Source organism: Novosphingobium subterraneum, from assembly GCF_000807925.1.
In the GTDB taxonomy this organism is placed as follows: Bacteria; Pseudomonadota; Alphaproteobacteria; order Sphingomonadales; family Sphingomonadaceae; genus Novosphingobium; species Novosphingobium subterraneum.
Genome location: NZ_JRVC01000021.1, coordinates 54,153 through 105,296 on the forward strand (window position 1 = coordinate 54,153; position 51,144 = coordinate 105,296).

Annotated in this window: 51 protein-coding genes and 1 pseudogene (1 of these 52 cut by a window edge); 28 read left to right on the forward strand and 24 right to left on the reverse strand. The window is 61.6% G+C overall.

Going from position 1 to position 51,144, the window contains the following annotated elements:
* The 3 genes in view from NJ75_RS17800 to NJ75_RS17810 are tightly spaced (at most 43 nt apart) and all read left to right on the forward strand, a layout consistent with a single transcriptional unit that may run on beyond the window.
* Positions 1 to 28, forward strand: the end of a protein-coding gene (locus tag NJ75_RS17800; protein WP_039337003.1) for a tartrate dehydrogenase. The gene continues 1,040 nt to the left of window position 1, outside the view; 28 of the gene's 1,068 nt are visible here — the last part of the coding sequence; its start codon lies off the left edge, out of view; the stop codon is at positions 26 to 28.
* Between the two features lie 43 nt (positions 29 to 71).
* Complete coding sequence (locus NJ75_RS17805; RefSeq protein ID WP_039336924.1) at positions 72 to 356, forward strand: DUF1330 domain-containing protein; 285 nt, start codon at positions 72 to 74, stop codon at positions 354 to 356.
* A 9-nt stretch (positions 357 to 365) separates the two neighbouring features.
* A complete protein-coding gene (locus tag NJ75_RS17810) occupies positions 366 to 785 on the forward strand; it encodes a BphX family protein (RefSeq protein ID WP_039336926.1) in 420 nt (139 codons plus the stop codon).
* Here NJ75_RS17810 and NJ75_RS17815 read toward each other — a convergent pair whose 3' ends face one another.
* From NJ75_RS17815 to NJ75_RS17825, 3 genes are read right to left on the reverse strand one after another with little or no spacing between them, the layout of a single operon-like run.
* A complete protein-coding gene (locus tag NJ75_RS17815; protein WP_039336928.1) occupies positions 786 to 1,718 on the reverse strand; it encodes a 2-dehydropantoate 2-reductase in 933 nt (310 codons plus the stop codon).
* 4 nt (positions 1,719 to 1,722) lie between these two features.
* Complete coding sequence (locus NJ75_RS17820; protein ID WP_039336930.1) at positions 1,723 to 3,042, reverse strand: LLM class flavin-dependent oxidoreductase; 1,320 nt, start codon at positions 3,040 to 3,042, stop codon at positions 1,723 to 1,725.
* A 57-nt stretch (positions 3,043 to 3,099) separates the two neighbouring features.
* The gene (locus NJ75_RS17825; protein WP_039336932.1) at positions 3,100 to 4,029 is read right to left on the reverse strand and encodes a fatty acid desaturase; all 930 of its coding nucleotides are present in this window, start codon (positions 4,027 to 4,029) and stop codon (positions 3,100 to 3,102) included.
* A 189-nt stretch (positions 4,030 to 4,218) separates the two neighbouring features.
* Here NJ75_RS17825 and NJ75_RS17830 point away from each other — a divergent pair, with 189 nt between their 5' ends.
* Positions 4,219 to 5,070, forward strand: coding sequence for an IclR family transcriptional regulator (locus NJ75_RS17830; protein WP_039336934.1), 852 nt, complete (start codon positions 4,219 to 4,221; stop codon positions 5,068 to 5,070).
* Positions 5,071 to 5,170: 100 nt separating this feature from the next.
* Positions 5,171 to 6,403 (forward strand): multidrug effflux MFS transporter, encoded by a 1,233-nt coding sequence (locus tag NJ75_RS17835; RefSeq protein WP_236727186.1) that lies wholly within the window; start codon positions 5,171 to 5,173, stop codon positions 6,401 to 6,403.
* Positions 6,404 to 6,412: 9 nt separating this feature from the next.
* Here the strand turns inward: NJ75_RS17835 and NJ75_RS17840 are convergent, their stop codons facing one another.
* The 3 genes from NJ75_RS17840 to hpaH are packed head-to-tail and all read right to left on the reverse strand — an operon-like array spanning position 6,413 to position 9,195.
* Positions 6,413 to 7,579 carry a CaiB/BaiF CoA transferase family protein gene (locus NJ75_RS17840; protein WP_011906637.1) on the reverse strand — a complete coding sequence of 389 codons (1,167 nt, stop codon included), beginning with the start codon at positions 7,577 to 7,579 and terminating at the stop codon, positions 6,413 to 6,415.
* A gap of 2 nt (positions 7,580 to 7,581) precedes the next feature.
* Complete coding sequence (locus tag NJ75_RS17845; protein WP_010891051.1) at positions 7,582 to 8,370, reverse strand: HpcH/HpaI aldolase family protein; 789 nt, start codon at positions 8,368 to 8,370, stop codon at positions 7,582 to 7,584.
* A gap of 9 nt (positions 8,371 to 8,379) precedes the next feature.
* Positions 8,380 to 9,195, reverse strand: a complete 816-nt coding sequence (gene hpaH / locus NJ75_RS17850; RefSeq protein WP_010891050.1) for a 2-oxo-hept-4-ene-1,7-dioate hydratase — start codon at positions 9,193 to 9,195, stop codon at positions 8,380 to 8,382.
* A 139-nt stretch (positions 9,196 to 9,334) separates the two neighbouring features.
* On the opposite strand from hpaH, the gene NJ75_RS17855 reads away from it, so the two are divergent.
* From NJ75_RS17855 to NJ75_RS25440, 4 genes and pseudogenes are all read left to right on the forward strand, one after another.
* Positions 9,335 to 10,195 carry an alpha/beta fold hydrolase gene (locus NJ75_RS17855; RefSeq protein ID WP_010891049.1) on the forward strand — a complete coding sequence of 287 codons (861 nt, stop codon included), beginning with the start codon at positions 9,335 to 9,337 and terminating at the stop codon, positions 10,193 to 10,195.
* 119 nt (positions 10,196 to 10,314) lie between these two features.
* Positions 10,315 to 10,818, forward strand: coding sequence for a TIGR02444 family protein (locus NJ75_RS17860; protein WP_011906638.1), 504 nt, complete (start codon positions 10,315 to 10,317; stop codon positions 10,816 to 10,818).
* A 43-nt stretch (positions 10,819 to 10,861) separates the two neighbouring features.
* A pseudogene (locus NJ75_RS17865) lies at positions 10,862 to 11,778 on the forward strand (SDR family NAD(P)-dependent oxidoreductase).
* A 135-nt stretch (positions 11,779 to 11,913) separates the two neighbouring features.
* A complete protein-coding gene (locus NJ75_RS25440; RefSeq protein ID WP_010891044.1) occupies positions 11,914 to 12,144 on the forward strand; it encodes an acyl-CoA dehydrogenase family protein in 231 nt (76 codons plus the stop codon).
* A gap of 192 nt (positions 12,145 to 12,336) precedes the next feature.
* Here the strand turns inward: NJ75_RS25440 and NJ75_RS17875 are convergent, their stop codons facing one another.
* The 16 genes from NJ75_RS17875 to bphC all read right to left on the reverse strand — a co-directional run bounded on the left by NJ75_RS17875 (position 12,337) and on the right by bphC (position 30,336).
* On the reverse strand, positions 12,337 to 12,729 hold the full coding sequence (locus tag NJ75_RS17875) for a c-type cytochrome (RefSeq protein ID WP_011906639.1): 393 nt from the start codon (positions 12,727 to 12,729) through the stop codon (positions 12,337 to 12,339).
* 4 nt (positions 12,730 to 12,733) lie between these two features.
* Positions 12,734 to 14,200, reverse strand: coding sequence for an FAD-binding oxidoreductase (locus NJ75_RS17880; protein WP_010891042.1), 1,467 nt, complete (start codon positions 14,198 to 14,200; stop codon positions 12,734 to 12,736).
* Positions 14,201 to 14,213: 13 nt separating this feature from the next.
* Positions 14,214 to 14,438 (reverse strand): non-oxidative hydroxyarylic acid decarboxylases subunit D, encoded by a 225-nt coding sequence (locus tag NJ75_RS17885; protein WP_010891041.1) that lies wholly within the window; start codon positions 14,436 to 14,438, stop codon positions 14,214 to 14,216.
* A complete protein-coding gene (locus tag NJ75_RS17890; RefSeq protein WP_234007477.1) occupies positions 14,435 to 15,889 on the reverse strand; it encodes a non-oxidative hydroxyarylic acid decarboxylases subunit C in 1,455 nt (484 codons plus the stop codon). The genes NJ75_RS17885 and NJ75_RS17890 overlap by 4 nt, the downstream gene beginning before the upstream one ends.
* 19 nt (positions 15,890 to 15,908) lie before the next feature.
* A complete protein-coding gene (locus NJ75_RS17895; RefSeq protein ID WP_236727187.1) occupies positions 15,909 to 17,354 on the reverse strand; it encodes an aldehyde dehydrogenase family protein in 1,446 nt (481 codons plus the stop codon).
* Positions 17,355 to 17,390: 36 nt separating this feature from the next.
* The gene (locus NJ75_RS17900) at positions 17,391 to 18,950 is read right to left on the reverse strand and encodes an FAD-binding oxidoreductase (RefSeq protein WP_039336941.1); all 1,560 of its coding nucleotides are present in this window, start codon (positions 18,948 to 18,950) and stop codon (positions 17,391 to 17,393) included.
* Positions 18,947 to 19,516, reverse strand: a complete 570-nt coding sequence (locus NJ75_RS17905) for a hypothetical protein (RefSeq protein WP_039336943.1) — start codon at positions 19,514 to 19,516, stop codon at positions 18,947 to 18,949. The genes NJ75_RS17900 and NJ75_RS17905 overlap by 4 nt, the downstream gene beginning before the upstream one ends.
* A gap of 3 nt (positions 19,517 to 19,519) precedes the next feature.
* Positions 19,520 to 20,125: a UbiX family flavin prenyltransferase gene (locus NJ75_RS17910; RefSeq protein ID WP_280513110.1), complete on the reverse strand. Its 606-nt coding sequence runs from the start codon at positions 20,123 to 20,125 to the stop codon at positions 19,520 to 19,522.
* A 164-nt stretch (positions 20,126 to 20,289) separates the two neighbouring features.
* Positions 20,290 to 21,750 (reverse strand): NAD-dependent succinate-semialdehyde dehydrogenase, encoded by a 1,461-nt coding sequence (locus NJ75_RS17915; protein WP_039336946.1) that lies wholly within the window; start codon positions 21,748 to 21,750, stop codon positions 20,290 to 20,292.
* A gap of 131 nt (positions 21,751 to 21,881) precedes the next feature.
* Entirely contained in the window at positions 21,882 to 24,380 is a 2,499-nt protein-coding gene (locus NJ75_RS17920; protein ID WP_039336948.1) for a TonB-dependent receptor, read from the reverse strand.
* Positions 24,381 to 24,490: 110 nt separating this feature from the next.
* Entirely contained in the window at positions 24,491 to 26,671 is a 2,181-nt protein-coding gene (locus tag NJ75_RS17925) for a TonB-dependent receptor (RefSeq protein ID WP_039336949.1), read from the reverse strand.
* A gap of 28 nt (positions 26,672 to 26,699) precedes the next feature.
* Entirely contained in the window at positions 26,700 to 27,293 is a 594-nt protein-coding gene (locus NJ75_RS17930) for a 2-hydroxychromene-2-carboxylate isomerase (RefSeq protein WP_039336951.1), read from the reverse strand.
* Positions 27,290 to 28,552: an aromatic ring-hydroxylating dioxygenase subunit alpha gene (locus tag NJ75_RS17935; protein ID WP_010891031.1), complete on the reverse strand. Its 1,263-nt coding sequence runs from the start codon at positions 28,550 to 28,552 to the stop codon at positions 27,290 to 27,292. The genes NJ75_RS17930 and NJ75_RS17935 overlap by 4 nt, the downstream gene beginning before the upstream one ends.
* A gap of 24 nt (positions 28,553 to 28,576) precedes the next feature.
* Positions 28,577 to 29,065, reverse strand: coding sequence for an aromatic-ring-hydroxylating dioxygenase subunit beta (locus NJ75_RS17940; protein ID WP_010891030.1), 489 nt, complete (start codon positions 29,063 to 29,065; stop codon positions 28,577 to 28,579).
* Positions 29,065 to 29,391 (reverse strand): non-heme iron oxygenase ferredoxin subunit, encoded by a 327-nt coding sequence (locus NJ75_RS17945; protein ID WP_010891029.1) that lies wholly within the window; start codon positions 29,389 to 29,391, stop codon positions 29,065 to 29,067. The genes NJ75_RS17940 and NJ75_RS17945 overlap by 1 nt, the downstream gene beginning before the upstream one ends.
* A 45-nt stretch (positions 29,392 to 29,436) precedes the next feature.
* Positions 29,437 to 30,336, reverse strand: coding sequence for a biphenyl-2,3-diol 1,2-dioxygenase (gene bphC / locus NJ75_RS17950; RefSeq protein ID WP_010891028.1), 900 nt, complete (start codon positions 30,334 to 30,336; stop codon positions 29,437 to 29,439).
* A gap of 230 nt (positions 30,337 to 30,566) precedes the next feature.
* Between bphC and NJ75_RS17955 the strand changes: the two genes are divergently transcribed.
* From NJ75_RS17955 to hcaB, 18 genes are all read left to right on the forward strand, one after another.
* The gene (locus tag NJ75_RS17955) at positions 30,567 to 31,982 is read left to right on the forward strand and encodes a Rieske 2Fe-2S domain-containing protein (protein ID WP_052242625.1); all 1,416 of its coding nucleotides are present in this window, start codon (positions 30,567 to 30,569) and stop codon (positions 31,980 to 31,982) included.
* Positions 31,979 to 32,476: an aromatic-ring-hydroxylating dioxygenase subunit beta gene (locus NJ75_RS17960; RefSeq protein WP_236727188.1), complete on the forward strand. Its 498-nt coding sequence runs from the start codon at positions 31,979 to 31,981 to the stop codon at positions 32,474 to 32,476. Before NJ75_RS17955 ends, NJ75_RS17960 begins: the two co-directional genes overlap by 4 nt.
* Complete coding sequence (locus NJ75_RS17965; protein ID WP_039336965.1) at positions 32,460 to 33,452, forward strand: PdxA family dehydrogenase; 993 nt, start codon at positions 32,460 to 32,462, stop codon at positions 33,450 to 33,452. The genes NJ75_RS17960 and NJ75_RS17965 overlap by 17 nt, the downstream gene beginning before the upstream one ends.
* A 10-nt stretch (positions 33,453 to 33,462) precedes the next feature.
* Positions 33,463 to 34,743, forward strand: coding sequence for an aromatic ring-hydroxylating dioxygenase subunit alpha (locus NJ75_RS17970; RefSeq protein ID WP_039336966.1), 1,281 nt, complete (start codon positions 33,463 to 33,465; stop codon positions 34,741 to 34,743).
* Positions 34,740 to 35,219 carry an aromatic-ring-hydroxylating dioxygenase subunit beta gene (locus NJ75_RS17975; RefSeq protein ID WP_039336967.1) on the forward strand — a complete coding sequence of 160 codons (480 nt, stop codon included), beginning with the start codon at positions 34,740 to 34,742 and terminating at the stop codon, positions 35,217 to 35,219. Before NJ75_RS17970 ends, NJ75_RS17975 begins: the two co-directional genes overlap by 4 nt.
* A 39-nt stretch (positions 35,220 to 35,258) precedes the next feature.
* Complete coding sequence (gstA, locus tag NJ75_RS17980; RefSeq protein ID WP_039336969.1) at positions 35,259 to 35,864, forward strand: glutathione transferase GstA; 606 nt, start codon at positions 35,259 to 35,261, stop codon at positions 35,862 to 35,864.
* 169 nt (positions 35,865 to 36,033) lie between these two features.
* Positions 36,034 to 36,885, forward strand: a complete 852-nt coding sequence (locus NJ75_RS17985) for an alpha/beta fold hydrolase (protein WP_039337016.1) — start codon at positions 36,034 to 36,036, stop codon at positions 36,883 to 36,885.
* An 18-nt stretch (positions 36,886 to 36,903) separates the two neighbouring features.
* Positions 36,904 to 37,827 carry a catechol 2,3-dioxygenase gene (locus NJ75_RS17990; protein ID WP_039336971.1) on the forward strand — a complete coding sequence of 308 codons (924 nt, stop codon included), beginning with the start codon at positions 36,904 to 36,906 and terminating at the stop codon, positions 37,825 to 37,827.
* A gap of 2 nt (positions 37,828 to 37,829) precedes the next feature.
* Positions 37,830 to 38,261 carry a GlcG/HbpS family heme-binding protein gene (locus tag NJ75_RS17995; RefSeq protein ID WP_010891019.1) on the forward strand — a complete coding sequence of 144 codons (432 nt, stop codon included), beginning with the start codon at positions 37,830 to 37,832 and terminating at the stop codon, positions 38,259 to 38,261.
* A 39-nt stretch (positions 38,262 to 38,300) separates the two neighbouring features.
* A complete protein-coding gene (locus NJ75_RS18000) occupies positions 38,301 to 39,785 on the forward strand; it encodes a 2-hydroxymuconic semialdehyde dehydrogenase (RefSeq protein ID WP_011906647.1) in 1,485 nt (494 codons plus the stop codon).
* A gap of 4 nt (positions 39,786 to 39,789) precedes the next feature.
* Entirely contained in the window at positions 39,790 to 40,584 is a 795-nt protein-coding gene (locus NJ75_RS18005) for a 2-keto-4-pentenoate hydratase (protein WP_039336973.1), read from the forward strand.
* Between the two features lie 22 nt (positions 40,585 to 40,606).
* Positions 40,607 to 41,545: an acetaldehyde dehydrogenase (acetylating) gene (locus NJ75_RS18010; protein WP_039336974.1), complete on the forward strand. Its 939-nt coding sequence runs from the start codon at positions 40,607 to 40,609 to the stop codon at positions 41,543 to 41,545.
* The gene (gene dmpG / locus NJ75_RS18015; RefSeq protein WP_039336977.1) at positions 41,542 to 42,573 is read left to right on the forward strand and encodes a 4-hydroxy-2-oxovalerate aldolase; all 1,032 of its coding nucleotides are present in this window, start codon (positions 41,542 to 41,544) and stop codon (positions 42,571 to 42,573) included. Before NJ75_RS18010 ends, dmpG begins: the two co-directional genes overlap by 4 nt.
* Before the next feature lies 1 nt (position 42,574).
* Positions 42,575 to 43,345: a 2-keto-4-pentenoate hydratase gene (locus tag NJ75_RS18020; protein ID WP_039336978.1), complete on the forward strand. Its 771-nt coding sequence runs from the start codon at positions 42,575 to 42,577 to the stop codon at positions 43,343 to 43,345.
* 1 nt (position 43,346) lies between these two features.
* Positions 43,347 to 43,583, forward strand: a complete 237-nt coding sequence (locus NJ75_RS18025; protein ID WP_039336980.1) for a 2-hydroxymuconate tautomerase — start codon at positions 43,347 to 43,349, stop codon at positions 43,581 to 43,583.
* On the forward strand, positions 43,573 to 43,854 hold the full coding sequence (locus NJ75_RS18030; RefSeq protein ID WP_039336982.1) for a 2Fe-2S iron-sulfur cluster-binding protein: 282 nt from the start codon (positions 43,573 to 43,575) through the stop codon (positions 43,852 to 43,854). Before NJ75_RS18025 ends, NJ75_RS18030 begins: the two co-directional genes overlap by 11 nt.
* A 19-nt stretch (positions 43,855 to 43,873) precedes the next feature.
* The gene (locus NJ75_RS18035) at positions 43,874 to 45,379 is read left to right on the forward strand and encodes an aldehyde dehydrogenase family protein (protein ID WP_039336984.1); all 1,506 of its coding nucleotides are present in this window, start codon (positions 43,874 to 43,876) and stop codon (positions 45,377 to 45,379) included.
* A 31-nt stretch (positions 45,380 to 45,410) separates the two neighbouring features.
* Entirely contained in the window at positions 45,411 to 46,211 is an 801-nt protein-coding gene (gene hcaB, locus NJ75_RS18040; protein WP_039336986.1) for a 3-(cis-5,6-dihydroxycyclohexa-1,3-dien-1-yl)propanoate dehydrogenase, read from the forward strand.
* Positions 46,212 to 46,304: 93 nt separating this feature from the next.
* Here hcaB and NJ75_RS23875 read toward each other — a convergent pair whose 3' ends face one another.
* Positions 46,305 to 46,388, reverse strand: coding sequence for a hypothetical protein (locus NJ75_RS23875; protein ID WP_230488003.1), 84 nt, complete (start codon positions 46,386 to 46,388; stop codon positions 46,305 to 46,307).
* 279 nt (positions 46,389 to 46,667) lie between these two features.
* On the opposite strand from NJ75_RS23875, the gene NJ75_RS18045 reads away from it, so the two are divergent.
* Positions 46,668 to 50,111, forward strand: a complete 3,444-nt coding sequence (locus NJ75_RS18045) for a pyruvate carboxylase (RefSeq protein ID WP_039336988.1) — start codon at positions 46,668 to 46,670, stop codon at positions 50,109 to 50,111.
* A gap of 190 nt (positions 50,112 to 50,301) precedes the next feature.
* Here the strand turns inward: NJ75_RS18045 and NJ75_RS18050 are convergent, their stop codons facing one another.
* The gene (locus NJ75_RS18050; RefSeq protein ID WP_082013455.1) at positions 50,302 to 51,063 is read right to left on the reverse strand and encodes a TonB-dependent receptor domain-containing protein; all 762 of its coding nucleotides are present in this window, start codon (positions 51,061 to 51,063) and stop codon (positions 50,302 to 50,304) included.
* Between the last annotated feature and the right edge of the window lie 81 nt (positions 51,064 to 51,144).

Here is a 51,144-nt window from a genome sequence, read left to right on the forward strand (position 1 = left end):
TGTCCGCAGCACTTTGCTGGGGCTCTAACCGGAACGTTGGCGATTCCGGCCTGACAAAAGGAAACATTGTGATGGCTGCCTATTTCATCGGATTGATCAAGTCGCACGACGAAGCCTGGGTGGCCGGCTACATGGCCGCGGTTCCGGCGCTGGTCGGACGGCACGGCGGGACAATGATCTGCCGCTCGAACCAGTTTGTCCGTTACGAGGGCGAAGGGACCGAGCCGGACTATGTCGTCGTGATCGAGTTCCCTTCGATGGAGGCGATCGACGCCTTCATGAACGATCCCGATTACGCGCCGCACAAGGATGCGCGCATCGCCAGCACCACCTCGGACATCTTCGCGATTGCCTGAGCGACTACCATGAAGACGCTGCGCACATTCCTGATAGCCGTGGGGCTCTGGTATCTCTGCAATCTCGTGCTGCTCTGGCCGCCGGTCTATGCCGGGGCCCTGCCGCTGATCTACCCCGGCATCGGGCTGGGGCAGGGGAGGCCGGTGTTCGGCCTGCTGCTCGATGCCTGGCTGATCGTCGGCATCCAGCTTGCGGCGATCGGCGCAGTCGCGCTGTGGGGCGCGCGCGATCCGCTGCGCTACCGGGCGCTGATACCGGTGATCGTCCTGACCGAAGCGGTCGGAGCGGTATGGGATATCTACAGCGTTGGCTGGCACGGCGAGGCCTTGTGGGTCGGCCTGACAACTCTGGCTGGGCATTTCGCGATCTTTGGCGGTGCCTGGCTGGCTTCGCGCGCGGTGAACAGGGAAGCTGCCGCCGCCGTCTGATCAGGACAGCATCAATCCCCGTGCGTGCAGCATCGCGATTATGGCATCCGTTGCCGGGGTGGGCAGGCCTGCCCGCTGACCGAACCGGGGGATTGCGCCGGTAAGCTGGGCATATTCAGACGGGCGCGCAGCTTCGAGATCGCGTTGCAGCGAACTGGTGACATCGGGCGGAAAGCGATCGATGAAGTCCAGCTTTTCGGCGATGCAGCCGGGCGGCAGCGCGATGCCCAGCGCCGCTGCGATCCCGGCTACCTCTTCCATCGCCACGCGCAGCATTGCGCTGGCCTGGGGGTGGCCCAGCACCTGACCGACCTTCAGGCCGAACGCCGGGGCCACCCCGCCGATCGTTGCGGCCATCAGGAACTTGTCCCACAGCGCCGGGCGCATGTCGTCCACCAGCGTGGTCGGGACCCCAGCGCCATCAAGGTGGGCCGCAAGGCTTGCCGCAGCCTGTTCGGCAGCCGGGTCGGTCGTGCGATCGGCGACCGGGCCGGCCAGCAGCGTGGCGGGAACGCCGGTGTGGCGCACGATCCCCCCGTCAAGTTCGAAGAAGCCGTGCATCCGTGCGCCCAGGACAACGGCGCGGGGCAGGGCGGCCTGGGCGATCCCGGGCGCTTCGACCCCGTTCTGCACCGTCAGCAGCGTGAAACGGTTTTCGCGGAGCGGTTCGAGCAGGGCGAGCGCCGATTCTAGCTGGAACGTCTTGGTCGCCAGGATGACGTGATCCGGCGGAACGGCAGGATCGCAAGCGGCGGAAACCGGCACACGCACTTGCCGCTCGGTGCCGCCTTCGGAGAGCAGCACGCCCGCGCCTCCCAAAGCCTCGAGCCGCGTGCCCCTTGCGATCAGCAAGACTTCATGCCCGGCCTCGTGCAGTCGCGCGCCCAGAAAGCTGCCGATCGCCCCGGCACCGACGATGGCGAGCCGGCTCATCCCGTCAGGCGAAGAAGCGGTTGTCCGGGCGCGGCAGGCCCAGATGATCGCGCAGCGTTTCGCCTTCGTATTCGGAGCGGAACAGACCGCGGGCCTGCAATTCGGGTACGACCTTGCTGGTGAAGTCTTCCAGGCCTTCGGGCACATAGGGGAACATCGTGGTGAAGCCGTCGCAGGCGCCCTGTTCGAGCCAGTGCTGCATCTCGTCGGCGATGGTCCTGGCGGTGCCGACAAAGGCCAGCCCGCCATAGCTGCCGGCCTTGGCGGCAAGCTGGCGGATTGTCAGGTTCTCCGCCCGGGCCAGTTCGATCATGAACCGGCGCGAGCTCTTGCTGGCGTTGGATTCGGGAATTTCCGGCAAGGGCCCATCGGGATCGAAGCCCGATACGTCGTGGCCGAGCATGCCCGACAGCGAATGGATGCCGCTGTCGTAGTGGACCAGGCTGTCGAGCTTCGCCCGCTTTGCGCGGGCTTCCTCGACGGTATCCCCAACCACCAGGAAGACGGCCGGCATGATCTTGATGTGGTCGGGATTGCGCCCGACCGCTGTCGCGCGCGCCTTGACGTCGGCATAATAGGCTTTGCTGCCCTCCAGGGTCGATTCCGCCGCAAAGACCGCCTCGGCGGTTTCGGCGGCCAACTGGCGGCCCGGGTCCGAGGCGCCGGCCTGGAAAATCACCGGCCAGCCCTGCACGGGACGGGCAATGTTGAGCGGGCCGCTGACCGAGAAATGCTCACCCTTGTGGTTCAGCGTGTGCATCCGGTCGGGATCGAAATAGATGCCCGAGTCCGGGTCCATCCCGAAGGCGTCGTCGGCAAAGCTGTCCCACAACCCGCTCACCACATCGTAAAACTCCCGCGCGCGGTGATAGCGCGCGGCGTGGTCGGGCTGTGTGTCGAGTCCGAAATTGCGGCTGCTGTCCGGGTTGGATGTCGTCACCACGTTCCACCCCGCGCGCCCACCGCTGATGTGATCGAGCGAGGCGAACCGACGCGCGACGTGGAACGGCTCGTCGTAAGTGGTCGAGGCGGTCGCGACGAGGCCGATCCGCGAAGTCACCCCGGCCAGCGCGGATAGCAGCGTGAACGGTTCGAACGAGGTCACTGTATGGCTGCGCATCAAGGCATGGCGCGGCAGGTTCAACACACCAAGGTGATCGGCCATGAAGAAGTAATCGAACTTGGCGGCTTCAAGGCTGCGGATGAAACGCTGGATCGCGGCCAGGCTGAAATTCGCGTCGCGGATCGCGCCTGGATAGCGCCAGGCCCCGGTGTGGATGCTGACCGGGCGCATGAACGCGCCAAGGTGGAGTTGTTTGGCCATCGGCACCCCGATCTTGCGACTCAGCCGGGCCGTTTGGATGGCCCGGCTGGAGCTTCTTCAAGCAGGCAAAGCCTTGCCCTGGGCCTGGTCGAGTTCCCGCCGAACCGCGAAGTGTTCGTCATAGTTCTCGGGCTTCAAGCCAAACGCCTTCTGGCGCGGGATGCGCTGCTGGTTGATTTCGTCGTACTTGAGGTAATAGGCCTTGTGCATCCGGTAGAACGGGATTTCCGGCCAGAGATGATGGATCAGGTGGTAATTCTGATAGACCAGCAGCGGGTTCAGCAGCCATTCCCAGCCGAACCGCATGGTAGTCGCCATGTAGGGATCTTCTTCCTGCGCGATGATCGCGGGATGGTGCGGCAGGATCACGAAGACGATCGCGATGATGAACAGCGTGATCCGCGACGGCACGAACCACAGCATGAACAGTTCCCACCCGAACCCGAAGTAGAGCGCGGCGACGAACAGAAGCATCAGGAACGAATAGAACACAACCAGTTCGGTGCCATGCTTCTTGCGCACGTTCTGGCCGTACTTGACGAAATACCAGATGTAGGCGCCGTCAAAGAACGTCCAGCGGAACGGCACTTGCCAAAGCGGCGATTCGTGTTCGAACCGGTCGGGATCCTTGGGGCCGTTGGTATGGGTGTGGTGCTTGTTGTGGACCCAGCGCAGCAGCACCATCGGGGCATAGGGGAAGAGGAAGAACAGGCCGATCGCGCCGATCGATTCGTTGATCCAGCCCACGCTCGACAACGACTTGTGCGAAGCATCGTGGATGACGCTGAACAGCAGATAGGTGATGACGCCGTTGGCGATCGCACCCACCCACAGCGGGATCATCGCGTTCAGCGCAAGATACCAGGTCGTGGCGATTCCCGCCATGGAAACAACGAACAACAGCGCCGTCGGCAGCGCCAGGACGGGCGCCTGCCGCAACCGTTCGAAATGCTCGTCGGTCGATGTGGGAAACGTCGTTGCCGCCATTGTCAAACGTCCTTCCTCTCCGGCATCTCTGTGTCACGACAGGGTGACGTCCGGCCTAACGGGCACAGTATGCTGAGCCACGCGGTCAATTGGAACGCGCATACACGATACATTGGACAATGTGCAACATTTTTCCCATAGTGCAAGTCGAACATGAATGTTGCATGATTGCGCGAGAGGGGTTAATCCGTGAACACAGTTGTTGACAATCAAGGCATCTCCCGGGGCGAAGACGATGACCAAGAGGATCCGGCATCGGGAACTCCCAACAACGGTTCGTCGAATGAGCAGCCGCGCAAGGCCATCCAGTCCGTCGAAATCGGTGTTCGCGTCCTCAATGCGTTGATGGATTGCGGCAAGGACGGCGCACATCTGCGTGAAGTTGCCGAGAAATCGGGTCTGTCACGCAGCCAGGCACACCGTTACCTGCTGGCTTTTGTCAATACAGGCGTGGTCGAGCAGAATATCCAGAATGGCCGCTATGCACTAGGTGAGTTTTCAGTTCGTATTGGCATGGCCGCGCTGGCGCGGGTGGAGCCGGTACGGATCGCTGGCGATAATCTGGCGAGCGTGCTGGAAGAACTGCAAACGACAGGGTTGCTGTCGGTCTGGGGCAATTATGGGCCAACGGTGATTCGCTGGATCGATGGCGGTCTGCCCCTGTTTACCAGTTTGCACGTCGGCTCTGTTTTGCCCTTGCAGGCTTCGTCCACCGGCATCCTGTATTTGACCCATTGTTCACGAGCTTTGACTCGGCCCGTCATCGCTCAGGAGCGCGCCAGCGGGCTGGTGGTTTCCGACGACGAACTGGAAAGGCAGATAGTCCAAGCGCGCGAGATGGGATACGCGACCACACAGGGTACGGTTGTGCCTGGTCTCTCTGCCTTGAGTGTACCTGTGCTTGATTCCGGGAACAGGCTTGTTGCAACGATGAGCGTTCTCTCGCGAGTTCAGGACAAGCATTTTTATTCAAAGCCGAAGATCGAAAAGATCCGTTCGGCGGCCATGGCAGCGAGTCGTGCGATCGGCTGGCAAGGATAGCTCCTGCGGTTTTCCATCAGAAGTGGACTGGCCTCCATATTGGTGGACCGGCTTCATGGCGGAGTCGCTGCCAGGCCCGACCATCCGGAAGGTATGAACGTTGTCGCTGACCCATAAAGAGCCAATCGGCAAACGGGAGTTCATCGCCATGATGGCGATGATCCAGGCATTGCAGTCACTTGGGTTTACAACTTTGCTTCCGGCCTTGGGTGTCATGGCAAACGATCTGGGGGCAAGCGGTTCAAATCAGCGGCAATGGGTCATCGGCACCTTCCTGATCTGCTCTGGCCTGTTTTCGCTCGTCCCGGGGACGATCTCCGACCGGCTTGGGAGGAGGCCGGTCCTGCTGGTTTGCATGGGTCTGTTCGCCCTGATCAATCTGCTTTGTGCTTTCGTGGCTGACTTTTCGGTCCTGCTGGCGGCCCGCGCGCTGCTTGGCTGTGCCTCTTCCGCCCTGACCGTCCTTCCTCTGGCGATCATTCGCGACCGCTATCAGGGCGAAGACATGGCCAAGCTGCAGGCCTTTGTCGCGATGCTGTTTATGGCAGTCCCGACCCTTGCCCCAAGTTTGGGTTATGTGATCTTTACAGCGCTCGGCTGGCGTGCCGTCTTCATCGTCATCGGGGTGCTGTCGATGGGAGTGTCAGCATGGTATTTCTACCGCATGGAAGAAACGCTGCCGCTTTCCCGGCGGCAGTCCCATGGTGCCAGTGAATTGTTCGGCAACATCCGCCTCGTTCTGACAAACCGCCGGTCGATCGGTTACGTCATTGGCATGGCCCTGATTTTCGGCGCTCACTTCGGCTTCATCAACAGCTCGCAGCAATTGATCGGCGAACATTTCGGGGCCGGCGGGGCCTATTCGGTAATCTTTGGCTTGATGGCGGGCTCGATGATGCTGGCCAGCATTGCCAATTCTGCGATCGTACACCGCTTCGGCATCCGGGGGATCGGCCATGCCGCCATCCTGTGCCATTTCCTTGTGTCGATCGGCCAGATCTATTTGGCATCCCGACCGGGCGAAACCCTGCTTCAGTTTGTGCTTCTGACATCCGCGAACATGTGCTTGCTGATCACGGTCTTCATCAATTTCACCGCGATTTCCCTGCAGCCATTCGGCAAGGTGGCCGGGGCCGCGGCCTCTGTTCAGACGTTCTTCCGTTTGGTGCTTGGCGCGGGGCTGGGCGCACTGATCGGGCAGGCCTACAATGGTTCCCCGCTGCCTCTGGCCTATTCGTTCTTCGGGGTGGCGAGCGTGACCATCGTGCTTGTACTGTTCAGCGAAGGCTGGCGATTGTTCGGGGGACCTATACCGGTTCAGGCTGCGAACTGACTGTGCCGCCTATTCATCTTCGACCGGCTCGGGACTTCCCGGCGCGGCCAGATTCGAAACCATTCGCACCCCGTCGATCACGATCGGGCTCGCGACGCCTTTGCGCCCTCCGGCCATTGCGGCGAGGCCTCTGGCGACGACCTGCGGATCGGCGAACACTTCGTCGAGTTCGTTGATCGGTCCGGCTGGCACGCCAACCTCTTCAAGCGCGTCGAACAGCGCTTGTCGGTTCCACTGGGCCGTGCGCCCCTCGACCGTTGTGACCAGTTCCGCCCGGTTCGAGAGACGGGCAGGATTTGTGGCGAAGCGTGGGTCTTCATGCAGTGAACACCGCAAAACGCGGCACAAGCTGGCGAACTGGCCGTCGTTGCCGGCCGCAATCACCAAGGGTCCGTCAAGCGTGGGGAAGGCTTGATAGGGTGCCAGATTGGCATGACCGTTGCCGAACCGGCGCGGGACTTTGCCCGAAGTCATCCAGTTCATCGCCTGATTGGCCATGACCGCCACCTGGGTATCGAGCAGCGCCATGTCGATATGGGCGCCGCTGCCGGTGCGGTCCCGGCGGTTGAGCGCGGCGAGAATCGCCACAGTGCTGTACATGCCCGTGAACAGGTCGGCCACCGCGATGCCCGCCTTCTGCGGCTCGCGATCGGGTTCGCCGGTCATCGACATCATGCCGCCCATGGCCTGGGCGATGAAATCGTAGCCCGCGCGGTGGGCATAAGGCCCGGTCTGCCCGAACCCGGTGATCGAGCAAGTAATCAGGCGCGGGTTCAGTTCGGACAGCGCGGCATGGTCAAGCCCGTATTTCGCCAGCCCGCCGACCTTGTAGTTTTCGATCACGATGTCGGCCCCGTTCGCCAGCTCGCGGATGATGGCCTGGCCTTCCGCGCTGGCGATGTCGATCGCGAAGGAGCGCTTGCCGCGATTGGTCGAATGGAAATAGGCCGCGCCCAGACTCGTACCGTCTTCTGCGGTCACGAACGGCGGCCCCCAATGCCGCGTGTCGTCGCCCGCACCGGGCCGCTCGATCTTGATCACTTCGGCGCCCAGGTCCGCCAGCAATTGCCCGCACCAAGGTCCGGCCAGAATGCGGGCGAGCTCAAGCACCCGTACCCCATCGAGCGGTTTGGACGGATCGCCGGTTACTGCGGCCCGCCAGGCCGGTTTCGCCATGGTCAGACTCCGCCCTGCGCGGCGATGCGTTCGCGCCAGCGGCGAAGCCCGTCGCCTGCACCTTTTGCAAAGGTGAAGCTGTCGATGCCGTTGGCGATGAAGCGGGCGCCGCCATCGAGGAACTGCTGGACGAGCCGCTCGTCGCGCGAAAGGATCCCGGCCGGTTTGCCGGTTGCCACGATACGCGCCAGCGCCTCGCCGGTCAGCTTGAACAGGGCATCGAAGCTGCTTGCGCCCAGCAAACCTTCGGTCGCGGCCAGGTCCGCAGGTCCAAGAAACAGCGCGTCGATCCCATCCACCGCAGCGATCGCCTCAATGTTGTCGACGGCAGTCGCGGTCTCGATCTGGGCGATGATGCAAACCTGCGCATTGGCCTCTGCGACATAGGCAGGATAGCCACCCCAGCGTGAGGCGCGGGCACCGCCGAGGCCGCGTTCCCCAGCTGGCGGATAGCGCGATGCGGTCACGATCGCTTTGGCTTGTTCGGCGGTTTCGACCATCGGAACCATCAGGGTCTGCGCACCAAGATCCAGAACCTGTTTGATCGTCACCGAATCATGGCCGGGAACCCGTACAATCGCAGAACAAGGTGGAGTGGCTTCCACCGCACGCAGCTGCGCGACGATGCCGGGCAAGGTCTGCGGGCCGTGTTCACCGTCGATCAACAGCCAGTCATAACCCTGGCCCGCACAGATTTCGGCAATGTCTGGATGGGCCAGCGCCAGCCAGAAACCAAGCTGGACCGGACCTTCGCGCAAGGCCGCCTTGAAGCTGTTGACGGGTGTTTGCATTGTCGCCCTCTATACGAACCGGAACCCGATTGAACCAAACTCGCCGAAATCGGCGTTGAAGACATCGCCCGGCGCCGCTTCGACCGGACGCGTGAACGATCCGCCGAGCACGACTTCTCCGGCTTCGAGCGCTTGCCCCCAGGGCGCGAGCCGCCGTACCAGCCAGGCGACGCCGTTGGCGGGATGGTTGAGCACCCCTGCCGCAAGGCCGGTTTCCTCGATCACCCCGTTGCGGCTGAGCAGGGCGCCGATGCGGCGCAGGTCGAGCCCGTCGGGTTTCGCCGGCAGACCGCCGACGATGATTCCGGCATTGGCGGCATTGTCGCTGATCGTGTCCAGGACCTTGCGCGCGGCCCCGGTTTCGGCATCCTTGGGATGCACCCGTGTGTCGATGATTTCGATTGCCGGAACCACATAGTCGGTGGCGCTCAGGACATCGAAAATCGTCGTCTGTGCTCCTTCCAGGCGGCGCCCGAGCACAAAGGCCAGCTCGACCTCGACCTTGGGCGTGATGAACCGCGCGGCTGGAACGTCGCTGCCCTGTTCGAACACCATGTCATCCAGCAAGGTGCCGTAATCGGGTTCGGTGATCCCGGCTGCCTGTTGCATCGCGCGCGAGGTCAGGCCGATCTTGTGGCCACAAACGGTGCGCCCTCGCGCCAATTTGAGATCGACCCAGGCCTGGTTGATGCGGTAGGCATCCTCGATCCGCATGGCGGGATAGCGCGCCGAGAACGGCCGGACCCGTTCGCGGGTCTGCTCGGCGCCGTCGAGTTCAAGCGCCAGCTCGTTGACCAGTATGTCGCTGAATGCCTCCACTGCCATCTTGCAATCTCCCGTGGCATATCGTTTGGGAAAACTCATTGCACAATGTCAAACGATATCTTAGGCTCCGGTAAAAATGACCGTGAACTCCGGCAAAGAGTCTCGCGGATATTTCGTCAAGATCGCATGGGAGAATGTCATGGCTGCTGAAGGGGTTATCAGGGAAGAAAAGATCACGGGCCGGGGCTTGACCTCGCACACCCTCTTGGCGGGCGATCCGTCCAAGCCGGCAATTCTGCTGCTTCACGGTGCGGGTCCGGGCGCACATGCCGCATCCAACTGGTATCACCTGATGCCGGACCTCGCCGAAAACTTCTTCGTGATCGCGCCCGACCTGATCGGTTTCGGCCAGTCAGTGATTCCCGATCCGTGGCCTGACAGCGTGATGGGCTGGATCGGCACCCGGGTCGACCAGTGCTTTGGCCTGCTTGAGGCGCTCGGTGTGAAGAAGGCCCACGTTGTCGGTAATTCGATGGGCGGCGCGCTGACCCTGCAGATGATGAGCGAGGAGCCCGACGCGATCGACAAGGTGGTGCTGATGGGTTCGATCGGAGCCCCCGGCCCGCGCACCCCGGAACTGATCCGCCTGCTCTCGTTCTATTCCGATCCACGATATGCCCGCTATCGCCAGGTGATGCACAGCTTCGCCTACGATGCCGAGAAGTTCGAAGGCATGGAGGAAATCGTCGAGAACCGTTACAAGATCGCCACCGATCCGGGAATCATGAAGACCGCGGTCAAGATGATCGATTCGATGAAGAACGGCATTGAGACGCTCAACATGCCGCCCGAACTGCTGGGCAAAATGCCGCACGAAGTGCTGATCTTCCATGGCCGCCAGGACCGGGTGGTGCCGCTCGACACCAGCCTCTACCTGATCCAGCATCTCAAGCATGCCGAACTGTACGTTCTCGACCGTTCGGGCCACTGGTCGCAGCTGGAACGGTGGGATGTCATGCGTCCGATGATGGAAATCCATTTCGGCGCCCGCAGGTTCTAGGCGGTTGACCACGTTGCATGTCTGGTCAGCATTTTCACCAAGGTCCGCGATTGGGTACTTCGGCACGGTCGGACCAAGGCCCGGCCGTGCCGCCAGTGGGTGATGGAGCTTCAGTTCAGGTGGAGCAGCACGCGGCGGCGTTATGGGACTATTCCTTACACATTTATGCCAAGCCGGGTGTGGCAGCTTCCTGCCTTGCCTTGCAGGACCAGCATGGTTGTGACGTCAACACGGTGTTGCTTTGCCTTTGGTTGGCAGGGGCGCGTAGCGCCATTCTCGCTGTTTCGGACATCGAGGCCGCGCAGCACTCGGCAGCAACTGCGAATGAACGCTTCGTGCAACCGGTCCGTGCGGTGCGGCGCTGGATGAAGCAGTGGTGCCAAGGTACGCCTGAGTCGGAAATTAACGCCGCGGCTTATGCGGCGCTGAAGACGGCAGAGTTGCATGGTGAACGTCTGGTCCAGTCCCAAATGCTCGCTGGGCTGGACCTGGACCAGTTGACCCGTGCCGAGTCGTCCGAAGCTGCAGTCCAGGCAAGCTTTGCCAACTATTGTACCTTGGCGAGCACATCTGGCGGAGTGGCAGAGGAACTGGGTGAGCTTGTTGCCAGGGCCTGGCATTGAGCCAGTCCTGCCTGTCGGGCTAATTGCATTTGAGGAACGGGATATGGATCGGTGCCTGGATGGATCAGTTGTCGCGATCACTGGTGCCGGGCGCGGAATAGGTCGCCAACTGGCGTTGTATTGCGCGGCGCAGGGGGCGGCAATTATCGTCAACGATCCTGGCGTGGCGCAGGCGGGCAACGGCGGCGATACCGCATTCGCTCAGAACACCGCCAACGACATCATCGCTGCCGGGGGCAAAGCGGCGGCCAACTTCGGTAATGTTGCAGATCCGGCGGAGGCGCAGAGCATTATCGAGGATGCGGTACGGAAATTTGGCCGAATCGATGCGGTCGTGAACAATGCAGGCATCCTGCGAGACAGCATCTGGCACAAGATGAGTCACGCGGACTGGACCAGCGTCATCGCGGTCAATCTTACTGGTGTCTTCAACGTTTCCCAGGCCGCCACGCCCTATTTTCGTGAACAGAAGGCGGGCAGTTTCGATCATTTCACTTCGACGAGCGGTCTGATCGGCAACATCGGGCAGGCGAACTATTCGGCGGCAAAGTTGCCGTCGTCGCGCTTTCGCAGTCTATCGCGCTCGACATGGCGCGGGTTGGCGTCCGCTCGAATTGCATCGCGCCTTTTGCGTGGAGCCGCATGACCTCGTCAATTCCCGCGACAACTCCTGCCGAACACGAACGTGTCCAACGGTTGCAATCCATGTCGGCAGACAAGATCGCGCCGTTGGTTGCCTATCTGGCATCCGACCTGTCTAAGGACGTGACGAACCAGATTTTCGCGGTTCGCAAGAATGAAATCGCCCTGTTTTGCAAGCCCCGGCCGATCCGGTCGATGACCAAGGTCGAAGGCTGGACGCCGGAGGCAATTGCCCACGAGCTTGTACCTTCGTTTCGCAGCAGCTTCGCGCGCGCCGATGAAGTCTCGGCGCATGTCTTTCCTTATGATGCAATCTGACAGGTAACCGATGAGCAATGCCGGCATAGATGCAGAAGTCTTGATACAGCTTGAACGCTTCGTGCGCGACCGGCTCAGTCCTGTCGAGTGCAAAATTATTGAAACCGACCTCATCCCCGAAAGCGTCCTCGAGCGATGCGCGACCTGGGTCTGTTTGGATTGACCATACCGGAAGAGCATGGCGGCGCCGGCATGAACATCAGCCAGTATATCCTCACCAGGCACACGCTAAGTTATGCGATGCCGGCATTCCGCTCGTTCATTTCGATCAATGTCGGCATGTTCGCATCAGCCTTCAAGAATGGTGGAACAGAAGCGCAGAAGTCTGCATGGCTGCCGCGCATGAAATCGCCGCTTTCGGCCTGACCGAACCCGGTTCGGGATCAGATGCGGCGGGTCTGCAGACGACTGCGGTGCCAACCGGAGATGGCTGACTTCTCAATGGCACCAAGCCTGCGTGCTCACCAAAGCAACCAGCTATCCGCATACTCCGTTGGCACCCTAGCAATTTCAGCCTTACAAACCCTGTTGACCTTTTCCGCCCAGCTTGATTTGACCTCAAAGTGCCTTGTTTTTGGCGGGTTCGGCCTTTGTGGGGGGAAGCTTCTGCGCCACGATGTGATCGTAGATCTGCTTGATCTCCGCGTCCGACAATTCGGTCGGTCGGAACGGCGGCATTTCGATCAGGCCCTGGCGAACGACCGAATGTAGGTAATCGTAATCTAAGTCCTTGCGACCGATGAGCGAAGGCACCGGAGCACCTTTTTCGGCCAGCAGCATGGTGCCACCGTGGCCCGGGCCGGGGTTGTGGCAACCTGCGCAGTAACGCTCATAATTCTCCGCACCGTCCACCACTGATTCGCCTTGTGCGGACGAACAGGCAGCAAGTGCAGCGAAAAGCGAAAGGGCGAGGAACTTATTCATTTTACCTCCGCAGGCATGGCGACGCATCGGCTCAGACCGAGGCAAAGATCGAGTTGGGATCAAGCGCCTGCTTGACCCGCGCATGCAGGGCCGAGCGGCCACCCTTTTCATAGGTCTTGGCAACCGCCGCCCCCAGCCCGGGGTCGGTCATGATCTGGCCGAAGCCGGCCTCGGCCTGCGCGGCGATCAGGGCTTCGGCGCAAGTCTTGGCCCGTACCGCATCCTCGCCCTTCCCGGCGGCATGGGGCAGCACCTGGCGATGGTTGGCCGAACGCCAGATCGCGGTGGTTTCGCCAACGAAGTCGAAGCCGTTTTTGGCACAGATATCGCGCGACAGTTCATAGAGCTTGACGGCTTCCTCGCCATCCACAGGGCTGACCGGGTTGACCGTAAGCGCCAAGTCGCCGCTCCAGCCTGCTGTCCTGGCCGGGGGATCGGCCACCACACCGGTCATCGTGCCCATCCGCCAGGCCCACAGCTTGGGATCGATGCCCTTGCCATCGGTAATCACCCTTGCGCCGCTGATCGACGAGAACGCGCCCTTGACCATGTCCCACAGGATCGCGACGTTGCCGGGCAGGCCATAGAGCGAGCCGTAAAGGTTCCAGTAGCCTAGTCCGAGCACCTCACCAGCGGCCTTGACCGCGCTTGCCGCCATCGGCCCCTGGCCCTCAAAATCAGCGCGGCGCTTGCCGAGCAGGGCCGCTTCGTGGAGCGCATTGCCCACCGCGACGCCATTGGCCACCACCATGTTGAGCTTGAGCGGCCCGAGCACGTCCAACAACGCGCCCAGATCGTCCTCCTTGGGGACCGAGACCATGAAGGTCTGGTGCGCCGGGGGCTGCGGCATCATCCACATGCCGACCTTGGTCACCACCCCGAAATCGGACTGGGTGAACAGGCCATCGACCCAAGGGCCATAGCCGAACTTGAACAGCTGCCAGCAGGTGCTCTTGGGCATGGCGCCCATGCCGGTGCGCACCATCTTGCCATCAGCCAGCATGACCTCGAGCCCGCACTGCATCAGGAAATGATCGGAATAGGGGGTGTAGCCGGGGCGGCGGTTGATGAAACTGGCGGCCACGCTTTCATCGGGATTGCCGGGAAAGTCGACCCACAGCTTTATTCCTTTTTCCTTGATGTGGGCATCGAGCTGGCGGAAGGTGACGCCCGGTTCGACTAGGCAGGTGGCCAGTTCGTCATTGACCTCGAGGACCTTGTTCATCTTCTGCAGGTCAAGCACGATCACCTTGTCCTGTACGGCTTTTTCAAGTCCGTAGGCGCCGTTGCAGACCGTCTGGACCACACCGCCGCTGGTGCGCGCAGCTTCCAGCACCTTGGCGAGCTGGGCTTCATCGGCCGGAAGCACCACGCCTGCCGGTGCCATCCCTGGGACAGCATAGCGGGCCAGGGTCTGCGGGCTGGTATCGACGGCGGCCTTGCCCAGTGCCTGGGCGAGGGTGCCGAGCGTGGCCGTCTGGCGGGCTTGATCGATCATGGCGTTGGGAGCCTTATTGCTGGAGAATCTTGGGATAACGCTGGAGATCGCCGACATCGACGGCGAAATCGGCCGAGCGCACAGCCGGGTCGATAGCGCGGGCCGGTTCGCTGTCGCGCCAGGAAAAGTTGCAGGTCGGGCAGCGCAGGATCGTCCACACGACCGCGCCGTCCTGCCTGCCCTGATGATCGGTGACAGCGCCGCTCGATTTGCAGCGCCCGCAGACGGTGGTGGTCATGACAGGGCTCCCAGCTGCATTTCGCGGATCCGCTTGCTCAGGGCGTCGATCTCGTCCCCGGTCGGCGGGGTGACAAGGTGCGCTTCACCCACCGGATCGGGCGGGAGATAGCTGGTCGCGTCGATGATCAGGCGGTGCCCCTTGCCCGGGACCACTGCCGAAGGATCGATCGGCACGGCAGGCATGTTGGGCAGCACGATGATATCGTCCGCACGGGTGCGGGTCGAAAGCGCCCACATCACTTGGTTGAGATCGAACGGATCGACATCGGCATCGACCATAATCAGGTTCTTGAGGTACATCACGCCGTGCGGCGTGCTCAGCGCGCGCAGCGCGACCGTCTTGGCAAAGCCGGCCATGCGGTTTTTGACCGAGATGATCCCGGTCAGTCCGTGCTGGTAAAGCGCGTTGACCGCGGTGACTTCGGGGAAGCTCTGGCGCAGCTGGGCATAGATCGGGGCGGAGGTGTGCAGGCCGATCAGCGTATCGTGCTCGGTCCAGCCGCGCCCGATGTAAATGTTCTCGAAGATCGGATCGCGCCGGTGCGACACCGCCGTGACCTTGAAGATCGGCGCCTTGCGCACGCCGCTGTAGGAACCGGGGAATTCGCCGAACGGCCCTTCCAGCTCGCGTCCACCCGGTTGCAGTTCGGCCTCTATCACGATTTCGCTGTCGGCCAGGATGTCGATCCCGTTGCCCGATTTGGTCAGCCGGATTGGCGCGCCCATCATCGCCGAGGCATAGGAATATTCCGATTCCTCGTAGCCGATCGGGGTGGCAGCAAACACCGCAAGGCCGGGATGATTACCCAGCATGACCGCAATCTTTAGCGGAACGCCTTCCCGTTCGGCCGCCATGATCTGACGTCCCATGTCGTGGGAGGGGATCGTCATCAGGGTGAAGGTGTCCGGCCCCTGGATCTGCAGGCGATAGATGCCGACATTCTGCTTGCCGAAATTGTCTGGATCGAGCGGATCGCGCGAGGCGACCGAGGCCTTGCCGATGTAGAACCCGCCATCGTATTCGTTGATCCGATAGACCGGCAGGACATCGTAAAGGTTGATGTCCTGTTCGATCCGGCATTCGTGCACCGGGGCCTGGGCTTCTGGGACAAAGCTGATTTGCGCTTCCTGATCGCCCCAGCGGCCGGCGATCTCGAAGAAAAGCTCGCGGATGGTCGTGCCTTTGGGTCGGCCCAGCAGCAGGGCGATGTTGTCCCACGAACCATGGACGCCCACCGCCAAGCGCTTGCCGGGGTAACCGGTGATATTGTCGAATACGATCGCCGGCGCGCCGTTGGCATCGCGCGATGCGGCGACGGCTATGTTGCGCACGCCGGGTTCGGGCATCACCGCATCGCTCCAGGTGATCGCCTGGCCGGCATCCTCGAGCAGTTCGAGGAAGTCGCGCAGCGACGAGATCGAGCGGGCGCGGTTAGGGAGATCGTTCATGGTCATTCGTTCCCGCCTGTCAGTGTCCGCCCTCAGTCGCCGACTGGATCGTGACCCATTTCCATTCGGTCATGATCTCGAGATCGGCTTCGGTGCCTTCGCGCCCGAACCCAGAGGCCTTCGTTCCGCCGAACGGAACGTGCGGCTCGTCGTGCAGGGTCGGCGCGTTGATGTGGACCATCCCCGCTTCGGCCCGCTGGGCAAAGGCCAGCGCCTTGTCGAGATCGCGGGTGAAGATAGAGGCGCTGAGGCCGTATTCGGTGTTGTTGGCGAGTTCGAGGGCTTCCTCAAGTGTGTCGAACGGAAAGAGCGAGGTGACCGGGCCGAAGGTCTCTTCCTCGAACACGGTCATTTCCGCGGTAACGCCACTCAGGATGGTGGCCGCGCAGCTGTTTCCGCTCCACTCGCCGCCGGCCAGCACCGCGGCGCCCTTGGACCGGGCATCGTCGATGTGGCGGCGGACGCGGTCGCGCTGGCGTTCGGAAATTATCGGGCCCAGCATGGTGGTAGGATCGCGCAGGTCGCCGCTGTTGGCGCGGCCTGTCGCGGCGGCGAAGGCCTTGGTGAACTGGTCGAAGATCGACCGTTCCACATAGATCCGCGAAGCCCCCATGCAGACCTGGCCCTGGTACATGAAGATGCTGAACAGCGCGGCGTTGACCGCCTTGTCCAGATCGGCATCGGCGCAGATCACCAGCGGGCTCTTGCCGCCCAGCTCCAGCGTGTACTTCTTGAGGTTGCGGGCCGCGATTTCGGCGATGTGCTTGCCGACGCGCGAGGACCCGGTGAAGGTTATCGATGCGACCTTGGGATGGCCGGTCAGCACGTCGCCGATCTCCGCGCCATTGCCGTAGACCACGTTGAACAAGCCGTCGGGAACGCCGGCCTCCTTCCACAATTTAGCGAGCAGATCGGCGATCATTGGCGCGGCTTCCGAGGGTAGCAGCACGAAGGCGTTGCCTGTGGCCAGGGCCATGGCCGACTGTTTGATCCCCTTGATCAGCGGCACGTTGAACGGGGTAATCCCGGCGACCACACCGACCGGCTGGCGCAGGCTCATGCTGAACCGCCCAGGGGTGTCCGAAGGGATCGTTTCCCCCCGAATCCGGCGCGGCACGCCGATCGCCGCGCGCAGGAAGCTGACCGCGAAGCGGGTTTCGAACCCGGCCTTGGCGATCGGCGAACCGATTTCGTCGACCAGCACGTCGGCGAATTTGGCGGTATCGCGCTCCATGATTTCGGCGGCTTTCGCGATCCACCCTTCGCGCACTGCTGCGGTCAGGTCACGATGCTGCAGATAGGCTCGATGGGCGGTTTCGACAGCGCGATTCATGTCCTCGGCGGTGCCGGACGGCACCCGCGAATAGACTGAATCGTCGACCGGGTTGAGATCGTCGAAATAGGCTCCGCCCGTTGCGGCAACGGCGGCGCCGCCAATCCAGTGCTCAAGTTGCATCATGGTCATTCTATCCTTGATTTCGTCGTTCACCTGGTCGCGCGATCACGCTTGGTTGCGCATCGCCTGGGGCCAGATCCCCTGCTTGCCGGGGGAGAGGATGCCGTTGGGATCGAGTGCATCCTTGAGGCGGTGGTGCAGGTCCCACAGCGCCCCATCGTTGTGCTTATAGGTCTTGGCGATCTGGTCCATGAAGGCGAGGTGGGTGCGGTATTCGCCGAAGCCAGCACCGGCTGCCTCATCGACCAGCTTGCCGAACAGGTCATAGGCGCTCTTGCGCATGCCTTCGTCGGCGCGATCGTACATGATCATCAGGATGTGGTGCATGTCGCGCCAGCCGACCAGGAATTCGCCGATATAATCGAACCCGAAATCGTGGCAGCGCTGCTTGATCAGGTTGTACTGGCTCAGCGCTTCCTTGCCGTCGGGTGCCGATATCGGCGAGAAGTTGATATGCCCGCCGCCGCCGATCCAGTTCATGATGCTGAATTCGGTCATGTTCGGCTCGCCGCGCATCAGCCGCACGCGATAGTCCCAGGCGGGATCGTTTTCGCGGTTGAGGTGCAGCTTCGCACCTGGAATGCTCATCATCGCTTCCTCGACGAGCTTCCAGTTGTTCTCGATGATCGGCGGCGGACCATACAGCGCGGCGTAGAAGTTCCACATGCCCAGGCCATGATCAGACGCGATCTTCTTGCGGATCGAATCCGGGATAGGGCCCTTGCCGTCGAAGTAATGGCGGCGCGTGGTCTTGGCGGAGACTTCCCAAAGTAGGTCGACCGCCACCGCCGCGTTGGGGATCACCTGGTTGACCTTGAGCGGTTTGACCGCGTCGAAGATCGCGGCGAGGTCTTCCTCACGCTCGTAAGTGATCATGAACGGTTTGTAGCCCGGCGGTTCGGGCATCAGCCAGATGCCCATCTTGGTCACCACGCCAAAGTTGGACTGGGTGAACATGCCGTCGAAATGCGGGCCGGCCGCGTGCTTGGTCGATTGCCAGTGCTGCGACCCTTCGATCGCGCCCTGGCCGGTGCGGACGACCTGACCATCGGCCAGGACCACTTCCATGCCGCACTGCATGACGAAGTGATCACCGTAGGGGGTGTAGCCTGCACCGTGTTCAAGCGCATTGCCCATCACGCCGCCCCAGCCCGGAGCCGCCGGATCGATCCACAGCTTGCTGCCGATCTGGCGCAGATGCCGATAGAGCTGGAAGTAGGATACGCCCGGTTCGACCAGCGCATAGCCGTATTTCTCGTTGACCTCGAGGATGCGGTTCATCCGCTTGAGATCGAACATGACATAGCCCGACTGGCGCGGGGCGGGTCCGCCATAGGCGAAATTGCGGCCGTTGCCGAAGGTCCAGATCGGCAGCTTGTAGGCGTTGAAAACCTTCAGCGCCTGCTGGATCTGTTCCATGTTTGCCGGCGCCACGGCAGCCGAAGGCAGCATCTCGCCATCGGCCAGCGGCGAATAGGCATCGCGATAGGCCGACAGCGGCAGATCATCAACGAAGACCCATTCCTTGCCGACGATTCCGGCCAGCTCATCCAGCGCCTTGCGAAGGGTTGCGGCATCAACGCCTTGGGGCATGCGCGTGCTCACGACTGTTGTACTCCCACTTCGAATGCCCACGAAACCAGCATGCCGGGGCTTTTCCCATCGAGCCCGCAATGTCCCGACTGGCACCGCAGTTCGTCATCCTGGCGATCGCCGACCAGCGCATCCTGCATGTGGTTAGCCAGAACAATCGGCCAGCCGGTGCTGGCCCGCGCGAGCAGCGCCGGAGCGCCGTCGGTCCGGTGTTCCCACCGCATTTTGCGGTAATGATGCGCCCATTTCAGCAACGGGCGCGCGCCGTCGGCTAGCAGAACCTGTTCGGCAATCATGGCTGCCGGGTCGGAAGTCAGGCCGACGAGCACACCTTCGCCAATTGCGAGTTCATGGAGCAGGCCATTGAGCGTCCGGTCGATCCGGATCACCTTTGCCGCACGTCCCGAATTGACGAAGGTTTCGGCAAAGAGCCGACTTTCGGGGACTTCTGCTTCCTCAATGACAATGATCTTGAGTGGTCGCTTCGCCAAGGCGCTGCGACCGATCCCCAGACCGGCCACTGCCGCTCCCACGGCACCCCCGCTCATGACGGTGCGACGGCTGACATCCCACGCCATTCTCTAGTTCCCTTCTTCTTGCGCCAAGGCCGGAACGAGGTTTGCCGCCTCTTTGCTCAGGCCTTGCCAGCGTTTCTCCGACTTCGCGTGAAGCCTGAACAGATCCAGCACCCGCATACAGCTGTGATCGACTACCTCGGCCAGCGAGGTAGGCCGCGAATAAAAGGCCGGCACCGGCGGGAAGATCACCGCACCCATTTCGGTGCAGGCCGTCATGTTGCGCAGGTGCGCCAGGTTGAGCGGCGTTTCGCGGGTGATCATCACCAGGCGACGGCGCTCCTTCAGCATCACGTCGGCGGCGCGAGTGATCAGATTATCGGACAGCGCGTGGGCGACCGCGCCCAGCGTGCGCATCGAACAGGGTGCAATCACCATGCCTTCGCACACGAACGAACCGCTGGCGATCGAGGCGCCGACATTGCGGACGTTATGCACGACATCGGCCAGCGCTTCGAGCCTGGCCTTGCCATCGGGCAATTCCTCGCGAATGTTGAGCAGGGCGGCCGGAGACAACACGAGATGGGTTTCCCAGCCGCCAGCTTCGCGCAGCAGCTCAAGCAACCGCAGGCCATAGACCGATCCGGTCGCACCGGTGATGCCGACGACCATGCGTTTCACCGCAGAAATCCCGCCTGCGAGCGCATCGTGATCAAGGTCGCGAAAGGCCGGTCCTTGCTGGGCATGCTGTAATCCGTCTCCCGATCTTTGCCAACACTATACAACGCGTTCCGCATTGTGCAACGCTTTTCGTATTTCCATAAGGGTGGTGCGACTCACGACCGGACCCCCAGATTGATCGTCTTCATCTCGAGAAATTCATCGATGCCGTGGCGGGAACCTTCGCGGCCCAGACCCGATTCCTTGATGCCGCCAAACGGGGCAGTTTCGGTCGAGACGATGCCGTTGTTCATCCCGACCATGCCGGTTTCGAGGCCCTCCGCGACCCGCCAGGCCCGGTCGATATCTCGGGTAAAGGCATAGGCAGCCAGCCCGGAACGGGTGGCGTTGGCCAGGGCCAGCGCCTCGGCCTCGGTATCGAAGCGGAACACGGGCGCGACCGGGCCAAAGGTCTCCTCGTCCGCGAGGCGCATGGCGGGGTTCGCGCCGGTCAGCACGGTCGGCTGGAAGAACAGTTCCCCCGCCCCGTGCCGCTTGCCCCCGGTGACGATGCCGCCGCCTTGCGCTATTGCATCGGCGACATGGCCCTGAACCTTGTCGAAGGCGGCCCGGGTGATCAGCGGCCCTTGATCGGTTGCGCCCTCAAGCCCGTTGCCGACCGTGAACGCGCTGACCCTGGCGGCCAGCGCCTCGACGAAACGGTCGTGGATCCCGCCCTGAACCAGGATGCGGTTGGCGCAGACGCAGGTCTGCCCGGTGTTGCGGAATTTCGAGGCGATCGTCCCCTCGACCGCCTGATCGAGATCGGCGTCGTCGAAAACCAGCAGCGGGGCATTGCCGCCCAGTTCCATCGAAACCCGTTTCAGGGTGGTGGCGCATTGCGCAGTCAGCAGCTTGCCCACCGCGGTTGAACCGGTGAAGGTGAACTTGGTGACATCGGGATGGCTGGTCAGGACCGATCCAATGGCCGGAGCATCGCCGCAGACCACGTTGAACACGCCGGGCGGGATGCCGGCTTCGAGCGCGAGCTTCGCGAGGGCGAAAGCGGTCAGCGGGGTGAGTTCGGACGGCTTGAGGGTGACGGTGCAGCCCGCCGCCAGCGCTGGCGCGACCTTGCGGGTGATCATCGCGGCGGGAAAGTTCCACGGCGTGATCGCCCCCGCTACCCCAACCGGCTGGCGGATCACGATGATCCGCCGGTCAGCGCTGCCTGGAATAACCTCGCCATAGACGCGGCGCGCCTCCTCGGCGAACCACTGGATGAAGCTGGCGGCGTAATCGACCTCGCCCAGCGCCTCGGCCAGCGGCTTGCCCTGCTCGGCGGTCATCAGCAGACCCAGATCCTGGCGGTGCAGCCGGACCAGCGCCAGCCAGTCGTGCAGCAGACGGGCGCGTTCCTGTGCGTGCCGCTTGCGCCAATCGATGAAGGCGCGGGAATTGCTTTCAATTGCCCGGTACGTCTGGGCAGCGCCAAGCTTGGCGACATTCGCCAGCGCTTCGCCGGTTGCCGGGTTAGTGATCGCGTAGGTAGAGTCGCCACAGATTTCGGTGCCGTCGACAAGCGGCTGGCCGGTCAGGAAATCGCTGCGCTCGAGCGGGGGGATCGTAACGGCCAAGACTTGGCTCCTTTGGCCGCAAGACCAGTTGCCGATATCAAAATTAGGCTGCAACGTGGCTGGCAGGCTCGTGGACGGTGCCACAACAGGGGTGAGGGCGGCGGCGTGCCGCCGCCCTCGGGTATTGGGTCTTAGTACTTGTAGGCGAGCTTGAGGAACCATTCGCGCGGGCGCGAGTAGGTTGCCAGCGCTGTCCCGGCGACGAACGGATCGACGTAACCGCCCTGGATATAGCGTTCGTCGGTCAGGTTGGTCACGCCGGCCGTCACGGTGAAGTGCTCGCTCTTTTCGGTGAACGAAGCACTAGCGCCGAAGACGCTGTAGCCAGGCTGGCGCAATTGCGGGCTGTTGATCGCATCCTTGAAGGTTTCGCTCTGGTACGACCAGTCTCCGCGCACCGTCAGCTTGCCCATGTCGCTTTCATAGACGTCGGCGTTGAACGAGGCCGATCCGGTCCATTCCGGCACGAAGGCGAACTTCGAGTTCAGGTTCACGGGGAACGCGAGCGGATCAATGGAGCGGTAATAGGCATCAAGATAGCCAACGCCGAAGGTCAGGCGTAGCCAATCGGTCGGAGCCGCCTCGCCTTCGACTTCAAAGCCTTTGATCCGGCCGGAACCGGCGTTTCGTGCCCGGGGGGCGATGCCTTCGCTGACGACGACCTGGATGTCATCGTAGTTTGACATGAACGCGGCGAGGTTCAGCCGCAGGCGGCGATCCAGCAGCTCGGTCTTGAGGCCGAGTTCGTATGATTCCACGAATTCGGGCCTGAACGACGGCGCAACCTGTTCAGCCGGGAAGATTCGCTGCGTGAAGCCGCCGTTCTTGAAACCCTTGGAATAGGAGGCATAGACCAGGATATCGTCGGTGATCTTGTAGTCAGCCGAAATTGCCGGCGTCCATTCCTTGGCCTTGGCGGCAACCTGGACCGCCGGCATCGTGTGGTTTCCACCAGGGTTAGTGGCGGCTGGTGCGCAGCCTCCAGGCAGCGGGAAGCCGAACAGCGGGCTCGCCGGATCGGTCACCAGCAAGGGCACTGGCTGGCCGGTCACGCACTGGCTGAAGGCGATGAACACGCCCTGGGGGTAAGGGATGATGCCGGCCTGCCCAAGCGGAGCAGTGTAATCAACATTGATGGTCTGGAACGAAGGATCGAACCGCTTGGTCTCGTCGGTATAGCGGATGCCCGGCGTGATCGAAAGACGATCGGTCACCTTGATCGTTGCCTGCAGATAGGCAGCATAGCTGTCGTTGTCGATCTTGCCGCCGCTGAAGAAGTCAGCGAAGCCGAACAGCAGGTTGTTCTTGTCTTGGCCCTTTTCCTTCAGGTAATAGCCGCCCAGAACGAACTTCACCCGATCATTCAGGACACTGCCGGTCAACTGGAATTCCTGCGAAGCCTGCCACAGATCGATATTGTTTGTCAGGTTGAGGTAGGGATGTGGCGTTCCGTCGAAGTCGAACTGGATCGTGGCCTTCTGATCGCGATAGGAGCTGATCGACTTCAGGTTGATGTCACCAAAATCATAATCCAGCGTCAGGTTCGTGCCCCACAGGTCGAAATCCGACTGGTTCTTGGCACCGGACCAGGTTGAATCGATATCGCCGGTGATCCACTGCGTGGTGGCGCAGCGCGGGTCGTTGACCGGTGCCAGTTGCCCGTCCGCACCGCAGAAACCTGCGCCGCCCTGCAACTTGTTCCAAGCATAAGTCGAACTGGGGAAAACCACGGTTCGGCCATTCAAGTCGACAACCTGCAGCAGGTTGGGCGATTCGAAAAGGTTGACCAGCGTCGAAGCAGCCATTTCTTCGCGCCTGATATTGATATCGCCGCTCAGGTTGACGGTCAGCTTGTCGGTCGGCTCCCACTTGAACGCAATGCGTCCGCCGAAGCTGTCCTTATTGCCCTGGCGGCCTCCGTCGAACAAACGCTTCTGGTAGCCGTCGCGGGTTTCATAGGAAGCAACCGCGCGCATTGCGAGAGTGTCGCTCAGCGGTACGTTGATCATGCCCTTGAAATCGGCGCGGTTGAACCGTCCGGTCGCCGCTTCGAGCTTCATGTCGAAATCGTTCTGCGGTTCGACGGAATTGACGACGATCGCGCCGCCGATAGTGTTCTTGCCGAACAGTGTGCCCTGCGGCCCGCGCAGGACCTGGACGCTCGAAACGTCGGCCATGTCGAGCAGCGCGCCAACCGAGCGGGCAACATAGACGCCATCGACATAGACGCCCACGCCCGGGTCGACGGTGATATTGAAATCGGTCTGGCCCACGCCGCGGATGAACGCGGTGATCGAGGCGCTCGAACCCGAAATGTTGGCGACCGGCGAGATGTTCACGTTCGGCGCGAATTTTGCGACTTCTGCTACGTTGGTGACCTGGCGTTCCTCGAGCATTCCGCCGGTCATCGCGGTGATCGCGACTGGTGTTTCCTGCAGGTTCTCGGCCCGCTTGCGCGCTGTCACGGTGATCTCTTCGAGGCCGCCGGTCTGTTGCTCCTCGGCCTGGGGCTCGCTTGCTGCGGCATCCTGTGCATGCGCCGAAATCGGCACAAGCCCGATGTATCCGACCATAGCCGAGGCGCTGGCACGCAGGAAGGCCTTCCTGAAATACATTAGTCGGTTTGGCATTTTGCATTCTCCCTCATGTTATGCTGATTAGGCGCCCGATCCGAAACTTCGTTTCGGATCGTTCGGTGCCGGCCTGAAAATGGCTCTTTCGCGAGTTTCGGATCAGGTTCTCAGAATTTGGTCTCGATCGTCATCCCGATCTTGCGCGGTTGTTCGTAGAACCCGTCGGTGCCCAACGTTCCGGGACGTATGGTCTGAAAGACCTTTTCGTTGGTCAAGTTGGTCACCCACAGCCCAACCTTGAAGGCTTCGCTTTCGGGCTGCCAATTGATCGAAAGGTTGGACAGGGTGTAGGGCCGCTGCGAGAACCTGTTGGCAAAGTCGTAATAGACCCGGGAACTCCACAGGAGATTGCCTGCCAGCGTGACGCGGCCGTTGCCGACATCATGCCCCCAATCGAACCCGACATTGCCCGACCATTCCGGCGCCCGGGTCATGACCTTGCCCGAGGCATCGAACGGCGCCGCCACGTTGCCGGCAAAGTCGCCATTGTCGTTGACGATCGGCGTAAAGCCCTGGGCGTTCGGGAAATCCTTGTAGCGCGCATGGGTATAGGCAACCGCCGCGCGCAGCCGGAGGTCGCGGACCGGGCTGATGATGGTCTCGAATTCGCCACCATAGATTTCGGCATTGGCGGCATTCTGCAGGATGTATCCGGGGCCGGTCGGGGCCTTCGACTGAAGCTGCAGATCCTTGTAGTCGTAATAATAGACGGCAAGGTTGGTGCGCAGCCAGTCCAGCGGATCGGACTTGATCCCGAATTCAGCCGCCTTGATGTTTTCCGGGTTGACCGGGGTGCCGCCGGTTGCCGCCATGTTGTACACCCCGCTTTTGAACGCGGTGCTGTAGGTGGCGTAGACGTTGGTCTTGTCGGTCACCTCATAACGGACACCGACTTTGTAGTTGAACTTGTTGAACGTTTTTGAAACGTCATCGACCAGCAATACGCCATTGTTACTTTGGCTAAACCAGCGCGTCTCGGTAGTGTAACGCCCGCCAAGAGTGAGGAACAGCTTCGGCTGAACCTCATAGGTGCCTTCGGCAAAGCCCGCGAATGAGCGCCCATCAAGCTTCGGCGTGAGCGACGGACCCGCCAGGGGCGAGGCCGGGTTGGTCGTGGACCAAGGCTGAAGCACCGGCGCGCCGCCGCCGAACTGGTAGAAATAGCCGCCGACCAGCCACTGGAAGCGACCGGGGTTGGCCGAACTCAGCTTGATTTCCTGGCTGCCCGACTCCGATTCAAACACTGCCGGGAAGTTCGAAAGCTTGATGTTCGAGGCATCGCCATCGGTGGTCTGCTGCCAGCGCAGGTTGAGGAAACCAGAGGTGGTCTCAAGCATCACACTGCCCAGATCGAGCCGGGTGTGCAGCGCAAAGCTCCACCTTGTGAGATTGAGCAGCGGAACCTCGGTCAACGACGCCTGCCAGGCATCGGTCGGTACGATCACGCCCGGCCAGTTGCGGCCCGCGGTGTTGCCGTCCAGCGGTTGCGGCGAATTGGTGGTGCTTTCCTGATTGAAGTATTCCCCGGTCAGGACCACCTTGAAATTGTCGGTCGGCTTGAACAGCAACTTGCTACGCAGGTCGATGACGCGCTGGTTGCCAAGTGTGCCGCCGCGGACCAGATCGTCGATATAGCCATCGTTCTTGCGGAAAAGCGCGGCAAAATCAGCCGCGACCTTGTCACTCATTGGGCCGGTGAAATAGAGCCGGGCATCGTAATCGCCGGCATCGCGCCTCATCCGCCCCACGCGCAGCGAAGCCTTGCCGCGGAAGTCGAAGCTGGGATCGGGGGTGATTACGTTGATCAGTCCGCCGGTGGCATTGCGGCCAAAGGTCGTTCCCTGCGGGCCACGCAGCACCTCGACCCGTTCGACCTCGACCAGGTCGATCCAGTTGGCGGCCGATTCCGGTTGATAGACGCCGTCGACGTAGGTTGCGATATTGGGTTCATCACCAACCGAAATGCCGGTTGAGCCGACCCCGCGGACCACCGGCTGGAAGACGCCCATATTACGGCTGCCGATGAAGCCCGGCACAACCTGAGTGAGGGAGCGGACCGTCGAAACATCGGCGGAAGCCAGAGCGTCGCCGGTAACCGCAGTAACTGCAACCGGCACGGTTTGCAGCCTGGCCTCGCGCCGAGTGGCCGTGACGATAATGTCACCTAGGCCCGTGTCGGTAGCGTGGGATTCGTCCGATTCGCTTGTGATGTCTTGTGCCAAGGCCATCTGCGGCGTCAGCGCGGTCGCTCCCATCAAGGCAACGAAATAGCAGCCATACTTTTTCATGCAAACCTCCCCTATGTAACCGAATTGCTTATTTTGACTTGTTCAAATACTCGGCAAGAAAATCCAATCGGTCATTTCCCCAGAAAATCTGGTCGTCGACGAACATCAGCGGCGCACCGTACACGCCGCGCTGGATCGCCTGGCTCCGGGCCTTGCGATATTCGTTCTGGCCGGCGGGCGATTCGACGAAAGCGATCAGCGCCGCGGGATCAAGCCCCGCTGCTATCGCGCATGCGGCCAGTTCGTTGCGGTCGCCGGGATCGATCCCCTGGCCCCAGATCCGGCGGTAGGCATCGGTCACAAATGCCTCGGCCTTACCGTGCTCGCGGGCGAACAGCACCGCGCAATTCCAGTCTGCGCAAGCGAAGCTGGCTGGAAAGGTGAGGGGCACTCCATAGCGCTCGGCCCAGCGCTCAAGGTCTGCCTTCATGACCTTGATCTTGGGCAATACCTCGCGATTGGACGGGCCATAGTTGCCGGCGGCAATTTTGGCTTCGGGAATGTCGATCGGCCAGTAATCGACCGTGCATCCCGCTGCCCGCGCGATCTCCGGCAGCTTGAGCTGCGCAAGGTAGCTGAACGGGCTGATGAAATCGAAGTAGAAGTCGATCGTGCGGGTCATGTCGGCTCCACCTCAAAGCCGACCATTTCGCGATAATTGTCCCAGAAGCCGATGATCGCGCCCTCGGTGACGAGATGGTCGGCATCCTCGGCCCGGCCGCCACCCATCGCGATGTAGGACGTCGCGCTTGCCTCGCCGACGATGGCGTTCTGGACGATTTCCACCGCTTCGCCGTCTTCCATCGAAATGAGCCCGGCGGGGCCGATCAGGTTGGCTTGCTTGAGCCGGATGGCCTGCATTTCCGCATCGTCGTCCTGGTAGCCGAAATGGGTCCAGACGAGCTCGAATTCATCCGGCCCGTAGGTCACCGTCTGGCGCACCGCGAGAGTGTTCTGGATCTGCTGGAGGACCAGGTTGGGGTAGACCGCGAGGATCACCAGCGTAACATTGTCCGCGAATTCCTGCCGACCTTTCAGCAGCGACATGTCCTGCAGCTTGAATTCGGTGTCGAAGGTGCGGGAATCGCCATAGGCCTGCTTGTCGGCGGCATCGTCGTTGCTGGCCGCGATCGAATAGAGCAGCGAGTGGCGTTTGTTGGCATCCATCAATGCCTTACCTGTCTGGGTCGAGCGATAGAGACCGAACGTGTTGTGAAACAGGTGCAGCAGGCTCGCGTGGTAGGGATCGCGGGTGTTCTCGGCGTAGAGCTTCCAGTTCCCGCGGATCCGCTGGCGCTGGTCGCCCAGCACGGTGATCGGCTTGCACATGATCCGCTCGATCTGCTCGACCACGATCGGGCCGAGGAAATCGCGGCAGGATTCGACAGTTTCGGAGAATGAGGCAAACACCAGACCGCCAACGGATTCGGTGCGCAGCTGGCGAAGATTGTGCTGGGACATGTCGAAATCGCCCGGCATCCCGCCCTGTCCCTTGAGGCCGCGGCGGAAGGGTACCCCGATCAGGTTCCCCTTCAGATCGTAGGCCCATTGGTGGTAGACGCATTCCAGGCTTGCGCGGTTGCCGCGCATTTCGCGGCAGACCAGGGCGCCGCGATGGGCGCAGCGATTGACCACGACATGCAACGAGCCGTCGCTGTCGCGCGTGAGGATCACCGGTGTTTCGCCCACGAAGGTCGATTTGAAATCACCCGCCTGCGGAACTTCAGCCTCAAGTCCGACGAAGGACCAGCAGTTACCCTTGAAAATGTTCTCCTGTTCGCGATCGTAGTACTGGCGATCGGTGAAAACGCGGTACGGAACCCGGCATCCTGCAGTGGACGGGGCTTGATCCAAGGCGTCTGTTTGCTGGGGAATGGACATAATTGGGTGCTTTCAACTTTGCAGCTAGATCGGGCGGACCATCATCGTATCGATGAGGTGGGTGTCGAAGATCGCGGTCTTGGAAAGGAAGCGCGGGGCAGCCCCGGAAACGTCGATTTGATCGACATATTTTCCGGAATTGTAGATCGACGTCTGACCGTCGTTGCGCGTCATCAGGACCACATAGTTGGTCTGTGTGGTGACGATCTGCCCGCTGGTCGACTTCACGCGGGTCGGACCGAGAATATGCCGGTAGCTGTGCGCGGGAAAAATATTGGCGCGGCGCAAAGAGACGATGCGATCGACCAGCATGCCGCGGCTGTCGCAGAACACCGCAGCCAGGTTCAGTGAACGATTGTGGTTCTCCGCTGAGATCACACTGTACTGGCACTTTTCTTCAAACAGGTCAGGCCATTCTTCCAACCGGTCGTCATCGATCAGTTCCGCATGAAGCGCATTAAGTTGCGCAGCGGCATGCTGAAACTGCATCTGCTCAAGGGTGGGAAGGCCCATCATGCTGCTCCTTCGGGCTTCGTGATGCAGACCCAGCCATCCTCGATTTCGACCGGATAGGACGCGATCGCCACCTGGCAGGGAAAGGCCTTGGCTGCGCCGGTCTTGATGTCGAACGAGCCGCCATGGAACGGACACTCGATGATGTCGCCATCCTGATATCCGTCGGTCAGCATGGCATTGCCGTGGGTGCAAAGATTGTCGGTAACGAAAATCTCGCCATCGACATTGTAGACGGCAAGGGCGGGCATTCCCTCTGCGAATGCCGCAACCGGCTCGCCGTCCTTCACGCTGGCAGCTTCACAGAGTCGCAATTTGTTTGACATGGTTGACCTGTTGTCCTGTCAAGAATCGAGCAAAATGGGCGATTGTCAGAGCAGCGGAATGTCCATCCCGTAGCCAGCCGCCTCGTTGCCATGGCCGAAGATGTCGCGGGTGTAGTATTCCTGCTGGCCGGTCGAGTGGCGGGCGCCCCAGCCGAACTCCCACAACCAACCCGACGGATTGGCGCAATAGAAGGTCAGGGCCTGATCGTTGGCGTGCTTGCCAAGCTGCAGCGCTACATCGATCTTCTTCCCGCGCACAATGTCGTGAGCCATGCCGAGATCGTCGAGATCGGTGTATTCGAACATCAGGTGGTTGATGCGCTTTTCCATCGGTCCGAGGCCGAAGGCGACCGAGTGCTGGCGCTCGTTGCAATGCATGAAATAGGGCTGGGCGACCATGCCGTTGGGCAGGTGGAGATGGTATTCAACCGACCCGCGCAGGCCGAGCAGTTCATAGAACCGGGCCGCCGCCTCGACATCGTCCTGGCGCAGGATGCAGTGCCCGATCCCTTGCGAGCCGGTCAGGAACTTGCCGAACATCGGACGGCCAGGATGAAACGGCTTGTGCGTATCGACCTGGGGGCCGAAGAAGATCTCGGTCGGGTTGCCGCCCGGATCGGCCAGCTTGAGCAGCCCGAGAACCCGGCGTTCGCGCGCCTCGGCTTCGGTGCCCACGGTGAAGGGGATTCCCGCCGCGCTCAGCTTTTCCTGCATCGCGGCGAATTCCTGCGGCCCGGCCACGCGCCAGCCCATGTAAGCCAGGTCATCGCTGCCATCAGCGTGCAGAACGATGCGGTGATGCCAAAGGTCCATTCGCAGATAGAGCCGATCCCCTTCGCCTTCATCGACGACTTCCATGCCGGCGACTTCGGCGGCGTAAGCGCGCCAGGCAGCGAGATCGGAAACGGAAAGACCAAGATAGCCGAGTTCGGTGACGACCGACATAGTTCAAACTCTCCCAATTCACCCCAAAACGGGGTCATTTTGCGATTTGCTGGCCGCCTTGCTTCGATTCAAGCCGCCGGTTTCAGCCATTTCTGACTCATTACCTACCAGAACGTTTTTCATTGTGCAATACGTTGCACGAAATGATGGGATGAGGTAGTCCCCGTGTGCAATCTGCGGTTGATTCGCGGAGGTATTGGGTGCCCGACGCACAGAACGGGAGAGGATCGATGGAACTCAATGAGAAAATCGGCGGCAGGATTGCCGACTTGCAGGGCTTGAAAGGGCGCATGCGCGCTTGGCTCAAGAAGGATCACGAGCGCGGGATCTTCCAGTTAGATCGTGCTGCCTTTACCGAAGGCGCGCTGTTCGATCTCGAGATGAAATACATCTTCGAGCGCAACTGGGTCTATCTGGCGCATGAGAGCCAGATCGCTAAACCTAACGATTTCATCACGACCAAGATCGGGCGCGTTCCTATCCTGGTCACCCGTGACAAGACGGGAGAGGTCCGAGCCTTCGTCAATGCGTGTTCGCACCGTGGCGCGCGCATTTGCCGCGAGCGGGCGGGCAACAAGCGCAACCACATGTGTCCGTTCCATGGCTGGACATTCTCGTCTGGGGGCGACCTGCTGGACGTCACCGATGAGAGCATCGGGGGCTATCCGGAGGCATTCAATCGCGCTGATTTCGGGCTTCAACCGGTCGCCCGGGTGGAAAGCTACCGCGGCTTCATTTTTGCCAGCCTCTCCGCCGATGTCGTCCCGCTGGTCGATCACCTCGCCGGCGCGCGGGATTTCATCGATATCCTGGTGGACCAGTCGAAGTCCGGCGCAATGGAAGTTTTGCCCGGAACCAACCGCTACCGCTATCACGGCAACTGGAAGATGCAGGTCGAGAACGGGCTCGACGGCTATCACGTCATGACCACGCACGCCAACTACTTCATGACGGTTCAGCGCCGCGTCGAAGGCATTTCGAAGAACGAAACCAAGGCGATTAGCTTCAATGGCTTCACCGCGCGCGATGGCGGGTCGTTCTCGTTCCACAACGGACACACGGTGTTGTGGGCCGACTATGCCAACTTCATGGATCGCCCCAATTTCGAGATCATCGACTGGCTCGAAGAGTCCTACGGCGCCGAAAAGGCCAAGTGGATGAACAAGCGCATCCGCAACCTGCAGCTGTTTCCCAACGTCTTCCTGATGGACCAGACCAGCACTCAGATCCGCATCATCCAGCCGCTGGCGGTGGATGAGACCGAAGTCAGCACGGTGTGCATCGCCCCGGTCGGCGAAAGCGCCGAGGCGCGTGCCCTGCGGCTGCGTCAGTATGAGGATTTCTTCAATTCGACCGGCATGGCGACCCCGGACGACCTGACCGAATTCAACAACTGCCAGACCGGCTATGGCGCCGGCGAAGGCCGCTACAACGAGATGTCGCGCGGTTCGACGCGCTGGGACACCGGCCCGGGCAAGTTCGGCGAGCCGCTCGATTTCAATGTGGTGCTGAGCAGCCCGGCGGTTGCCGACGAAGGCCTCTATGTGGCGATCCATGACGAGTGGCTCACGCTCATGGAAAAGGCCATCGACAGCGAGTGCAGCGAGCTTGCCGCCTTCCTTGAGCGTTCGCTGGAGAAGGCATGATGACCGCATTCCATTCGCGCTGGCTGGCGGTTTCCCGCTTCATCGGTCAGGAAGCCATGGCGCTTGACGACAAGGACTGGGATGCCTGGCTGGCGCTCTATCACGAAGAGGCGGAATACTGGGTTCCAGCCTGGGACGATCACGAACGGCCGACTGCGGATCCGCAGAACGAAGTCTCGCTGATCTATTATCCCAACCGGGGCGGGCTTGAGGATCGGGTGTTCCGGATCAGGACCCGGCGCTCGGCGGCGAGCACGCCGCAGCCACGCACGGTTCACCAGTTCTCCCTGCTGTCTGCTGAGGAGAGCGATGGCCAGGTGCATGCGCGGACGTCTTGGACCACGGTTTCGGTGCTGGAAGGCAAAGTCGCCACTCTCAGCGGGTGGGCCTACTACGATCTTGAGCCCAAGGACGATACTTTCGTGATCCGTCGCAAGAAGACGATCGTTGTCACAGATCTGTTCCACGAGATCGCCGATGTCTATAGCATCTAGACAGGCGCGCCCGGTTGTCGGCACCATGATCGGCGATCCCGCCGGGATCGGGCCCGAAGTCGCGGTCAGGGCACTGGCTGGCGGATCGGTGCACGAGGATTCGATCCCCGTGCTGCTCGGATCGGCGGCTGCGGTGGAACGCGCGCTCGATTTCACCGGCACCAAGGCCCGGCTGCGGGTCATGCGCAGCTTCGAAAAACCCAGCGACGATCCCGCGATTATCGACGTCATCGATACCGGCGCGCTGCCCGATGGCGTTCTGCCCCTGGGCGAGGACACCGAGGCCGCCGGGCACGCCACCGCGCAATGGCTGGACGAGCTCGACGCGCTTGCCCGCGACGGTTCCTTCGCGGCCACGATCATGGGGCCGATCAGCACCGGTTCGCTGAAGCTCGCCAAGAAGCTCGACAAGGTCATCAGCCCGACACCCGGCGAAAGCTATCTGGTGCTGCTCACCGGGCCGCTCCGGGTTGCGCACCTGACTGATCACATGTCGTTGCGGCAAGTGATCGACGTCATTTCGGCAGACCTCGTCGCCATGGCGGTGGGGCAACTGCACGAGGCCATGCAATCCTGGGGCATCGCCCAACCCCGGATCGCGGTTGCCGGTCTCAACCCACATGCCATCGGCGACGAGGATCGCCTTGAAATTGCGCCCGGGGTTGAAGCCGCGCGTGCCAGGGGCATCGATGTCGAAGGGCCGATCGCGCCCGATTCGGTCTTCCGCCACTGCATCGAGGGCCGCTACGACATGGTCCTGGCGATGTTCCACGATCAGGGCCACATCGCCGTCAAGACCTGGGGTTTTTCGGGCAACAGCGTGATCATCATGGGGCCGCCGTACCTGCATATGTCGGTGGCCCATGGCACCGCCTACGACATCGTCGGTACCGGCAAAGCCGATGCCGCCATGATGCAGAGCGCGATGCGCACTTGCGGACGGCTCGCTTCGGGCCGCGGTTTCGAACAAGCTTAGGGAGAAGACCATGAACGCCGAAACCATGCCCGTCGCCGCCGGGTCGGAGCCGACTGCGGTTGATTACGCAGTCTATCACAGCCAGGCGATCTTCACGGCCGAACAGGAAAACATCTTTCGCGGACAGACCTGGTGCTATCTTGGCCTCGAAGCCGAGCTGGCCAACAGCGGCGATTTCCGTTCGACCCATGTCGGCAACACCCCAGTGGTGGTGACGCGCGCGGCGGACGGTTCGATCCACGCCTGGGTCAACCGCTGCGCCCACAAGGGCGCGACCGTGTGCCGCTCGCTGCGCGGCAACCAGGCCGACGGGGCGTTCGTCTGCGTCTATCACCAGTGGGCCTACGACGCGACCGGTGCGCTTGTCGGCGTGCCGTTCCGGCGGGGGCTGAAAGGCGTGGGCGGCTATTCGACGGAATTCAATATGGCCGAGCATTCGCTGGAGCGGTTGCGTGTCGAGACATTCGGCGGTCTCGTGTTCGGCACCTTCAACCCGTCCATCGCCCCGCTCGAGGACTTTCTGGGTCCAGTGATGCGCAAATACATTCAGCGTGTCTTCCAGCGCCCGGTCAAGGTGCTGGGCTATGCGCGGCAGTTGATGGCCGGCAACTGGAAGCTCTATTCGGAAAACAGTCGTGACAGCTACCACGGCGGTCTGTTGCACCTGTTCTATCCGACTTTCGGCATCTACCGCCAGAGCCAGGAAAGCGCAGGGCTGGTTTCGGACGAAGGCTACCACACCGTCTTTACCGTCTCGAAGCCCAAGGGCGATGTCGACTACGGCTCTTTCGGTGACGAGGCCAACCGCGAGATGCAGGGTGAGGCCAAGCTGCAGGACGAGCGCCTGCTGGCATTCCGCCCTGAGATCGCTGACGATGTCGGGCTGCACATCCAGTCGATCTTCCCGTCGGTGGTCGTCCAGCAGATTCAGAACACCCTCGCGACAAGGCAGATCGTGCCCCACGGCACCGACAAGACCGAGCTGGTCTGGACCTATTTCGGCTATGCCGACGATGACGAGGAGACGACCCGCCACCGCCTGCGCAACCTCAATCTGGTTGGGCCGTCGGGGCTAATCTCGATGGAGGACGGCGAGGCTGTCGAACTATGCCAGCAGGGCACGATCGGTGCCGAAGGCAAGCGCAGTTTTGTCGAGATGGGCGGGGACGATGTCCGACCCTCCTACGCGCCGATGGGCATGGATGAAAATTCCGTGCGCGGTTTCTGGAAGGGCTATCTCGGGCTGATGGGCAATGCCCTGGCCGATCTCGCGGTGGAGGGCCGCGCATGAGCGCCCCTGCGGACAAAGTGCAGAGCGCGATCGACGATTTCAACGCCGCCTATGGTCTGTGCCTCGACGACGACCGGCTCGAGCAGTGGCCCGACCTGTTCGTGGACGATTGCCTGTACCAGGTGATCGCGCGCGAGAATGTCGATAACGGCTTGCCCGCAGCAGTGATGTATTGCGACAGCAAAGGGATGCTGGTTGACCGCGTGGTTGCGCTGCGCAAGGCCAACGTATTTCCCGAACATTTCAACCGCCATCTGATCGGGCGCGCTGTGATCACCGGCGTGGAAGGCGACGAGGTCTCCGCAGAAGCCAGTTACGTCGTTTTCCAGACCCGTAACGATGGTGAAACCCGCATCTACAATGCTGGCAAATACGTCGACCGGTTCGATCTGGGCGGCGGACATGTCCGTCTGAAAAGCCGGACCTGCATCTACGACACGCTGCGCATAGCGACCCTGCTCGCAACCCCGATCTGACCGGGTCCTGTTTCACTGCATCCCTGAAGGAGACTATCTATGAAGCTGTTCATTAGCCCCGGCGCCTGCTCGCTCGCCCCGCACATCGCGCTTCGCGAAGCCGGCGCCGCTTTCGATGCGGTCAAGGTCGATCTGGCGACCCGAAAGGTCGAGACCGGTGAGGACTTTCTGGCGGTCAATCCGTCAGGCAAGGTTCCGGCCTTGACCCTCGACAGCGGCGAAACGCTGACCGAAAACCCCGCGATCCTGCTTTACATCGCCGACCAGAAGCCGGAGGCTGGCCTGGCGCCGCGCGACGGCACCATGGACCGGTACCGCCTGCTCAGCCGGCTGAGCTTCCTGGGTTCGGAATTCCACAAGGCCTTCGTGCCCCTGTTTACGCCCGGCACCAGCGATGAAGCCAAGGCCGCCGCTACGACCGCAGTCAAGAATCACTTGGTCGCGCTCGATAAGGATCTCGCCGGCAAAGAGCACTATGCGGGTGCCGATTTTAGCGTCGCCGACATCTATCTGTTCGTGATGCTGGGCTGGCCTGCCCATGTCGGGATCGACATGAGCGCCTATCCCGCGCTGGGCGCCTATTGCGGCCGGATTGCGCAGCGGCCTGCGGTTGGGGCGGCCTTGCAGGCCGAAGGTCTCATCTGATCGAAGGGCGCGGGGCGGCGGCGATCGCCGTCGCCCACGTCGTTCTTCATTTGCAAATGCGTTTCAAATAGTGCAATGAACGACGCCTCTGGCGACAGAGACGGCGATTCGGCGTCCAGGCTCAGCCGAATACAAAATCATCGAGGCGGGAAAGGATCGGATGGCTACCATGGCAAGCTCGACTTTGGACACGGCACTTCCGGAAATCGGTAGGTCGCTGGTTGTCGGCGGAAGTTCGACCAATTACCACGACGTCGGCGAAGGCGCCCCGGTGCTGCTGGTCCACGGATCGGGCCCAGGCGTGACTGCATGGGCCAACTGGCGGCTGAACATGCCGGTTCTCGCCCAGGATTTCCGGGTCATCGCGCCCGACATGTTCGGCTTCGGCTATTCGGACAGCAAGGGCCGGATCGAGGACAAGCAGATCTGGGTCGATCAGCTGGCCGGTTTTCTCGACGGGCTGGGCATCGACAAGGTTTCGATGGTCGGCAATTCGTTCGGCGGCGGCATCACGCTGGCGTTCATGATTGCCCATCCCGACCGGGTTGAGCGCGCCGTGCTGATGGGCCCGGCCGGGCTCAACTTTCCAATCACCCCGGCGCTCGACAAGGTCTGGGGCTATGAGCCCTCGGTCGAGGCGATGCGCGATTCGCTCAAGTACCTTGCCTGGGATCACAGCCGCCTGACCGAGGATCTGATCCAGTCGCGCTATGTCGCCAGCGCCCGGCCCGAAGCGCATGAGCCCTACAATGCCACCTTCGGCGGTGCCGACCGCCAGCGCAATGTAGCGATGCTCGCCAGCCGCGAAGAAGACATCGCCGCACTCGAGCACGAAACGCTGATCCTGCATGGCGTCGCTGATCAGGTGATCCCGTTGGATTCAACCGTGAAACTCGCCGGTTTGATGAAGCGTGCGGACTTGCACCTCTTCGCCGAATGCGGACACTGGGTGCAGATCGAACGGATGGCAAGCTTCAACCGCATGGTTGCCGAGTTTTTTAAGAATGGCCTCAAGGCCTGATCGGAGAGGATAATCGTCATGGCTCTAACTGGTGTAATTCGTCCCGGTTATGTGCAACTCAGGGTCCTCGACCTCGATGAGGCCATTACCCATTATCGCGACCGGATTGGCCTGAACTTCGTCAATCGCGACGGCGACCGCGCCTTCTTCCAGGCGTTCGACGAATTCGATCGTCACAGCATCATCCTGCGTGAGGCCGATCAGGCCGGCATGGACGTGATGGGCTTCAAAGTCGCCAAGGATGCCGACCTCGATCATTTTGCCGAGCGCCTGCTCGATATTGGCGTGCATGTCGATGTGATCCCGGCCGGATCGGACCCCGGTGTGGGTCGCAAGATCCGCTTCAACACGCCGACCCAGCATGTTTTCGAACTCTACGCCGAAATGGAACTGTCGGCCACCGGCCCGGCGGTCAAGAACCCCGATGTCTGGGTGGTCGAACCGCGCGGCATGCGTGCCACCCGCTTCGATCACTGCGCACTGAATGGCGTGGACATCTCCGCATCCGCAAAAATCTTCGTCGATGCGCTGGATTTCTCGGTTACCGAGGAGCTGGTCGATGAAGGCAGTGGGACGCGCCTCGGCATCTTCCTGAGCTGCAGCAACAAGGCGCATGATGTTGCCTTCCTCGGTTATCCCGAAGACGGCAAGATCCACCACACCTCTTTCAACCTCGAATCCTGGCACGACGTCGGCCATGCAGCCGACATCATCAGCCGCTACGATATTTCGCTCGATATCGGGCCGACGCGTCACGGGATCACCCGCGGCCAGACGATCTACTTCTTCGATCCCTCGGGTAACCGCAACGAAACCTTCAGCGGCGGTTACATCTATTATCCCGACAATCCGCAGCGCATGTGGCAGGCAGAGAGCGCCGGCAAGGCGATCTTCTACTACGAGAAGGCGCTGAACGACCGCTTCATGACGGTGAACACCTGATCATGGACGGGGTGGTTTCGGTCCGGACGGTAGGCCACGAACTGGCGCTCAAGGCAGCGGCTGCCGCCGTTGCCACGGGTGCGGCGGCGGGCTGTCCGGTCGTTGCCGCGGTGGTCGGCGCCGGGGGAGATCTGGTCGCGTTCGTCCGCGCCAGCGGCTCCCCTTCGCCATCCGCAAAGATCGCGCAAGATAAGGCTTACAGCGCCGCCAGCTTCCGCGTCCCGACGCCGGATCTCTATGCGATGGTTTCCGGCAATCCGGCCCTGCGCGACGGAATCGTCGCGCAGCCGGGATTAGCAATGTTCGGCGGCGGCCTGCCGATCGAAATCGCCGGTGTATTCGTCGGTGCGATCGGTGTTTCCGGCGGGAGCGAAGCGATGGACGTCGAATACGCCAACGCCGGTCTCGCTGCGATCGGCGCAAGGCAATTCTGACGCACCATGGCCTCCGGCCAACTTAGGTATTATGCACCAATGACCTCAACTTCCTCCTCTCCGGTCACCGAAACTATCCTGAACTTCATTGACGGTTCCTATCGCAAAGGTAGCGAGGGTAAGTCGTTTCCCAACGTCAATCCGGCCACCGGCACCGCGATCGGGGTTGTGCACGAAGCAAGCCAGGCCGACGTCGCAGACGCCGTGGCTGCGGCCAAGGCAGCGCTTACCGGGCCATGGGGCAAGATGACCACGGCCGAGCGGGTCAAGCTGATCGCCGCCGTGGCGACCGAGATCGAACGCCGAGCGGATGATTTCCTGGCTGCCGAAGTGGCCGACACCGGCAAGCCGCGCCATGTCGCGTCCCATATCGACATTCCGCGCGGGGCCGCCAACTTCCGCATGTTCGCGGATGTCGTCTCGACAATGCCGGGCGAAAGCTTCAACACATCGACCCCCGATGGCGGCCAGGCGCTCAACTATACCGTGCGCAAGCCCAAGGGTGTGGTCGCGGTGGTCTGCCCATGGAACTTCCCGCTGCTGCTGATGACCTGGAAGGTTGGCCCGGCGCTGGCCTGCGGCAATACCGTGGTGGTCAAGCCTTCGGAGGAAACGCCTCGGACTGCTGCCCTGCTGGGTGAAGTAATGAACGCGGTGGGCATGCCCAAGGGTGTCTACAACGTCGTCCACGGATTCGGTCCGGGTTCGGCCGGCGAATTCCTCACGTCCAACCCCGATGTCGATGCCATCACCTTCACCGGCGAGACCGGCACCGGACAGGCGATCATGCAGAAGGCCGCGATCGGCGTTCGCGACATTTCGTTCGAACTCGGTGGCAAGAACCCGGCGATTGTGTTCGCCGATGCCGACCTCGACAAGGCGGTCGAGGGTCTGTCGCGCTCGGTCTTCCTGAACACCGGGCAGGTCTGCCTCGGAACCGAGCGGGTCTATGTCGAACGACCGATCTTCGACGCCTTCGTGGCGCGGATGGCGGCGGCGGCGCAGGGCTTCAAGCCGGGCGTGACCGGTGATCGCGCCTATCTCGGCCCGCTGATCAGCGCCGAGCACCGCGAGAAAGTGCTGGGTTACTATCGCCGTGCGGTCGAGGACGGGGCCACCGTGGTCACCGGCGGCGGCGTTCCCGAAATCTCGGGTGCGGAAGCCGGTGGCTTCTTCGTGGAACCGACGCTGTGGATCGACGTCGCCCACGGCGATACCGTGATGCGCGAGGAAATCTTCGGACCGTGCTGCGGTATCGTGCCGTTCGACAGCGAGGACGAGGTGATCGCACTTGCAAACGATACGGTTTACGGCCTGTGCGCCTCGATCTGGACCGAAAACATGTCCCGCGGACACCGCGTGGCGGCGGCGATGGACGTGGGGGTGTGCTGGGTCAATTCCTGGTTCTTGCGCGACCTGCGCACCGCCTTCGGCGGGTCAGGCCATTCCGGGATCGGTCGCGAGGGCGGGGTGCACAGCCTCGAATTCTACACCGAGATCACCAACATTTGCGTGAAGCTGTAAGACGATGACAATCGACCCCAAGACTATCGAACAAGCGGCCCTGGCGCTGCGCGGCGCGGCCGAAACGGGGAAGCCGGTCAGCCCGATCCGCGACCTGATTTCGGCTGGTGGCGTTGAAGCAGCCTATGCCGTGCAGGAAGCCAACACCAAGCTCTACCTCGCCAACGGCCGGCGCTTGGTCGGCCGCAAGATCGGCCTGACCTCGCTCGCGGTGCAACGCCAGCTCGGGGTGGACCAGCCAGACTACGGGATGCTGTTCGCCGACATGGACGTGCCCGAAGGCATTCCGGTGTCGCTCGACCAGGTGATCCAGCCCAAGGTCGAGGCCGAGATCGCGATCGTGGTCGGCCGCGATCTGCCGCACCCCGACATGACGACAGCGGAGATGATTCGGGCGGTCGAATATGTCGTTCCCGCGATCGAGATCGTGGACAGCCGTGTTGCCAATTGGGATATCAAGATCTGGGACACGATCGCTGACAACGCCTCGAGCGGGCTGTTCGTGCTCGGCGCGGTGCCGCGCAAGCTCGACGGGCTCGATCTGCGCAGCTGCGGCATGGTCATGGAAGTCAAAGGCGAACCGATTTCGGTCGGTGCCGGGATTGCCTGTCTGGGCAGCCCGATCACCGCCTCGCTGTGGCTGGCGCGGGTGATGGCCAAAGCGGGGCGTCCGTTACTCGAAGGCGATGTAATCCTGTCGGGCGCGCTCGGGCCGATGGCCGGGGTTGCGCGCGGCGATGTGGTCGAAGCCCGGATCAACGGACTCGGAACGGTCCGCGCCGCGTTCGCCGCTGACTGAATTCAAATTGGAGGCTGGTCAAATGGCCAAGATGAAGTGCGCAATTATCGGCTCCGGCAATATCGGGACCGACCTGATGATCAAGCTGCTCAAGGGTTCGGATACGCTGGAGCTAGCGGCGGTTGTCGGGATCGATCCGGCCTCCGAAGGGCTGGCGATGGCCAGCGAACGCGGCGTCCCGACGACCCACGAAGGAATCGAGGGCCTGTGCCGGATGCCGCAATATGCCGATATCGGCATCGCCTTCGATGCGACCTCGGCCTATGCGCACAAGGCGCACGACGAAATCCTCGCCCGTGACGGCAAGCTGATGGTCGACCTTACCCCGGCCGCGATCGGCCCGGCGACCATTCCGCCGGTCAACCCGGCGGTCGATGCCGCGGTGCGCAACATCAACATGGTGACCTGTGGCGGGCAGGCGACGATCCCGATCGTCGCGGCGGTCTCGCAGGTCGCCAAGGTGCACTATGCCGAAATCGTCGCGTCGGTCTCCTCGCGCTCGGCTGGTCCCGGCACCCGTGCCAACATCGACGAGTTCACCCGCACCACCGCCCGGGCGATCGAAACCGTCGGCGGCGCGGCAAAGGGTAGGGCGGTGATCATCCTCAATCCCGCCGAACCGCCGATGATCATGCGAGATACGATCTTCACGCTGTCCGAAATGGTCGATGAGGACAAGGTTCGCGATTCGATCCTGGCGATGATCGCCAAAGTCCAGTCCTATGTGCCGGGCTACCGGCTCAAGCAGGACGTCCAGTTCGAACGCTTCGGTTCGAACCGCCCGCTCAAAATTCCCGGTTACGGCGAATTCGAAGGTCTTAAGACCAGCGTGTTCCTCGAAGTCGAGGGTGCGGGCGATTATCTGCCCAACTATTCTGGCAATCTCGACATCATGACCGCCGCCGCCAAGGCTGCCGGCGAGAGCCTTGCCAAGACCCACATGGAAAAGATCCCCGCATGACCTTCAATCCCGAATCCGACCGGCTGTACATCCAGGACGTGACCCTGCGCGACGGGATGCACGCCATCCTGCACATGTACGGCACCGACAGTGTCCGCACGATCGCCAAGGCGCTGGATGACGCGGGCGTCGATGCAATCGAAGTCTCGCATGGCGACGGCCTCAACGGTTCGACCTTCAACTACGGTTTCGGTGCCCATACCGACTGGGACTGGATCGAAGCCGCCGCCGATGTCATCAAGAACGCGGTGCTGACCACGCTGCTGGTGCCCGGTATAGGCACCGCAGAAGAACTCAAGCGAGCCTACTCGATGGGTGTCCGTTCGGTCCGGGTCGCGACCCATTGCACCGAGGCCGATGTCGGCAAGCAGCACATTGGCATTGCTCGCGATCTGGGCATGGACGTTTCGGGCTTCCTGATGATGAGCCACATGATCGAGCCCGAAGCGCTCGCCCAGCAGGCCCTGTTGATGGAAAGCTATGGCGCGCAGTGCGTCTATGTCACCGACAGCGGCGGCGCGCTCGATATGGACGGCGTGACCGCGCGGCTCCAGGCCTATGACCGGGTGCTCAAGCCCGAAACCCAGCGCGGTATCCACGCGCACCACAATCTGTCGCTCGGCGTGGCCAATTCGATCGTCGCGGCGCAGGCCGGGGCGGTGCGGATCGACGCCAGTCTCGCGGGCATGGGAGCGGGCGCGGGGAACGCCCCGCTCGAGGTGTTTATCGCGGCGGCCAACCGAAAGGGCTGGAAGCACCGCTGCGACGTGATGGCGCTGATGGATGCGGCCGACGACATCATCCGCCCGCTGCAGGACCGACCGGTGCGGGTCGATCGCGAAACGCTGAGCCTGGGCTATGCCGGGGTCTATTCGAGCTTCCTGCGACACGCAGAGAAGGCTTCGGAGCAGTACGGTATCGATACCCGCGAGATTCTGGTCGAACTCGGCAACCGCAGGATGGTCGGCGGCCAGGAAGACATGATCATCGACGTGGCGCTCGATCTGATCAAGGCCAGGGCAAACTGACATGGACAGGCTCGTAAATTACGCCGAAAAGCTCGACACCGCCGCGCGTGAGTCCACAGCGACACCGCAGATCACGCCGGTGGACACTGCTTTCACGGTCGCGGAGGCCTATCAGGTGCAGAAACTCTCGGTCGACCGTCGCCTGGCGCGCGGCGAACGGCGGATCGGCGTCAAGATGGGGCTGACCAGCCGTGCCAAGATGCTGCAGGTCGGCGTAGAGGAAGTGGCTTGGGGACGGCTGACCGACGCCATGCTGGTCGAGGAAGGCTCAGCCCTGTCGCGCGCGCGCTATGTTCACCCCCGGGTCGAACCTGAGGTGGCCTTTCTGATGAAGGCGCCGCTGGCCGGCAAGGTTACTGCTGCCGCGGCGTTGGCCGCGGTCGAAGCGATCGCTCCGGCCATGGAGATCATCGATAGTCGGTACGAGAACTTCAAGTTCGCACTGGAAGACGTGATCGCCGATAACACCTCCTCATCCGGGCTGGTGATCGGCTCCTGGCACGATCCACGGATCGATTTTTCGAATCTCGGCGTGATCCTCGAGATCGACGGCGAGGTGGTCCAGGTGGGATCGACCGCGGCAATCCTCGGCCACCCGATCCGCTCGCTGGTTGCTGCGGCGAGGCTGGTCGCGGAGGCGGGCGAGCAGATCAACGCCGGCGATATAGTCATGGCCGGCGGGATCACTGCCGCACCCAACCTGGCCCCGGGCCAGACCGTGCGGACCACGGTTCAAGATCTTGGCGCGGTCATGTTCCAGGTGGAGGCCTGATATGCCGATCATCGAGGTAAACCTGCTCGAAGGGCGCGCTCCGGAAGCCAAGGAACGGCTGATCCAGGCGCTGACCAACGCGGCGATCGAGGCGATCGGCGCGCCGCGCGAATCGGTCAGGGTGATCCTGCGGGAGATGGCGCCTGCACATTTCGCGGTCGGTGGGCAGAGTCTGGCCGCAAAGGCCACTGCAACAGCGCAATCGAAAGTTGAAGAAGATTGGTCGGATGAAAGCTGAAGCGCATCAGATCCGCATTGTCGGTGGCGCACAGTTCACCTGTTCCGAAGAGGAGCGCGTACTGTTCGCGATGGAGCGATCCGGCCTGGACGAAATCGGCGTGGGCTGCCGTGGCGGCGGCTGTGGCTTCTGCCGGGTCCGCGTCGTCGAGGGTAAGTATCGGACCGGCAAGATGAGCACGGCCAAGGTAACTGCCGCCGATCAGGCACAGGGCTACGCACTGGCGTGCCGGCTCTATCCGTTGAACGATCTGCTGATCGAAGTTGGATGAGATTTAAGGGAGAATTGTCATGGCTACGCAGTTGAAGAGTGCAGAAAACGAATACGGAATCAAATCGGAATATGGCCACTACATCGGCGGCGAATGGATCGCCGGAGACAGCGGCAAGACCATCGATCTGGTCAATCCCTCGACGGGTAAGGTGCTGACCAAGATTCAGGCGGGCAACACCAAGGACATCGAACGCGCGATTGCCGCCGCCAAGGCTGCGTTCCCCAAGTGGTCGCAGAGTCTGCCGGGTGAGCGTCAGGACATCCTGATCGAAATCGCGCGCCGCCTGAAGGCCCGCCATTCGCATTATGCCACCCTCGAAACGCTCAACAACGGCAAGCCGATGCGCGAATCGATGTATTTCGATATGCCGCAGACGATCGGGCAGTTCGAACTGTTCGCCGGTGCCGCCTATGGCTTGCACGGCCAGACGCTCGATTATCCCGACGCAGTCGGCATCGTTCACCGCGAACCGCTCGGCGTCTGCGCGCAGATCATCCCCTGGAACGTGCCGATGCTGATGATGGCATGCAAGATCGCACCTGCGCTGGCTTCGGGCAACACCGTGGTGCTCAAGCCGGCCGAGACGGTCTGCCTTTCGGTGATCGAATTCTTCATGGAAATGGCCGATCTGCTGCCACCGGGCGTGATCAACGTAGTCACCGGCTACGGTGCCGACGTGGGTGAGGCGCTGGTTACCAGCCCCGATGTCGCCAAGGTCGCCTTCACCGGATCGGTCGCCACCGCGCGCCGGATCATCCAGTACGCCTCGGCCAACATCATTCCGCAGACGCTCGAACTCGGCGGCAAGTCGGCGCACATCGTGTGCGGCGATGCCGACATCGACGCGGCGGTCGAAAGCGCGACCATGTCGACCGTCCTCAACAAGGGCGAAGTCTGCCTGGCCGGTTCGCGCCTGTTCCTGCACCAGTCCATCCAGGACGAGTTCCTCGCCAAGTTCAAGACCGCGCTGGAAGGCATCCGCCAGGGCGATCCGCTCGACATGGCCACCCAGCTTGGCGCCCAGGCATCGAAGATGCAGTTCGACAAGGTTGAAAGCTATCTTCGCCTCGCGACCGAGGAAGGAGCGGAAGTCCTTACCGGTGGTACCCGCTCGGATGCCGCCAACCTGGCTGGTGGCAACTTTATCAAGCCGACGATCTTCACCAATGTGAAGAACACCATGCGCATCGCGCAGGAGGAAATCTTCGGTCCAGTGACCAGCGTGATCACCTGGAACGACGAAGACGACATGATGGCGCAGGCCAACAACACGACCTACGGCCTGGCCGGCGGGGTCTGGACCAAGGACATCGCCCGGGCCCACCGGATTGCGCGCAAGCTCGAAACCGGCACGGTTTGGATCAACCGTTACTACAACCTCAAGGCCAACATGCCGCTGGGTGGCTACAAGCAGAGCGGCTTCGGGCGCGAATTCAGCCATGAAGTGCTGAATCACTACACCCAGACCAAGTCGGTGGTGGTCAATCTCCAGGAAGGTCGCACCGGAATGTTCGATCAGTGATCGGCAAGCAACGATCATTGGGAGAAACGATGTGACTGCAAGACTCGAAGGACAGGTGGCGCTGCTGACCGGCGGCGCCACCGGGATCGGCGCGGCGGTCGTCGCCCGCTATCTCGAAGAAGGTGCAAAGGTAGGCGTCCTGGTCAGGGATGCCGCCCAAGCCGACTTGGTGCGTACGCGGCATGGCAAAGGAATAGTCGTGGTTGAGGGCGATGTCCGCAACTATTCCGACAACCAGAACGCGGTTGCGGCGACCGTGGCTACCTTCGGCAAGCTCGACGTGTTTGTCGGCAATGTCGGCATCTGGGATTACATGACCCCGCTGGCGGACATGGATCCGGACAAGCTCTCCGAAACGTTGGACGAGATTTTTGGGGTCAACGTCAAGGGCTACTTCTTCGGTGCCCGCGCTGCAATCCCGGAACTCAGGAAGACCAAGGGCAGCATCATCTTCACGGCCTCGACCTCGAGCTTCTATACCGGCGGCGGTGGCACGCCCTATGTGGCATCGAAGCACGCGGTCCTTGGTCTGATCCGCCAGCTGGCATGGGAACTTACCCCCGATGTCAGGGTCAACGGCGTGGCGCCAGGCGGCACCCGAACGCCGCTGGGCGGTACCCATGCGGGTGGAACAGCCGATGTTCACATGGAAGATATGGAAGGGCTCGACGCGATGATTGCCGGGATGACGCCGCTCGCGCGGATCGCCGAACCGGATGATCACTCCGGCCTCTATGCCTTGCTCGCCTCGCGTCGGGACTCGGCCTACATGACAGGAACGGTTTTGCTCAGCGACGGTGGAATCGGCGTTGGCAAACGGCCCGGAAGCTGAAGCGGCCGAGATCTCTCCACCCTGGCGGGTGCTTGCTTCGTCAAGCACCCGTCTTTTTTAGTGAGATTGCTGCGATCGAGGTAAGCGGTGTTCTCAGGTGTCGGTGGTCCATGGTATCAGCTCACCGAGGGCGCTCGCTGGATGACCGCTGGCCAGCTTAGCCAGAGTGTCGGTCAGCCACGCGTGCTGGTTGATGCCGGAGATCGTGCAGTTCTCCATCAGCTTGGCGATGACCGCGCAGTTGTCGCCGCCGTGGTCTAAATCTGCAAACGAGGCGAAACAGGCAATGACAGGTTCCGCTTCAGAGCCAGCTCCGCCGGACCCAAATCCCGCAAGGATGGACCCAACTCTTGACCGTGGCCCTGGCGTTCAGATCATAACCAATAAATACCCAGGTCAATTCTGAGTGATGAACCTGGGTCAATTCTCAGCGCTACTCAACACGGCACCAATCCTATGAAGAAAATCAACAAATTGCTGGTTGCAAACCGCTCCGAAATCGCAATCCGCGTCTTTCGGGCCGCAACCGAACTCGATATCAATACTGTCGCGATCTACGCTGATCAGGACAAGCTGTCGCTCCACCGGTTCAAGGCTGATGAGGCCTATTGCCTCGATCCGGCGAAGGGCCCAATCCAAGCCTATCTGGCCATTGACGACATCATCGATATTGCGCTCAAGACCAAGGTGGATGCGATTCACCCAGGATATGGCCTACTTTCGGAAAATCCCGAGTTCGCTGAGGCATGTGATGCTGCGGGTATCGCCTTTATTGGTCCGAAGCCTACAGTGATGCGATCATTGGGTAACAAGGTTTCCGCTCGCGGTATCGCCATGGCGGCCGGAGTGCCAGTTGTACCTGCGAGCCCTCCACTCCCTGACGACTCCAATGCAATCATGAAGATTGCCCAGTCGATCGGCTTTCCATTGATGCTGAAGGCAAGCTGGGGTGGCGGTGGACGCGGCATGCGTCCGATCCATGATCCCAGCCAGCTGATCCCCATGGTTATGGAAGGCCGGCGCGAAGCCAAATCGGCGTTTGGCAGGGATGAGGTCTATCTTGAGAAGCTTATCGATGATGCACGGCATGTGGAGGTCCAGCTGCTGGGCGATCTCCATGGGAACCTCGTCCATCTATTCGAGCGCGATTGCACCATCCAGCGCCGCAACCAGAAGGTAGTCGAGCGCGCTCCGGCGCCATATCTTGATGATGCCCAACGCACTGCAATCTGCGACGCAGCGCTGAAGATTGGTCGGCATGTCGACTACAGCAATGCCGGCACCGTGGAATTTCTGGTCGATCGATCCACCGGCCAGTTCTACTTTATCGAGGTCAATCCCCGGATTCAGGTCGAGCATACCATCACTGAGGCCGTCACTGGGCTGGACATCGTGAAGGCTCAAATCAAAGTCGTCGAAGGCGGCCGGATCGGGTCGGTGCACGAAACAGGGATCCCCAACCAAGCATCGATCCATTTAAATGGCCACGCGATCCAATGCAGGGTGACGACCGAGAACCCTGACAACAACTTCATCCCCGACTACGGCCGGATCACCGCCTACCGAGGGGCATTTGGGCCTGGCATCCGAGTGGATGGGGGGACGGCTTATGAAGGTGCGATCGTAACTCGGTTTTACGATCCGCTCCTCGAGAAGATCATCGCATGGTCGGCTAGCCCTCAGGAGGCGGTCGCACGAATGCTTAGGGCGGTACGCGAGTACCGAGTCCGGGGCGTTTCAACCAACCTGGCTTTCCTGGAAAACCTGCTCAGCCACGCTGCGTTTCGAAACGCCGATTACAACACCCGGTTCATCGACACGCGACCGGAGTTGCTCACGGGTCGAATGCGGCGCGACCGAGCCACCAAGCTTTTGACCTACATCGCCGACGTCTCAATCAATGGCCATCCTGACGTGAAAGGAAGGGCTCAGCCGAGGCCTGACAGCGCAGGCCCACAACCGCTAAATCTGAAGGGACAAATCCAGCCAGGCACCCGGCAACTCCTGGAGGAAATGGGTCCGACTGGTTTTGCCCGGTGGGTCCGCGCACAAGAGCGCGTACTGGTCACCGATACGACGATGCGGGATGCGCATCAGTCGCTGCTGGCGACACGGATGCGTACCTACGACATGAAGCGTATCGCACCTGATTACGCCCGGGCATTGCCCAACCTGCTGTCGTTGGAATGCTGGGGCGGCGCGACCTTCGATGTTTCGATGCGCTTCCTGCAGGAAGATCCCTGGGATCGGATTCAGAGCATTAGGGAAAAGGTCCCGAATGTTCTGACGCAGATGCTGCTCCGCGGGGCAAACGCGGTAGGCTACACCAACTATCCCGACAACGTCGTTTGCCGGTTCATTCGTGAAGCTGCCAACGTCATCGATATCTTCAGAGTCTTCGACTGCTTCAACTGGGTCGAAAACATGAGGGTCGCAATCGACGCCGTTGCAGACTGTGGCAAGGTCGCGGAGGGAGCGATCTGTTACACCGGCAATATCCTTGATCCGGCGAGATCAAAGTTCAGCATTTCGTACTACGTCGATCTGGCCAGCCAGCTGGATCGAGCCGGCTGCCATATGCTCGCAATCAAGGACATGGCCGGACTGCTCACGCCGCAGGCGGCTCGGCTGCTCATTGCTGCGATCAGGGACGTGACCGATCTACCAATTCATCTGCACACACACGACACGTCTGGGGGGGCTGCCGCGACCTTGATCGCGGCGGCCGAGGCAGGTGTAGACGCGATCGATGCAGCCATGGACAGCCTGTCTGGGCTCACTTCGCAGCCCTGTTTGGGCACAGTTGCTACGGCCCTTAGGTTTGGGGAACGTGATCCCGGCCTTGACCCTGGCAGCCTCATGCGGATCAGCACGTACTGGGAACAAGTCCGCGAACAGTACCGGGCGTTCGAGAGTGATCTGAGAAGCGGCGCCTCAGAGGTTTATTTACATGAGATGCCCGGGGGTCAGTTCACCAACTTGCGCGAGCAAGCACGGGCTCTGGGGCTCGAGACGCGTTGGCACGAGGTCGCGCAGGCCTATCATGATGCCAACCTGATGTTCGGCGATATCGTCAAGGTGACGCCCTCTTCAAAGGTCGTCGGCGACATGGCACTGATGATGGTTGCGCAGGACGTGTCCCCCGACGACATTCTTTCTGGGCGCCGGGAGGTTTCCTTCCCCGCATCGGTGAAGTCCATGCTGAAGGGCGACCTCGGTCAGCCAATGGGTGGCTTTCCGAAGGACCTTCAGAAGATTGTCCTCAAGGACGAGAAGCCATACACGGAACGCCCGTCCGAACTGCTACCAGCCGCAGACCTTGAGCAGGTTGAAAGCGTGGCAAAAACGAGCTGCGGTAGGGCACTCAGCTCTTGGGAGCTGGCAAGCTATCTGATGTACCCAGAAATCACGGCTGGCTTCCTGCGGTCGCAGTCACGCTATGGACCTGTCTCCAAGCTTCCAACCAGCACGTATTTTTATGGCATGCGTCCTGGAGACCAGATTTCCGTTGAGATCGAGCCTGGCAAGGTGCTGAATATCGCCCTGATCGCCGTGAGCGAGCTCAATGAGAAGTGCGAGCGAAAGCTGTTCTTTGAGCTCAACGGGCAGCCGCGAACCATAGCGATCGTCGAAAAAGTAGCCAACATTGGCCGGGTCGACGTCCGCATAGCGGATGAGGCAGACCCAACCCATGTAGCTGCCCCCATGCCCGGCCTCATCTCCTCGATCTGCGTAAAAGTTGGCGAACCGGTCAAACCGGGTGACAGGCTGATGTCCATCGAAGCCATGAAAATGGAGTCTGCGATCCTGTCGGCGACGGAAGGCGTTGTCTCGAGCCTCTTCGTAAAGGCAGGCGATCTGGTTGATGCAAAGCAGCTGCTTGGAATCGTTAGCGCTTAGAAGGTCGCCGCGCCCAACCAGACGTAGCTGCCGCCGAGCAGGAATCCGATAACGCCCGCCAAGGTCATGACCGGAATGAGAAAATAGCGTAGGCCGTCCATCGGATTTCTCCCGAGTTATTCTGTTCTGGCCTTGCCCGTCGAGGCAAGGGTGAGGGCGGCGGCGGGCCGCCGCCCTCGGGTATAGGGTCTTAATATTTGTAGGCGAGCTTCAGGAACCATTCGCGCGGACGCGAGAAGCTTGCGGTGGCGGCGCCGCCGATGTCGAGATCGACGTATCCGCCTTGGATGTATCGTTTGTCAGTCAAGTTGGTGACGCCGCCCGTCACGGTGAAGTGTTCGCTTTTGTCAGTGAATGACGCGCTCGCACCAAAGACGCTATATGCTGGCTGAAACAATTGCGGGCTATTTACCGCATCCTTGAAGGTGCCGCTTTGATAGGACCAGTCACCACGAAGCGTCAGTTTCCCGGCTTGCCCTTCATAGACATCCGCATTGATAGCTGCCGAAGCTGTCCACTTGGGTACGAAAGCAAATTTCGAATCCTTGGTAACGGGGGCGGCTGATAAGTCGATGTTGGTGTAATAGGCATCCAGATAACCTACACCAAAGGTCAACTGAACCTGATCGATTGGAGCCGCTTCGCCCTCGACCTCGAACCCCTTGATCCGGCCGGTGCCCGCATTTCGTACCTTCGGTGCGATTCCCTCATTAACAACGATCTGCATATCGCTGTAGTCGGACAGGAACGCCGCGATGTTGAGGCGCAGTCGTCGGTTGAAGAATTCGTTTTTGAGGCCAATTTCGTAGGATTCGACGAACTCCGGCGTGAATGACGGTGTCGTAATCTCTGCGGGAAAGATGCGCTTGCGGATTCCGAGGTCATCGCGCGCACTGTTCCGATTTGATCGCGCGCGGCATTCCGAGGTGATCGCGCGCAGCGTTCCGAGAATTGTCCGCGCAGGATTCCGAGATGATCGCGCGCAGTTTGAGGTGTGGGCAGCCTGATCGTTGGGCCATTTCTCCGGTCGTCA

Excerpts from the sequence above, each read along its gene's own strand:
- NJ75_RS17805 (WP_039336924.1), top strand. The coding sequence starts at position 72 with ATGGCTGCCTATTTCATCGGATTGATCAAGTCGCACGACGAAGCCTGG.
- NJ75_RS17810 (WP_039336926.1), top strand. The coding sequence starts at position 366 with ATGAAGACGCTGCGCACATTCCTGATAGCCGTGGGGCTCTGGTATCTC.
- NJ75_RS17815 (WP_039336928.1), bottom strand. The coding sequence starts at position 1,718 with ATGAGCCGGCTCGCCATCGTCGGTGCCGGGGCGATCGGCAGCTTTCTG.
- NJ75_RS17820 (WP_039336930.1), bottom strand. The coding sequence starts at position 3,042 with ATGGCCAAACAACTCCACCTTGGCGCGTTCATGCGCCCGGTCAGCATC.
- NJ75_RS17825 (WP_039336932.1), bottom strand. The coding sequence starts at position 4,029 with ATGGCGGCAACGACGTTTCCCACATCGACCGACGAGCATTTCGAACGG.
- NJ75_RS17840 (WP_011906637.1), bottom strand. The coding sequence starts at position 7,579 with ATGGCGAAACCGGCCTGGCGGGCCGCAGTAACCGGCGATCCGTCCAAA.
- NJ75_RS17845 (WP_010891051.1), bottom strand. The coding sequence starts at position 8,370 with ATGCAAACACCCGTCAACAGCTTCAAGGCGGCCTTGCGCGAAGGTCCG.
- hpaH (WP_010891050.1), bottom strand. The coding sequence starts at position 9,195 with ATGGCAGTGGAGGCATTCAGCGACATACTGGTCAACGAGCTGGCGCTT.
- NJ75_RS17855 (WP_010891049.1), top strand. The coding sequence starts at position 9,335 with ATGGCTGCTGAAGGGGTTATCAGGGAAGAAAAGATCACGGGCCGGGGC.
- NJ75_RS25440 (WP_010891044.1), top strand. The coding sequence starts at position 11,914 with ATGCGCGACCTGGGTCTGTTTGGATTGACCATACCGGAAGAGCATGGC.
- NJ75_RS17875 (WP_011906639.1), bottom strand. The coding sequence starts at position 12,729 with ATGCGTCGCCATGCCTGCGGAGGTAAAATGAATAAGTTCCTCGCCCTT.
- NJ75_RS17880 (WP_010891042.1), bottom strand. The coding sequence starts at position 14,200 with ATGATCGATCAAGCCCGCCAGACGGCCACGCTCGGCACCCTCGCCCAG.
- NJ75_RS17885 (WP_010891041.1), bottom strand. The coding sequence starts at position 14,438 with ATGACCACCACCGTCTGCGGGCGCTGCAAATCGAGCGGCGCTGTCACC.
- NJ75_RS17890 (WP_234007477.1), bottom strand. The coding sequence starts at position 15,889 with ATGAACGATCTCCCTAACCGCGCCCGCTCGATCTCGTCGCTGCGCGAC.
- NJ75_RS17895 (WP_236727187.1), bottom strand. The coding sequence starts at position 17,354 with ATGACCATGATGCAACTTGAGCACTGGATTGGCGGCGCCGCCGTTGCC.
- NJ75_RS17905 (WP_039336943.1), bottom strand. The coding sequence starts at position 19,516 with ATGGCGTGGGATGTCAGCCGTCGCACCGTCATGAGCGGGGGTGCCGTG.
- NJ75_RS17910 (WP_280513110.1), bottom strand. The coding sequence starts at position 20,125 with ATGGTCGTCGGCATCACCGGTGCGACCGGATCGGTCTATGGCCTGCGG.
- NJ75_RS17920 (WP_039336948.1), bottom strand. The coding sequence starts at position 24,380 with ATGCCAAACCGACTAATGTATTTCAGGAAGGCCTTCCTGCGTGCCAGC.
- NJ75_RS17925 (WP_039336949.1), bottom strand. The coding sequence starts at position 26,671 with ATGAAAAAGTATGGCTGCTATTTCGTTGCCTTGATGGGAGCGACCGCG.
- NJ75_RS17930 (WP_039336951.1), bottom strand. The coding sequence starts at position 27,293 with ATGACCCGCACGATCGACTTCTACTTCGATTTCATCAGCCCGTTCAGC.
- NJ75_RS17935 (WP_010891031.1), bottom strand. The coding sequence starts at position 28,552 with ATGTCCATTCCCCAGCAAACAGACGCCTTGGATCAAGCCCCGTCCACT.
- NJ75_RS17940 (WP_010891030.1), bottom strand. The coding sequence starts at position 29,065 with ATGGGCCTTCCCACCCTTGAGCAGATGCAGTTTCAGCATGCCGCTGCG.
- NJ75_RS17945 (WP_010891029.1), bottom strand. The coding sequence starts at position 29,391 with ATGTCAAACAAATTGCGACTCTGTGAAGCTGCCAGCGTGAAGGACGGC.
- bphC (WP_010891028.1), bottom strand. The coding sequence starts at position 30,336 with ATGTCGGTCGTCACCGAACTCGGCTATCTTGGTCTTTCCGTTTCCGAT.
- NJ75_RS17955 (WP_052242625.1), top strand. The coding sequence starts at position 30,567 with ATGGAACTCAATGAGAAAATCGGCGGCAGGATTGCCGACTTGCAGGGC.
- NJ75_RS17960 (WP_236727188.1), top strand. The coding sequence starts at position 31,979 with ATGATGACCGCATTCCATTCGCGCTGGCTGGCGGTTTCCCGCTTCATC.
- NJ75_RS17965 (WP_039336965.1), top strand. The coding sequence starts at position 32,460 with ATGTCTATAGCATCTAGACAGGCGCGCCCGGTTGTCGGCACCATGATC.
- NJ75_RS17970 (WP_039336966.1), top strand. The coding sequence starts at position 33,463 with ATGAACGCCGAAACCATGCCCGTCGCCGCCGGGTCGGAGCCGACTGCG.
- NJ75_RS17975 (WP_039336967.1), top strand. The coding sequence starts at position 34,740 with ATGAGCGCCCCTGCGGACAAAGTGCAGAGCGCGATCGACGATTTCAAC.
- gstA (WP_039336969.1), top strand. The coding sequence starts at position 35,259 with ATGAAGCTGTTCATTAGCCCCGGCGCCTGCTCGCTCGCCCCGCACATC.
- NJ75_RS17985 (WP_039337016.1), top strand. The coding sequence starts at position 36,034 with ATGGCAAGCTCGACTTTGGACACGGCACTTCCGGAAATCGGTAGGTCG.
- NJ75_RS17990 (WP_039336971.1), top strand. The coding sequence starts at position 36,904 with ATGGCTCTAACTGGTGTAATTCGTCCCGGTTATGTGCAACTCAGGGTC.
- NJ75_RS17995 (WP_010891019.1), top strand. The coding sequence starts at position 37,830 with ATGGACGGGGTGGTTTCGGTCCGGACGGTAGGCCACGAACTGGCGCTC.
- NJ75_RS18000 (WP_011906647.1), top strand. The coding sequence starts at position 38,301 with ATGACCTCAACTTCCTCCTCTCCGGTCACCGAAACTATCCTGAACTTC.
- NJ75_RS18005 (WP_039336973.1), top strand. The coding sequence starts at position 39,790 with ATGACAATCGACCCCAAGACTATCGAACAAGCGGCCCTGGCGCTGCGC.
- NJ75_RS18010 (WP_039336974.1), top strand. The coding sequence starts at position 40,607 with ATGGCCAAGATGAAGTGCGCAATTATCGGCTCCGGCAATATCGGGACC.
- dmpG (WP_039336977.1), top strand. The coding sequence starts at position 41,542 with ATGACCTTCAATCCCGAATCCGACCGGCTGTACATCCAGGACGTGACC.
- NJ75_RS18020 (WP_039336978.1), top strand. The coding sequence starts at position 42,575 with ATGGACAGGCTCGTAAATTACGCCGAAAAGCTCGACACCGCCGCGCGT.
- NJ75_RS18025 (WP_039336980.1), top strand. The coding sequence starts at position 43,347 with ATGCCGATCATCGAGGTAAACCTGCTCGAAGGGCGCGCTCCGGAAGCC.
- NJ75_RS18030 (WP_039336982.1), top strand. The coding sequence starts at position 43,573 with ATGAAAGCTGAAGCGCATCAGATCCGCATTGTCGGTGGCGCACAGTTC.
- NJ75_RS18035 (WP_039336984.1), top strand. The coding sequence starts at position 43,874 with ATGGCTACGCAGTTGAAGAGTGCAGAAAACGAATACGGAATCAAATCG.
- NJ75_RS18045 (WP_039336988.1), top strand. The coding sequence starts at position 46,668 with ATGAAGAAAATCAACAAATTGCTGGTTGCAAACCGCTCCGAAATCGCA.